General features: G+C 68.1%; 65 protein-coding genes and 2 pseudogenes (1 of these 67 cut by a window edge). 35 read left to right on the top strand and 32 right to left on the bottom strand.

Features of this window, described 5'->3' with window-relative positions; all coding sequences use genetic code 11:
- On the bottom strand, window positions 1-978 hold the 5' portion of the coding sequence (locus ACZ6DT_RS07690) for an ATP-grasp domain-containing protein (RefSeq protein ID WP_465590214.1). 321 nt of this gene lie to the left of the window's left edge; 978 of the gene's 1299 nt are visible here — the first part of the coding sequence; the start codon lies at window positions 976-978; its stop codon lies beyond the left edge, outside the window.
- Between the two features lie 74 nt (window positions 979-1052).
- Here ACZ6DT_RS07690 and ACZ6DT_RS07685 point away from each other — a divergent pair, with 74 nt between their 5' ends.
- The 3 genes from ACZ6DT_RS07685 to ACZ6DT_RS07675 are packed head-to-tail and all read left to right on the top strand — an operon-like array spanning window position 1053 to window position 4693.
- Window positions 1053-2567: an FAD-dependent oxidoreductase gene (locus ACZ6DT_RS07685; protein ID WP_465590211.1), complete on the top strand. Its 1515-nt coding sequence runs from the start codon at window positions 1053-1055 to the stop codon at window positions 2565-2567.
- The gene (locus ACZ6DT_RS07680) at window positions 2567-3664 is read left to right on the top strand and encodes a carboxylate-amine ligase (RefSeq protein WP_465590208.1); all 1098 of its coding nucleotides are present in this window, start codon (window positions 2567-2569) and stop codon (window positions 3662-3664) included. Before ACZ6DT_RS07685 ends, ACZ6DT_RS07680 begins: the two co-directional genes overlap by 1 nt.
- 18 nt (window positions 3665-3682) lie before the next feature.
- Window positions 3683-4693 (top strand): iron-containing redox enzyme family protein, encoded by a 1011-nt coding sequence (locus ACZ6DT_RS07675; protein WP_465590205.1) that lies wholly within the window; start codon window positions 3683-3685, stop codon window positions 4691-4693.
- On the opposite strand, the gene ACZ6DT_RS07670 is transcribed toward ACZ6DT_RS07675, so the two are convergent.
- Both ACZ6DT_RS07670 and ACZ6DT_RS07665 read right to left on the bottom strand, forming a co-directional pair.
- The gene (locus ACZ6DT_RS07670) at window positions 4661-4876 is read right to left on the bottom strand and encodes a CDGSH iron-sulfur domain-containing protein (RefSeq protein ID WP_465590202.1); all 216 of its coding nucleotides are present in this window, start codon (window positions 4874-4876) and stop codon (window positions 4661-4663) included. The two genes, ACZ6DT_RS07675 and ACZ6DT_RS07670, sit on opposite strands and share 33 nt — an antisense overlap.
- The gene (locus ACZ6DT_RS07665; protein WP_465590199.1) at window positions 4860-5549 is read right to left on the bottom strand and encodes a methyltransferase; all 690 of its coding nucleotides are present in this window, start codon (window positions 5547-5549) and stop codon (window positions 4860-4862) included. The genes ACZ6DT_RS07670 and ACZ6DT_RS07665 overlap by 17 nt, the downstream gene beginning before the upstream one ends.
- A 136-nt stretch (window positions 5550-5685) precedes the next feature.
- Here ACZ6DT_RS07665 and ACZ6DT_RS07660 point away from each other — a divergent pair, with 136 nt between their 5' ends.
- From ACZ6DT_RS07660 to ACZ6DT_RS07645, 4 genes are all read left to right on the top strand, one after another.
- A complete protein-coding gene (locus tag ACZ6DT_RS07660; RefSeq protein ID WP_465590196.1) occupies window positions 5686-5820 on the top strand; it encodes a hypothetical protein in 135 nt (44 codons plus the stop codon).
- A 102-nt stretch (window positions 5821-5922) separates the two neighbouring features.
- Window positions 5923-6354: a DUF4383 domain-containing protein gene (locus ACZ6DT_RS07655; RefSeq protein WP_465590193.1), complete on the top strand. Its 432-nt coding sequence runs from the start codon at window positions 5923-5925 to the stop codon at window positions 6352-6354.
- 27 nt (window positions 6355-6381) lie between these two features.
- Entirely contained in the window at window positions 6382-7101 is a 720-nt protein-coding gene (locus tag ACZ6DT_RS07650) for a glycosyltransferase (RefSeq protein ID WP_465590190.1), read from the top strand.
- Window positions 7102-7130: 29 nt separating this feature from the next.
- The gene (locus ACZ6DT_RS07645) at window positions 7131-8348 is read left to right on the top strand and encodes a glycosyltransferase (RefSeq protein ID WP_465590188.1); all 1218 of its coding nucleotides are present in this window, start codon (window positions 7131-7133) and stop codon (window positions 8346-8348) included.
- Window positions 8349-8535: 187 nt separating this feature from the next.
- Here the strand turns inward: ACZ6DT_RS07645 and ACZ6DT_RS07640 are convergent, their stop codons facing one another.
- Window positions 8536-8793 (bottom strand): hypothetical protein, encoded by a 258-nt coding sequence (locus ACZ6DT_RS07640; protein ID WP_465590185.1) that lies wholly within the window; start codon window positions 8791-8793, stop codon window positions 8536-8538.
- Window positions 8794-8803: 10 nt separating this feature from the next.
- Window positions 8804-9691 carry a polysaccharide pyruvyl transferase family protein gene (locus tag ACZ6DT_RS07635; RefSeq protein ID WP_465590182.1) on the bottom strand — a complete coding sequence of 296 codons (888 nt, stop codon included), beginning with the start codon at window positions 9689-9691 and terminating at the stop codon, window positions 8804-8806.
- An 844-nt stretch (window positions 9692-10535) separates the two neighbouring features.
- Between ACZ6DT_RS07635 and ACZ6DT_RS07630 the strand changes: the two are divergent.
- The 3 genes and pseudogenes from ACZ6DT_RS07630 to ACZ6DT_RS07620 all read left to right on the top strand — a co-directional run.
- Window positions 10536-10797, top strand: a pseudogene (locus ACZ6DT_RS07630) (UDP-glucose 6-dehydrogenase); the annotation flags it as partial.
- 103 nt (window positions 10798-10900) lie between these two features.
- On the top strand, window positions 10901-11512 hold the full coding sequence (locus ACZ6DT_RS07625; RefSeq protein WP_465590179.1) for a flavodoxin family protein: 612 nt from the start codon (window positions 10901-10903) through the stop codon (window positions 11510-11512).
- Between the two features lie 127 nt (window positions 11513-11639).
- On the top strand, window positions 11640-12203 hold the full coding sequence (locus tag ACZ6DT_RS07620) for a hemerythrin domain-containing protein (protein ID WP_465590177.1): 564 nt from the start codon (window positions 11640-11642) through the stop codon (window positions 12201-12203).
- A gap of 96 nt (window positions 12204-12299) precedes the next feature.
- Here ACZ6DT_RS07620 and ACZ6DT_RS07615 read toward each other — a convergent pair whose 3' ends face one another.
- Genes ACZ6DT_RS07615 through ACZ6DT_RS07590 form a run of 6 tightly spaced genes read right to left on the bottom strand, consistent with a single transcriptional unit; the run spans window position 12300 to window position 16928 of the window.
- A complete protein-coding gene (locus ACZ6DT_RS07615) occupies window positions 12300-12977 on the bottom strand; it encodes a phosphate signaling complex PhoU family protein (protein WP_465590174.1) in 678 nt (225 codons plus the stop codon).
- Window positions 12974-13711 (bottom strand): metallophosphoesterase family protein, encoded by a 738-nt coding sequence (locus ACZ6DT_RS07610; RefSeq protein WP_465590172.1) that lies wholly within the window; start codon window positions 13709-13711, stop codon window positions 12974-12976. Before ACZ6DT_RS07610 ends, ACZ6DT_RS07615 begins: the two co-directional genes overlap by 4 nt.
- Window positions 13708-14517 carry a nucleotidyltransferase family protein gene (locus ACZ6DT_RS07605; RefSeq protein ID WP_465590169.1) on the bottom strand — a complete coding sequence of 270 codons (810 nt, stop codon included), beginning with the start codon at window positions 14515-14517 and terminating at the stop codon, window positions 13708-13710. The genes ACZ6DT_RS07610 and ACZ6DT_RS07605 overlap by 4 nt, the downstream gene beginning before the upstream one ends.
- Window positions 14514-15569, bottom strand: a complete 1056-nt coding sequence (locus tag ACZ6DT_RS07600; protein ID WP_465590166.1) for an NAD-dependent epimerase/dehydratase family protein — start codon at window positions 15567-15569, stop codon at window positions 14514-14516. Before ACZ6DT_RS07600 ends, ACZ6DT_RS07605 begins: the two co-directional genes overlap by 4 nt.
- A 28-nt stretch (window positions 15570-15597) precedes the next feature.
- Window positions 15598-16653: an FUSC family protein gene (locus tag ACZ6DT_RS07595; RefSeq protein WP_465590163.1), complete on the bottom strand. Its 1056-nt coding sequence runs from the start codon at window positions 16651-16653 to the stop codon at window positions 15598-15600.
- Window positions 16653-16928 carry a hypothetical protein gene (locus ACZ6DT_RS07590; RefSeq protein WP_465590161.1) on the bottom strand — a complete coding sequence of 92 codons (276 nt, stop codon included), beginning with the start codon at window positions 16926-16928 and terminating at the stop codon, window positions 16653-16655. Before ACZ6DT_RS07590 ends, ACZ6DT_RS07595 begins: the two co-directional genes overlap by 1 nt.
- Before the next feature lie 123 nt (window positions 16929-17051).
- Here ACZ6DT_RS07590 and ACZ6DT_RS07585 point away from each other — a divergent pair, with 123 nt between their 5' ends.
- Window positions 17052-19157, top strand: a complete 2106-nt coding sequence (locus ACZ6DT_RS07585; protein WP_465590158.1) for a catalase — start codon at window positions 17052-17054, stop codon at window positions 19155-19157.
- Window positions 19158-19204: 47 nt separating this feature from the next.
- Window positions 19205-19900, top strand: coding sequence for a glycosyltransferase family 2 protein (locus ACZ6DT_RS07580; protein ID WP_465590581.1), 696 nt, complete (start codon window positions 19205-19207; stop codon window positions 19898-19900).
- Here ACZ6DT_RS07580 and ACZ6DT_RS07575 read toward each other — a convergent pair.
- Together ACZ6DT_RS07575 and ACZ6DT_RS07570 are read right to left on the bottom strand one after the other, a co-directional pair.
- Window positions 19866-20432: a hypothetical protein gene (locus ACZ6DT_RS07575; RefSeq protein WP_465590156.1), complete on the bottom strand. Its 567-nt coding sequence runs from the start codon at window positions 20430-20432 to the stop codon at window positions 19866-19868. The genes ACZ6DT_RS07580 and ACZ6DT_RS07575 overlap by 35 nt on opposite strands.
- A gap of 222 nt (window positions 20433-20654) precedes the next feature.
- Window positions 20655-22049, bottom strand: coding sequence for an NB-ARC domain-containing protein (locus ACZ6DT_RS07570; protein WP_465590154.1), 1395 nt, complete (start codon window positions 22047-22049; stop codon window positions 20655-20657).
- Between the two features lie 259 nt (window positions 22050-22308).
- Here ACZ6DT_RS07570 and ACZ6DT_RS07565 point away from each other — a divergent pair, with 259 nt between their 5' ends.
- The 4 genes from ACZ6DT_RS07565 to ACZ6DT_RS07550 all read left to right on the top strand — a co-directional run bounded on the left by ACZ6DT_RS07565 (window position 22309) and on the right by ACZ6DT_RS07550 (window position 24009).
- Window positions 22309-22470 (top strand): hypothetical protein, encoded by a 162-nt coding sequence (locus ACZ6DT_RS07565; RefSeq protein WP_465590151.1) that lies wholly within the window; start codon window positions 22309-22311, stop codon window positions 22468-22470.
- A 10-nt stretch (window positions 22471-22480) separates the two neighbouring features.
- Window positions 22481-22975 (top strand): hypothetical protein, encoded by a 495-nt coding sequence (locus tag ACZ6DT_RS07560; protein WP_465590148.1) that lies wholly within the window; start codon window positions 22481-22483, stop codon window positions 22973-22975.
- A 93-nt stretch (window positions 22976-23068) separates the two neighbouring features.
- Entirely contained in the window at window positions 23069-23260 is a 192-nt protein-coding gene (locus ACZ6DT_RS07555) for a hypothetical protein (protein WP_465590146.1), read from the top strand.
- 299 nt (window positions 23261-23559) lie between these two features.
- Window positions 23560-24009 carry a dihydrofolate reductase family protein gene (locus tag ACZ6DT_RS07550; protein ID WP_465590578.1) on the top strand — a complete coding sequence of 150 codons (450 nt, stop codon included), beginning with the start codon at window positions 23560-23562 and terminating at the stop codon, window positions 24007-24009.
- Window positions 24010-24071: 62 nt separating this feature from the next.
- On the opposite strand, the gene ACZ6DT_RS07545 is transcribed toward ACZ6DT_RS07550, so the two are convergent.
- On the bottom strand, window positions 24072-24479 hold the full coding sequence (locus tag ACZ6DT_RS07545) for a VOC family protein (protein ID WP_465590143.1): 408 nt from the start codon (window positions 24477-24479) through the stop codon (window positions 24072-24074).
- Window positions 24480-24653: 174 nt separating this feature from the next.
- Here ACZ6DT_RS07545 and ACZ6DT_RS07540 point away from each other — a divergent pair, with 174 nt between their 5' ends.
- Genes ACZ6DT_RS07540 through ACZ6DT_RS07530 form a run of 3 tightly spaced genes read left to right on the top strand, consistent with a single transcriptional unit; the run spans window position 24654 to window position 26129 of the window.
- Window positions 24654-25406, top strand: a complete 753-nt coding sequence (locus ACZ6DT_RS07540) for a GNAT family N-acetyltransferase (RefSeq protein WP_465590140.1) — start codon at window positions 24654-24656, stop codon at window positions 25404-25406.
- Between the two features lie 31 nt (window positions 25407-25437).
- Window positions 25438-25917: a DUF2975 domain-containing protein gene (locus ACZ6DT_RS07535; protein WP_465590137.1), complete on the top strand. Its 480-nt coding sequence runs from the start codon at window positions 25438-25440 to the stop codon at window positions 25915-25917.
- A complete protein-coding gene (locus tag ACZ6DT_RS07530) occupies window positions 25917-26129 on the top strand; it encodes a helix-turn-helix domain-containing protein (protein WP_465590134.1) in 213 nt (70 codons plus the stop codon). The genes ACZ6DT_RS07535 and ACZ6DT_RS07530 overlap by 1 nt, the downstream gene beginning before the upstream one ends.
- 107 nt (window positions 26130-26236) lie before the next feature.
- Here the strand turns inward: ACZ6DT_RS07530 and ACZ6DT_RS07525 are convergent, their stop codons facing one another.
- Both ACZ6DT_RS07525 and ACZ6DT_RS07520 read right to left on the bottom strand, forming a co-directional pair.
- A complete protein-coding gene (locus ACZ6DT_RS07525) occupies window positions 26237-26428 on the bottom strand; it encodes a hypothetical protein (protein WP_465590132.1) in 192 nt (63 codons plus the stop codon).
- 104 nt (window positions 26429-26532) lie between these two features.
- Entirely contained in the window at window positions 26533-27495 is a 963-nt protein-coding gene (locus ACZ6DT_RS07520) for a TIGR03557 family F420-dependent LLM class oxidoreductase (protein ID WP_465590129.1), read from the bottom strand.
- Window positions 27496-27607: 112 nt separating this feature from the next.
- Between ACZ6DT_RS07520 and ACZ6DT_RS07515 the strand changes: the two genes are divergently transcribed.
- From ACZ6DT_RS07515 to ACZ6DT_RS07505, 3 genes are all read left to right on the top strand, one after another.
- Complete coding sequence (locus ACZ6DT_RS07515) at window positions 27608-27940, top strand: plasmid stabilization protein (RefSeq protein WP_465590126.1); 333 nt, start codon at window positions 27608-27610, stop codon at window positions 27938-27940.
- 64 nt (window positions 27941-28004) lie between these two features.
- Window positions 28005-28457: an ATP-binding protein gene (locus tag ACZ6DT_RS07510; RefSeq protein WP_465590123.1), complete on the top strand. Its 453-nt coding sequence runs from the start codon at window positions 28005-28007 to the stop codon at window positions 28455-28457.
- Entirely contained in the window at window positions 28454-29242 is a 789-nt protein-coding gene (locus ACZ6DT_RS07505) for a SigB/SigF/SigG family RNA polymerase sigma factor (protein ID WP_465590120.1), read from the top strand. Before ACZ6DT_RS07510 ends, ACZ6DT_RS07505 begins: the two co-directional genes overlap by 4 nt.
- A gap of 345 nt (window positions 29243-29587) precedes the next feature.
- Here the strand turns inward: ACZ6DT_RS07505 and ACZ6DT_RS07500 are convergent, their stop codons facing one another.
- Window positions 29588-30049, bottom strand: a complete 462-nt coding sequence (locus ACZ6DT_RS07500; protein WP_465590117.1) for a hypothetical protein — start codon at window positions 30047-30049, stop codon at window positions 29588-29590.
- 97 nt (window positions 30050-30146) lie between these two features.
- Window positions 30147-30608 carry an SRPBCC family protein gene (locus tag ACZ6DT_RS07495; protein WP_465590115.1) on the bottom strand — a complete coding sequence of 154 codons (462 nt, stop codon included), beginning with the start codon at window positions 30606-30608 and terminating at the stop codon, window positions 30147-30149.
- Window positions 30609-30742: 134 nt separating this feature from the next.
- Between ACZ6DT_RS07495 and ACZ6DT_RS07490 the strand changes: the two genes are divergently transcribed.
- Genes ACZ6DT_RS07490 through ACZ6DT_RS07465 form a run of 6 tightly spaced genes read left to right on the top strand, consistent with a single transcriptional unit; the run spans window position 30743 to window position 35353 of the window.
- Window positions 30743-31156 carry a phage holin family protein gene (locus ACZ6DT_RS07490; protein ID WP_465590112.1) on the top strand — a complete coding sequence of 138 codons (414 nt, stop codon included), beginning with the start codon at window positions 30743-30745 and terminating at the stop codon, window positions 31154-31156.
- Window positions 31153-31455 (top strand): DUF3618 domain-containing protein, encoded by a 303-nt coding sequence (locus tag ACZ6DT_RS07485; RefSeq protein ID WP_465590109.1) that lies wholly within the window; start codon window positions 31153-31155, stop codon window positions 31453-31455. The genes ACZ6DT_RS07490 and ACZ6DT_RS07485 overlap by 4 nt, the downstream gene beginning before the upstream one ends.
- A complete protein-coding gene (locus ACZ6DT_RS07480) occupies window positions 31455-31721 on the top strand; it encodes a DUF4235 domain-containing protein (protein ID WP_465590106.1) in 267 nt (88 codons plus the stop codon). The genes ACZ6DT_RS07485 and ACZ6DT_RS07480 overlap by 1 nt, the downstream gene beginning before the upstream one ends.
- A 2-nt stretch (window positions 31722-31723) precedes the next feature.
- Window positions 31724-33019: an NAD(P)/FAD-dependent oxidoreductase gene (locus tag ACZ6DT_RS07475; RefSeq protein WP_465590104.1), complete on the top strand. Its 1296-nt coding sequence runs from the start codon at window positions 31724-31726 to the stop codon at window positions 33017-33019.
- Window positions 33020-33032: 13 nt separating this feature from the next.
- Window positions 33033-33533, top strand: coding sequence for a hypothetical protein (locus tag ACZ6DT_RS07470; protein ID WP_465590102.1), 501 nt, complete (start codon window positions 33033-33035; stop codon window positions 33531-33533).
- Between the two features lie 29 nt (window positions 33534-33562).
- The gene (locus ACZ6DT_RS07465; RefSeq protein WP_465590099.1) at window positions 33563-35353 is read left to right on the top strand and encodes a thiamine pyrophosphate-requiring protein; all 1791 of its coding nucleotides are present in this window, start codon (window positions 33563-33565) and stop codon (window positions 35351-35353) included.
- A gap of 3 nt (window positions 35354-35356) precedes the next feature.
- On the opposite strand, the gene ACZ6DT_RS07460 is transcribed toward ACZ6DT_RS07465, so the two are convergent.
- Window positions 35357-36118: an SDR family NAD(P)-dependent oxidoreductase gene (locus ACZ6DT_RS07460; protein WP_465590096.1), complete on the bottom strand. Its 762-nt coding sequence runs from the start codon at window positions 36116-36118 to the stop codon at window positions 35357-35359.
- Window positions 36119-36160: 42 nt separating this feature from the next.
- Window positions 36161-36757 (bottom strand): TetR/AcrR family transcriptional regulator, encoded by a 597-nt coding sequence (locus ACZ6DT_RS07455; protein ID WP_465590093.1) that lies wholly within the window; start codon window positions 36755-36757, stop codon window positions 36161-36163.
- Window positions 36758-36916: 159 nt separating this feature from the next.
- Between ACZ6DT_RS07455 and ACZ6DT_RS07450 the strand changes: the two genes are divergently transcribed.
- The 3 genes from ACZ6DT_RS07450 to ACZ6DT_RS07440 all read left to right on the top strand — a co-directional run bounded on the left by ACZ6DT_RS07450 (window position 36917) and on the right by ACZ6DT_RS07440 (window position 39709).
- Window positions 36917-37441 carry a GNAT family N-acetyltransferase gene (locus ACZ6DT_RS07450; RefSeq protein WP_465590091.1) on the top strand — a complete coding sequence of 175 codons (525 nt, stop codon included), beginning with the start codon at window positions 36917-36919 and terminating at the stop codon, window positions 37439-37441.
- A gap of 193 nt (window positions 37442-37634) precedes the next feature.
- Window positions 37635-38825, top strand: a complete 1191-nt coding sequence (locus ACZ6DT_RS07445) for a cytochrome P450 family protein (RefSeq protein WP_465590088.1) — start codon at window positions 37635-37637, stop codon at window positions 38823-38825.
- 26 nt (window positions 38826-38851) lie between these two features.
- The gene (locus ACZ6DT_RS07440; RefSeq protein ID WP_465590086.1) at window positions 38852-39709 is read left to right on the top strand and encodes an LLM class F420-dependent oxidoreductase; all 858 of its coding nucleotides are present in this window, start codon (window positions 38852-38854) and stop codon (window positions 39707-39709) included.
- On the opposite strand, the gene ACZ6DT_RS07435 is transcribed toward ACZ6DT_RS07440, so the two are convergent.
- Window positions 39690-41087 carry a serine/threonine-protein kinase gene (locus ACZ6DT_RS07435; protein ID WP_465590084.1) on the bottom strand — a complete coding sequence of 466 codons (1398 nt, stop codon included), beginning with the start codon at window positions 41085-41087 and terminating at the stop codon, window positions 39690-39692. The genes ACZ6DT_RS07440 and ACZ6DT_RS07435 overlap by 20 nt on opposite strands.
- On the opposite strand from ACZ6DT_RS07435, the pseudogene ACZ6DT_RS07430 reads away from it, so the two are divergent.
- Window positions 40981-41439: pseudogene (locus ACZ6DT_RS07430) on the top strand (hypothetical protein); the annotation flags it as partial. The gene ACZ6DT_RS07435 and the pseudogene ACZ6DT_RS07430 overlap by 107 nt on opposite strands.
- Window positions 41440-41851: 412 nt before the next feature.
- On the opposite strand, the gene ACZ6DT_RS07425 reads toward ACZ6DT_RS07430, so the two are convergent.
- From ACZ6DT_RS07425 to ACZ6DT_RS07410, 4 genes are read right to left on the bottom strand one after another with little or no spacing between them, the layout of a single operon-like run.
- A complete protein-coding gene (locus ACZ6DT_RS07425; protein WP_465590082.1) occupies window positions 41852-42895 on the bottom strand; it encodes an LLM class flavin-dependent oxidoreductase in 1044 nt (347 codons plus the stop codon).
- Window positions 42895-43413 carry an SRPBCC family protein gene (locus ACZ6DT_RS07420; protein WP_465590079.1) on the bottom strand — a complete coding sequence of 173 codons (519 nt, stop codon included), beginning with the start codon at window positions 43411-43413 and terminating at the stop codon, window positions 42895-42897. Before ACZ6DT_RS07420 ends, ACZ6DT_RS07425 begins: the two co-directional genes overlap by 1 nt.
- Window positions 43414-43460: 47 nt before the next feature.
- Window positions 43461-43976, bottom strand: a complete 516-nt coding sequence (locus ACZ6DT_RS07415) for a winged helix-turn-helix transcriptional regulator (protein ID WP_465590076.1) — start codon at window positions 43974-43976, stop codon at window positions 43461-43463.
- 60 nt (window positions 43977-44036) lie between these two features.
- Complete coding sequence (locus ACZ6DT_RS07410; RefSeq protein WP_465590575.1) at window positions 44037-44960, bottom strand: tetratricopeptide repeat protein; 924 nt, start codon at window positions 44958-44960, stop codon at window positions 44037-44039.
- A 436-nt stretch (window positions 44961-45396) separates the two neighbouring features.
- Between ACZ6DT_RS07410 and ACZ6DT_RS07405 the strand changes: the two genes are divergently transcribed.
- The gene (locus ACZ6DT_RS07405) at window positions 45397-45810 is read left to right on the top strand and encodes an SsgA family sporulation/cell division regulator (RefSeq protein ID WP_465590074.1); all 414 of its coding nucleotides are present in this window, start codon (window positions 45397-45399) and stop codon (window positions 45808-45810) included.
- A gap of 193 nt (window positions 45811-46003) precedes the next feature.
- Here ACZ6DT_RS07405 and fgd read toward each other — a convergent pair whose 3' ends face one another.
- The 5 genes from fgd to ACZ6DT_RS07380 form a co-directional block, all read right to left on the bottom strand.
- A complete protein-coding gene (gene fgd, locus ACZ6DT_RS07400) occupies window positions 46004-47008 on the bottom strand; it encodes a glucose-6-phosphate dehydrogenase (coenzyme-F420) (protein WP_465590071.1) in 1005 nt (334 codons plus the stop codon).
- Window positions 47009-47360: 352 nt separating this feature from the next.
- A complete protein-coding gene (locus ACZ6DT_RS07395; protein ID WP_465590069.1) occupies window positions 47361-47837 on the bottom strand; it encodes a DIP1984 family protein in 477 nt (158 codons plus the stop codon).
- 43 nt (window positions 47838-47880) lie between these two features.
- Window positions 47881-48315, bottom strand: coding sequence for a hypothetical protein (locus ACZ6DT_RS07390; RefSeq protein ID WP_465590066.1), 435 nt, complete (start codon window positions 48313-48315; stop codon window positions 47881-47883).
- A gap of 110 nt (window positions 48316-48425) precedes the next feature.
- Complete coding sequence (locus ACZ6DT_RS07385; RefSeq protein ID WP_465590063.1) at window positions 48426-48842, bottom strand: CBS domain-containing protein; 417 nt, start codon at window positions 48840-48842, stop codon at window positions 48426-48428.
- 60 nt (window positions 48843-48902) lie between these two features.
- Window positions 48903-50096 (bottom strand): zinc-dependent alcohol dehydrogenase, encoded by a 1194-nt coding sequence (locus ACZ6DT_RS07380; RefSeq protein WP_465590061.1) that lies wholly within the window; start codon window positions 50094-50096, stop codon window positions 48903-48905.
- 90 nt (window positions 50097-50186) lie between these two features.
- On the opposite strand from ACZ6DT_RS07380, the gene ACZ6DT_RS07375 reads away from it, so the two are divergent.
- Window positions 50187-50546 carry a VOC family protein gene (locus ACZ6DT_RS07375; RefSeq protein ID WP_465590058.1) on the top strand — a complete coding sequence of 120 codons (360 nt, stop codon included), beginning with the start codon at window positions 50187-50189 and terminating at the stop codon, window positions 50544-50546.
- A 61-nt stretch (window positions 50547-50607) separates the two neighbouring features.
- Here the strand turns inward: ACZ6DT_RS07375 and ACZ6DT_RS07370 are convergent, their stop codons facing one another.
- Window positions 50608-50808 (bottom strand): hypothetical protein, encoded by a 201-nt coding sequence (locus ACZ6DT_RS07370; RefSeq protein ID WP_465590055.1) that lies wholly within the window; start codon window positions 50806-50808, stop codon window positions 50608-50610.
- A 134-nt stretch (window positions 50809-50942) separates the two neighbouring features.
- Here ACZ6DT_RS07370 and ACZ6DT_RS07365 point away from each other — a divergent pair, with 134 nt between their 5' ends.
- Window positions 50943-51449 carry a GNAT family N-acetyltransferase gene (locus ACZ6DT_RS07365; protein ID WP_465590572.1) on the top strand — a complete coding sequence of 169 codons (507 nt, stop codon included), beginning with the start codon at window positions 50943-50945 and terminating at the stop codon, window positions 51447-51449.
- Here the strand turns inward: ACZ6DT_RS07365 and ACZ6DT_RS07360 are convergent.
- Window positions 51374-52309, bottom strand: a complete 936-nt coding sequence (locus tag ACZ6DT_RS07360; RefSeq protein WP_465590052.1) for a DMT family transporter — start codon at window positions 52307-52309, stop codon at window positions 51374-51376. The two genes, ACZ6DT_RS07365 and ACZ6DT_RS07360, sit on opposite strands and share 76 nt — an antisense overlap.
- Between the last annotated feature and the right edge of the window lie 210 nt (window positions 52310-52519).

Genomic DNA, 52519 nt, shown 5'->3' with positions numbered 1-52519 from the left:
CAGCTGGACCATGATCTGATGGTTCGCCACCCCGTCGACGTACTCGAACAGTTCCGCGTGGGACTGCGAATGCCGAGGGTTGATCTCCAGCAGGCAGGCCTGCCCGGATTCGGGGTGACAGAAGAACTCGATGCTGAACGTGGCGTTGTCGAAGCCGACCTGCTCCATGACGCGGACGGAGATCTCCTTCATCCGCTCGACGGCGTCCTCCGGCAGCTGCGAGGGGTACTGGTGCCGCAGGAAAGAGGCGGTGTCGGGATAGTTGATCGAGTCCAGGGCACCGTAGACCGTGACCTGTCCTTTGTAGACGTATCCTTCGGTCGCGGCCTGCACTCCGCTGAGTTCGCCCTCGGCGAGGCACGCCGCCCCGCCGACGTCGGCCACCGCGGCGGGGAGGTCGATCGTGCCGAGGATGCGGTCGAAGGGCTTGCCGACCCGGTCGACACCCGCCCGGATCTCGGCGACGGCCTTGTCGAACTCGTCCTCGTCGGTGACGTGGAAGGCCAGCTCCGAAGAGAACGACTTCACCGGTTTGAGCCACATGGGGTAGTCGACGCCTTCAGGCGGCCGAGGGTCGTCCTGATCCAGGTCGACGATGCCGAACGACGGCACCTCGTCGATCACCTTCGCCTGTTCGAGGCGGCTCCAGTACTTGTGCTCGCACTTCAGCACGGCTTCGAGCGAAACACCGGGAAGGCCGTACTTTTCGCACAGCATGGCCACCATCGTCGAAGACGGGAAGTCCCAATAGCTGACGATCGCGTCGATCGTTCCCTCGAAGGCGTCCAACTGCGACTCCGCCTTTTGCACGAGCTTCACGATCGGGATCTCACCGTGCTGAAGCTCTTCCGGCGTCAGCAGGGCGTGGAAGCGGTACCGGTCAGCGCCCGGGATCCGTCTCAACACCTCCTCGTTGCTGTCGTCGAGACCGATGACGAAAATATTCTTTTCCTCGTGGGGACTGGAGGATGTGGTCATAGGCCAGTGCTACCCACTCGGACGTTCCGGAAAACCCTGGTTTGCCCACGTCGCCACACGGGAATCCGGGCGCCATGACGGAGTTGCCCGGAACGCGTTCACTGTGGCTCGACACCGCCCCCGCTCCCGACCGTACCGGGACACCGCTGCCGGCCGAGGTCGACGTCGCCGTGCTCGGCGGCGGGATCGCCGGTCTCACCACGGCCTACCGGCTGGCGAGGGCCGGGCGCTCGGTGCTGGTACTGGAGGCCGGCCGCCTCGCGGCTGGGGTCTCCGGTCACACCACGGCGAAGATCAGCACCCAGCACGGGCTGAAGTACGCCACGCTGGCCAAGACCAAGGGCACGGAAGCCGCCGCGACGTACGCCTACACGCAGGCGGCCGCGCTGGACTGGATCGCCGCGGCCACCACCGAACTCGGCATCGACTGCGGTTTCACCCGCGCCGACAGTTTCGTCTACACGACCCATCCCGGAACGCTCGAAAGCCTGGAGCGAGAGGCGGAAGCCGCGGCCGAAGCCGGGCTTCCCGCGTCCTATGTCACCGAGGTCGACCTCGACGTGCCTGCCCTCGGCGCGGTGAAGTTCGCGTCGCAGGCCCACTTCCACCCGCGCCGCTGGCTGCTCGCCCTTGCCGACGAGATCGAACGCGCGGGAGGGACGATCGTCGAAGGTGTGCGCGCGGAAGGCGTCGACGAACTCGGCGGCGTGAAGGTGCGCACCAGCTCCGGCGAGGTGCGGGCGGGCGAGGTCGTGGTGACGACCCACTACCCCGTGTTCGACCGCGGCCTGTTCTTCGCCCGGCTCGACCCGGTCCGCGACCTCGTGGTCGCCGGGCCGGTCGAGGGCGACCGGCCGCCGGAGGGGATGTATCTGGACGCCGACACCCACCACTCCGTGCGGAGCTATCTCAAAGACGGTGTCCCGTACGCGATCGCGGGCGGCGAGCACTACCGCGTCGGCGACTCCGTCGACGTCGAGAGCCGCTACGAACGGCTGGCGAGCTGGGCGAGCGAGCACGCGGCCGTGCGCCGGGTCACCCACCGGTGGTCGGCCCACGATCTGTCCACTGTGGACTCCGTCCCGTACGTCGGGCGTTACCATCCGGCGAGCCGTCACCTGTGGGTCGCCACCGGCTTCGGCCAGTGGGGGATGACGGGCGGCACCGCGGCCGGGATGCTGCTCGCGGATCTGCTGACCGGACGCGACAACCCGTCGGCGAGCTTGTACGACCCCAACCGCTTCGACCTCCGGTCCGCGATCTCGACGGTGGAGAACAACGCCACGGTGGCGAAGTTCCTGGTGGGCGACCACCTCAGCGCATTGCGCAAACCCGCCTCCCTGGACGAACTCGTGCCCGGCGAGGCCAAGGTGACCCGCGACGGCGGAGAACTCGTCGCGGCCTACCGCGATCCGGACGGTGAACTGCACGCCGTCGGCGCCCACTGCACCCATCTGGGCTGCCTCGTCGCGTTCAACAACGCGGAGAAGACCTGGGACTGCCCGTGCCACGGTTCGCGGTTCGGCCTGGACGGGTCGGTGATCCAAGGACCGGCCGTGCGCGCGCTGCCGAGGAAGCAGGAGCGGTGATGACCGGCATCGGTGTCGAAGAAGAGTTCCTGCTGGTCGATCCCAGAACCGGGGTGAGCTGTCCCCGGGCGGAGGCGGTGATCGAGCGGCATCGCGTCTGCTGCCCGCTGCCGGAGGGCGCGGCGGTCCACCGGGAACTACGGCCGACGCAGATCGAAGCCGCCACCGGCATCTGCGAAACCGCCGACGAGCTGTACGAACACCTGACCGCGGGGCGCCGCACCCTCGCCGAAGCGGCGGCGAGCGAGGACTGCGCCATCATCGCCTCCGGCACTCCCCTGCGTCCCTCTCCCGACCGCGACTACGGCGCGGGCGACCGGTTCGGCAAGGTCGACGCGCTGTACGCCGGTGTGGTCAAGGCGTACGAAGCCTGCGGTTGCCACGTGCACATCGGCGTGCCGGACCGCGAGACCGCGGTCGCGGTCGTGAATCACCTGGGCGAATGGCTCCCCACCCTGCTGGCGTTGTCGGGCAACTCGCCGTTCGAAGGCGGGCGCGACACCGGATACGAAAGCTGGCGGATGGTGGAGCAGAGCCGTTTCCCCGGCTCCGGCATCGCCCCGTACTTCGTGGACGCCGCCGGATACGAGGAGCAGGTCGGGAAGCTGGTGGACTGCGGGATCCTGGTGGACGAGAATCAGACCTTCTGGCTCGCGAGGCCGTCCACACGCTGGCCGACCGTCGAGGTCCGCGTCGCCGACACCGCGTCGACTGTGGACGAAGCCGTCCTGCAGGGGCTGCTGACCCGCGCGCTGGTGCGCACGGCGCTCGCCGAACTGGACCGCGGGATGGAGGCCACCCCGCTGGATCCGCAGATCGCCGCCGCCGCGGTGTGGTCGGCCGCGCGTCACGGCCTCTCCGGGCCCGCCGTCGACCCGGTGGCCGGAAAGCCGGTGCCGGTGGGCGACCGGGTCGCCGCGCTGCTCACACATACCGAGCGGGCGCTGGAGGACACCGGCGACCGGGATCTCGTGCACACCCTCCTCGGCCGTCTGGAGCGGGAAGGCACCGGCGCCGAACGGCAGCGCCGGGCCGCGGCCGACGGAGAGGTCGCGGTGTTGCGGATGCTGACCGAAGAGACGGTTCCGCACGGCTAGATCGGGTACTCCCGGAGCATGACGACGATCGACCGTGAGGTGGCCGCGAGGCTGCCCGAGACCCGCGGCCCGCTCTCGGCCGCCGTAGTGGACATCCTGGCAGGCGGACGCCGTGCCGATTTCGACCTCGACGCCGCGACCGACGCCGACCCGTTCGGCGAGGATCTGCAACTGGCGCTGCATGTCTGCTACGAGCTGCACTACCAGGGCTTCGACGGTGTGGACTCCGATTGGGAATGGGACTCCCGCCTGCTCGGCTTCCGGTCCGTTCTGGAGCGCTCGTTCCTCGACGGCATCCGCGCCGCCGTACCAGGCGGGACCGACGTCCACGGTCTGCTGGACGACTTGCTGATCGAGCCGGTCGACGGTGCGGGGGTTTCGCACTTCCTCCGAGACGAGGGCGAATGGTGGCACGTCGAGGAGTACTTCGCCCATCGGTCGATCTACCACCTCAAGGAGGCCGACCCCCACGCTTGGGTGATCCCGCGGCTGCGGGGCAAGGCCAAGGCGGCATTGGTCGCCGTGGAGTTCGACGAGTTCGGAGGCGGGCGGGCCGAGCAGGCGCATTCCCGGCTGTTCGCGGATCTGCTGACCGCGGCGGGCTTGTCCGGCGGTTATCTCGCCTACCTCGACCACGTCCCGGCCCAGACGCTCGCGACGGTGAACATGATGTCGCTGTTCGGCCTGCACCGAAGCCTGCGTGGCGCACTCGTCGGGCACTTCGCCGCCGCCGAGATCACCACCGCGCCCGCCGCCCGGCGCATGGACCAGGCGCTGGAACGTCTCGGCGCGGCCGAGGAATGCCGGTACTTCTACACCGAGCACATCGAGGCCGACGCGGTGCACGAGCAGGTGCTGCGGTACGACGTCGTCGGTGATCTGCTCGACCGGGAGCCGGAACTGGCGGCGGACATCGCGCTGGGCATCCAGGCCACCGACCTGCTGGAGAACCGGCTGACCGAGCACCTGCTGGGCACTTGGTCAGCCGGGGAGACCTCACTCCTCAGGCCGCTGCGCCCCTTGCCGTGAGCGGCGACGATGGCTGGTGTCGCAGAACGGGTAGCGCTTGCTGCGGCGGCAGGCACACAGGGCGACCAGGAAGCGGTCCGAGGTCACCGTCTCGCCGTCGTCCATGACGATCTCGACCGGCCCCTCCACCAGGAGGGGCCCGCCGGGGTCGAGCCGGACCTTGGTCCTACGGCCGGTCGGCACGGATCACCACCAGTTCCTCGTGCCGCTGATCAGCCACGATCAGGCCTGCCGCTTCGAGGAAGGCCGCCCGCGCCCGCATCACCGGTCCGAAGGGGATCGACCGGGTGGCGACCACCGCCGGCGTCAATCCCGCCGCCCGCAACTGGTCCAGCGACTTGTCCGGCCCGGAGACCGCGGAATGGACCATCATCAGATACCCGCCGGGCGCCACCAGGGACGGCGCCTGTGCGCAGACCTGGTCGAGCACGATCCGGCCGTCCGGTCCGGCGTCCCACGCCCGCGCGGCCCCGACGGCCGGCACCGGAGAGGGCACATAGGGCGGATTCGTCACCACGACGTCGAAGGGGCCACCGCGGGCCGCTTCGGCCAGGCCACCACGAAGGGGCCGGACCGGAAGGCGGCGCAGCCGCGAGTTGACCCAGACCGTGGCCAGCGCCCGCCGGGAGATGTCGACGGCGGTCACGGACCCCGCGCCGTGCGCCGCCGCCGTCAGCGCGAGCGCCCCTGTCCCGGTGCAGAGGTCGAGAACTCTCGCTCCGGAAGGCATTCCCGACGCGCTCAACGCGTTCGCCAGTAGCCAGGTGTCGTCTTGCGGGCGATAGACGCCCGGTGGCCGCAGCAGCCTCGGCCGCGCAGGGGCGAGTGGAATCGCTGCACTGGAGATCGCGGTCATGTCCCCTCCGGTTCACCGTTGTTGCCCGGGATTACCCCGGTCGTGTGGCGCCAAACGTCCACAAAGGCCTGGCGTGCCAGGGTTGAAACGGGGCCGAAGGGGTAGCCGCAGGGAAAGCGACTGAAGGAGAAGCGCCATGGATGCCGATTCCCACCAGCACAAGTCCCGGAGCGGGGACGAGCAAGACGAGCAAGATCGCGAAGAGGTGCGAGGAGAACAGGGCACGTCGTCCGGTGACCCCCACGACGACACCGACCCGCAATCGGGTTGACCATCGCGTCCGAATCGCCTCCGGCTTCCACTGGCCGGGGGCGTTTCACGACGTCATCTTGGGGTATTCGACGAACTTGGTGGCGAAACGGAGGCGTTCCCGATGAACCGACGTACGGCAGGCTCCCCGCTGCGGGCGGTGGTACTGGTCATCGCACTGGTTCACCTCATAGTGGGTGTGCTCGGCTTCTTCTTCCTTCCCGAGGCGAATCAGGCCGGCGAGAACACATTATGGATCTTCAGCGCGACCGGAATGCTCAATGTAATCCGTACCCTGCTGGGCTTCCTCGGCTTGGTCGCGGTGTTCAGAGCATCCGCGATCCCGGCCTACAGCTGGCTGGCTTTCGTGGCATTCACGGGTCTGACCGCATTCGGCATTCTCTCGGCGAGTACCGATTTAGCCGGTGACGCGGTCAATTTCGGCTGGGCCGACAACATCCTCCACGCGCTGACCGCGCTCGCGGCACTCGCGGTGGGAATCGTGGCCACGCGGGTTTCCGGCCGGAACCAAAGTAAGACCGCGGAGAACGTTTAGGCCGTCCACCACGGGCAACTTGCGGATATGACGAAAGCGGCCCCGCTCCGGATCCTTCTGTGGCACGGCCCGTGGGGACGGGGACTCAGCGTCCATGAGTGGTCCTGCGCCGAAGAGGTACCGGTCGACGAACTGAAGGATCTCGACATAGAGGTCCACTTGGCCGCGCGATGGCTGCGCCGCCGCCCCGGTAAGGAGGTGCCCGCCGTCTATGTGGAGCACGACCCGCCCCGGGAGCACGCGGCCACCACCCGGCATCCGCTGGCCGACCGTGACGACATCCGGCTGGTCCACGTGACCCACTTCAACGACCTGATGTGGGACTCCCGTCTCGCCCCCACGGTGGTCGTCCCGCACGGGATCCCCGATCCGGGTGAACGCTACACCGGGGAGCTGCCGCACGGCGTGGCCCTGATCAACGAACCTGCGCGGCGAGGGCGGATCACCGGCAGCGACCTCCTGCCCGTCTTCGCGGACGTCGCGCCGGTCGGCCTGTACGGGATCGGCAGCGAGGATCTCGACGGCCGTCATCCCGCGCTGCGTCCCGGTGGCGACCTGCGCGGCCTGTCGTTACTCGAGGTCTCCACGGACATCGACGGGCTCGCGAAGGCCTACCGCGAGCTGATCCATGAACCCGATTTCGCCGTGCGGGCGGGAAAATCCGCACGTGAGTTCGCCTTGAGCCACTACGGGCTCGAGGCGTTCCTCGAGCGCTGGGACACCCTGCTGGCAGAGGTGGCCGCTTGACTTCGCCGACCGCGGCGGGAAGGAGTCCGATGAGGATCGCGATGGTTTCCGAGCACGCCAGCCCTCTCGCCGTTCTCGGCGGAGCCGACGCCGACGGGCGGAACGTCCACGTGGCCGAGCTTTCCACCGCGTTGAGCAGGCAGGGACACGACGTCACCGTCTACACGCGCCGGGAGAACCGGCGCGTCCCGGCAACGGTCGAGACGCCCGACGGCTACCGCGTCGTCCACGTCGCGGCGGGGCCGGCCCGGAAACTGCCGAAGGACGAGCTGCTGCCGCATATGGGAGAGTTCGGCCGGGTGCTGCGTTCCCGCTGGGCCAAGGACCGGCCGGACGTCGTCCACGCGCATTTCTGGATGTCCGGCCTGGCTTCGGTTCTCGCGGCGAAGGATCTCGGAATCCCGGTGATCCAGACCTTTCACGCGCTGGGTGTGGTGAAACAGCGCTATCAGGGCAAACAGGACACCAGTCCGCCTGAGCGGATCCGGCTCGAACGGATGATCGCCAAACAGGCCGACCGGGTGATCGCGACGTGCTCGGACGAGGTCTCCGAACTCGTGCGGATGGGCGTGCCGCGTTCACGTGTCTCCGTCGTCCCTTGTGGAGTCGACCCGGCCAAGTTCACCCCGGACGGCGAGCGTGCTCCCCGCACGGCCGCCCACCGGATCGTCAGCGTCGGAAAACTGGTGCCGCGCAAGGGTTTCGACCTCGCCATCGCCGCGCTGGTCTCGCTACCGGACACGGAACTGGTCATCGCGGGCGGTCCGGATTCGGGTCCGCTCACCGAGGCTCCGGAGGTGCGGCGGCTGCTCGCGATCGCCGACGGGGCAGGTGTCACCGACCGCGTGCGCCTGCCGGGGCTGGTGTCGCGCGAACAGCTGCCAGCGCTCCTGCGCTCGGCCGACGCGGTGGTCTGCACGCCTTGGTACGAACCTTTCGGCATCGTGGCGTTGGAAGCGATGGCCTGCGGAGTCCCGGTCGTGGCGACCGCGGTCGGCGGACTGACCGACACCGTCGTCGACGGCGTCACGGGACTGCTGGTCCCGCCGCGCAGTCCGAAGGAACTGGCGGGAGCGCTGCGGCGGCTTCTCAGTGACGCATCGGCGTGCGAGACGTTCGGGATCGCCGGGGCCGACAGGGTGCGGGCGCGGTACTCGTGGGACCGGGTGGCGGAGGACACCCTGCGCGCCTACGGACGCGTTCTGAGCGGAGACAAGGAAGTGGCGACGGCCGCCTCGCCTTCCTGACTGTCCTCTGCGCTGGGTCGCGCTTGCTCCGTGATCAGTCCGTGAAGGCCTCCTTGAGGGACCCAGAGTCCCTCGAGGAGGCCTTCACGGACATCGGCCTGCGCTGGGTCGCGCGTGCCCAGAAGCCGAACTCGTGAGATCCGGCTTCAGACACGCGTGTGCCGTCCATTTGCCGGCAGGACCCGGCTCACCCGGCGTAACGCCGCGCGACCGAGTTCCGCTGGGGCTCCTCCAGCTCGGCCACCGCCGCGAACGTCGCCCGATCGAAAGGCGCCGAACGCGGCGCCGCGATCATCCGGCGCAGGACGATGCCGAGCTGACGGCGCCGCGGGTGCCGGACGGCCGACAGGCCTGCCCTGATGCCCAGCAGGGCCGGACCGGGGAGCCGATCCGGCGGATACCGCGTCTCCGGGGTGATGGGGTCCTCGGTCAGCGCCGGCTCCACTTGGCCGTGTTCATCGCACCGGGCGGGATTTGAGCGCCTTCACCATGTCCCGCACGAGACCGTTGTCCGCGGGCAGCGCGCGGAGTGCGGCCACCGCCCGGCCCTGCACCGAAGAACACCAGCGCCACCAGGAGTCGAGCACCTGCCGATCACCCGCTTCTTCGGCCCGGACGAGGGCGGGCCAGCCGAGTGCGTCCGCCTGAGCGGTGACCTTGCCACCGCCCTCGACGGGGTCGATCGCCAGCGCGGGCACCCCCGCCTGAAGACTCAGCGCCAGCCCGTGCAGCCGCGTCGTGACCACGACATCCAGATGCGACAGGATCGACATGAACTGATCCGGTGTCTCACAACGCTCCCAGTCCGACGACGCCAGCCGGGTGTCGAGCGGCACCCTGGCGCAGTCGACCCCGGCGATCCACTTCTGCACCGAGGTGTGCACCTCCGAATGGTGGCCGGATTCGCCGTACTCCGGTTGCGGTGGTGCCAGGATCACCCCCGTCACCAGCACTTCGCCGGTCGGCACGCCCAGGGAGAGATCCGGCGTGCCGAGCCCGTCGTGATCCCGCGCGAACACCTCGTCGAAGCCCGTGACCGTGTCGTCCTCCGGATCGATCACCGAGACCCCGACCGCGATCCGATGGCAATGCGCGAACCTGCGGTGCACCTCCCGTATCTGCCATCCGTGCGCGGGCCCGCAGACGAACACCACGTGGCTGTACCGCGCCGGATCCACCTCTTCGTAATTCACGTCGTCCGGCCGGTAGACCGGACCCCAGGCCACATCATGCGGCAACCCCATGGTGGATAGCGCCTCGTCGACCCTTCGCATACTGAGGACGTCCCCTGCGGTCGCCTCGCCGTGGCGGAAACTCGCCCAGCCGATCACCAATGCACGCATGATAAAGGCTTACCCGGCATCTCCAGGTTCACACGGTTTTTTCGGCGCCCGCTCTGGGTAGCCCGTCGCCATGAACAGAGCGCTGGGGACCCGGGGGCAGGTTTCGTGGGCTCGCAACTGAACGAACGATTACCGAATGCGGGCACGGAGGTCGTCGCAGCCGACGATTTCGCCACGGTCGTCACGGCGAATGTGGCGCGACTCCTCGACCGGCCAGGTTCCGGCTCCTCTCCCGTGACCACGCCGGGCCCGTTCGAGGTCGTCTTCCACTAGGCGCCCGCTGCCTCGCCTCGCGACTACTTCCGCCTCCCCGCTCGAGACGCCGCGCACGGGCTCGTACGGCACCGAACCGGCGCTGGACATCGCCGAACGCGACGGCACCCGGTTCGTTCTCGCTTCGACGATCCGGCCCGCCGCTGCCCGGACATCTCCCGCGCCCGCCGTGAACTCGGCAGGGCTCCGTAGGTCCCGATGACGGAAGGATTCCCGCGCACGACCCCGTGGTTCTCGCGGTAGCGTTCCGGGCCGTACCCGGCCGCCTGTTTCTGAACCCGCGTCACGTGCCCTCCGGCGTGTTCGCCCTCCAATCACGCGTGTCCCGGGTCTGGACACGCGAATGTCGCCAAGACCGCCGGATCCCACGAGAGATTCTTCGCTCCGTAGCGATGTCCTGGGCTTTCCGCCGCGTCGTTTACCCCGACTGCACCGGGGAGCGCTACGGGACGTTGGCGACCCGCGCGTCGGTACCGGCTACGTCGCGCTCACGAGCGCCGCGTACTTCACTCAGCTCGGGCATCAAGTGGGCTGCGTCGGCAAAGTGCCTTTATGTGAACGTCCTCGCCGTCCCGGCCCGGGCTGGGGCGGCTCGCGCCTGCCCAAGGACACCGCCGCGCTACTGCGGACCGCCGAACACGCGGGGCGTCGACTTCGGCATCCTCCATGGCGCCAGAAGATCGACGCCCGCCAGCACGCGGCCGTGGTGCGGCAGATCCGCCGCGCGATCACCGCGTGTTTCGGACGGCTCGCTCTCGGGCACCCGTATCGGGCTGCTCGGGCTGGCCTTCAAGGCGCGGACCTGGGATCTGCGCGATTCGCCTGCCCTCGCCGCCACCGAAAGCGCCGTTGTCGTCGACGCCAGGAATCTCCTGGACCCGGCGTCCGTCGCTTCACCCATATGGGGCTCGGTACCCATCCGAACAGGAGGACATGATGACCCAGCCGTTGAAGGCCCTCGCACTGGTGTGTTCGCTCAAACCGTCGCCCGCGCCTTCGAGCAGCGCGCTGATCGCCCAGCAACTCCTCGACAAGCTGGCCGAACGCGGCGCCACCGGTGAACTCGTGCGCGTGGTCGACCACGACGTCAAACCGGGAGTGGAGGCCGACATGGGCGACGGCGACGCCTGGCCGGAGATCCGCCGCAAGATCGAGGCCGCCGACATCCTGCTAATTTCGACGCCGACCTGGGTCGGCCACATGTCCAGTGTGGCGCAGCGCGTGCTAGAACGGCTCGACGCCGAACTGTCCGAAACGGACGACGAGGGCAGGCCCGCCATGTTCGGCAAGGTCGGGGTCACCGCCGTCGTCGGCAACGAAGACGGCGCGCACAAGATCACGGCCGACCTGTTCCAGGCCCTCAACGACGTCGGCTTCACCGTGCCCGCCCAGGGCGGGACCTACTGGAACGGTGAGGCGATGCGAGGCGGCGACTACAACGACCTCGACGAAACGCCGGAAGCGGTCGAATCGACCAACTCGACCCTGGCGCGCAACGCCGTCCATCTGGCGAATCTGCTGCGGGAGACCCAGTACCCCGCGTCATGACTCCGGGTGCGCCGGAATCCAAACCCGTCGGCGCACCGCGTCACGCCACCGACGAATCCGGGTGAGTGGACCGGGGACGGCGGGTATCCGTGAGATGTCGGACTGACGACCACGGACAGGAGTGTCCATGACCACCACCCCGAAACACGACCTCGTCTCGGTGATCACCGAGGATCACCGGGCCTTCGAACGGATCTTCAAAGAACTCGAGTCGGGCAAGGGCGGTGATCAGCACCGCAAGGACCTCGCGGACCATCTGATCGCCGAACTCGTCCGGCATTCGGTCGCGGAAGAGCAGCACATGTACCCCGCCGCGCGGAAGCGCCTCCCCGACGGCGACGAGGTCGCTGACCACGAGCTCGAGGAGCACGCCGAAGCCGAGCGGGTGATGAACGACCTCATCGGCCTGGAACCGACGGACAAACGGTTCGACGAGTTGGTCGGCAAGTTGATCGAGGACGTCCGGCACCACATCGAAGAGGAAGAAAGCGACCTGCTGCCGAAACTGCAGGCCGCCTGCTCACCGGAAGACCTGCGGGAGCTTGGCGAGAAAGTGTTGCGGGCCAAGAAGATCGCGCCGACCCGGCCGCATCCCGCCGCACCCGACCGCCCGCCGGCGAACCGGATCCTGGCGCCGGGAACGGCGTTCGTCGACAAGATCCGGGACGCGCTGGAGGACCGCCGAACCTGACGTTCGCTTGGCTTCCCGCGTCGGCAAGTCCGTGAAAGCCTCCTTGAGGGACTCTGGGTCCCTCAAGGAGGCCTTCACGGAACGCCGCCGGTGGTGTCAGCGCGTCAGTGAGGCTGGAACATCCCGCACGGACGATTCGGGCAGTTCCCCGGTGAGCGCGAAGTCCACCCGCCGTGCCACGGAGACGACCTGGTCCGCGAACCGCTCGTAGAACCGCGCCAGCAGCGTCACCGAGATCGCGGGCGCGACACCGTCGGTCCAGTCCGGCGCGGTGACCAGTGTCATCAGCTCCTCGTACAGCGCGTCGACTCGCTGATCGGACCGGGCCAGCGAAGGGAACACCGCCGCCGCTTGTCCCTCGATCGCCACACCGAGGTCTTCCGCCATCGAGCAGACCAGCCCGGCCATCTCACCGAATCGTCCGGCGAGTACGTCGGGGACGGCGAATTCCGGCGCTCGCTCGGCCTGCTCGGCGATGTGCTGGGCGAGGTCGCCCATCCGCTCCAGCCGGTCGGCGCAGTACACCGCCGCGAGCACGGTCCGCAGATCCCGCGCGACCGGTGCCTGCAGTGCGAGCAGTTTCTGCGCCTCCTCCTCGCATGCGGTCCGTGCCGCGTTCAGCTTCGCCTCGACCGTCGCCAACTCGGCGACGGCCTCGGCGTCCCGATCGAGAAAGACCCGGTTGGCCAGCCGCAGTTCCTCGCACGCCATGCCGCACATACTCGACAGGCGGTCGCCGAGGACGCTCAGTTGACCGTGGAATCGCTCTCTCATGCCGGCACTTTCGCGGGTTCGAGAACGTACGTCGCATACGCCGCGCGGATCACCGGCTGGGCGACGTTGCGCACCGGAACCCCGCCCGGGCTGACCCCCTGCTCGCAGCCGTAGTGCGCGTGCCCGTGCACCGCGAGCGCCACCTGGGCGTCGTCGATCGGCTCGCACAGCAGATAAGACCCCAGGAACGGGTGGATCTCCGGCGGTTCGCCGTGCAGGGTGCCGGGGATCGGCGAGTAGTGCGTCAGCGCGACGATCACGTCGGGTCGCTCGGGTTCGAGCCCTTCCAGAGCGGTGCGGAGCCGTTTCGCGGACGCCATGGTGTGCTCGACGAAATCCTTCATCTCGCGTTCGCCGAACCGGCTCGCGCATTTGCCCGCGAACCCGCCGCCGAAACCCTTCACCCCGGCGACACCGAGTTTCCCGCCTTCCACTTCCACCGTGGTGGAAGTGCCTTCGAGGACGGTGATCCCGCTTTCCTCCAGCAGTCCGCTGACCGTCTCGGCCGCGTCCGAGTGGTAGTCGTGATTGCCGAGCACCGACACCACGGGGACGTCGAGCCCGGCGAACTCGTCGGCCACCACCCTGGCTTCCTCGATGCTGCCGTGCCGGGTGAGGTCACCCGCGAGCAGCAGCACGTCGGCGTGTTCGGCGATGTTGTCCAGTGCCGGCCGCAGCAGGCCTCGGTTGTCTTCCCCGAGGTGGACGTCCCCGACCGCGGCGACCCGGATCACCGGATCTCCTCGGCGCGCGCCGGTTCGCGGACGTCGGCCAGCCGGACGTCGTTGTGCACCAGTTCGGCCGCGATGTGTTCACAGACGACCGCCTCGATGTCGGCCTTGCGGTTGGCGCACGCGACCTCGCCGCCGAGCCGGACCTGGTCGCCGCGCACGGTGACGTGCACGCCGAGTTCGGCGGTCCTCGGATCTTCGGCCAGCGTCTTGGTCAGCCTGGCGACCAGATACTGGGGTGCTTCCGCGGACATCGGGAGCTCCTTTCCGTCGATGATGGACAGTGCCGCGAGCAGGGTCAAAAACGACCACGCGTACGGGGATTCGGCGGTCTCTTCCGCCACCCGGTGCCAGTCGACCTGTTCACGGAGGTCGCGGGCGATCCGCAGCAGCGGGCCGAAATCGCACCGGTGCGGGCTGAGGACGAGGACTTTGTCGACGAGCAGATCGGTCCCGTTGAGCACGAGCGCGGCGGTCGCCCCGACCCGCATGAGCGAAGCGCGGTCGAGCATCTCGTCGGTGACCGGACGATGGTTGGGCCGGAAGATCAGGTCGACGAGGCAGTCCCCGTCGTAGACCTTGGTGAGCCAGTCCTCGGGCGGGTGCACCCGTCTCAGCCCCGCGGCTTCCAGGGCTTTCGTCGCTTCGGGGATGTCTTCGTGCTTGAGGAAGAGGTCGACGTCGTGGTCGGACGGCGGCCCGCCCCTCGCGTACACCGCGAGGCCGCCCGCGACGGCGAACCGCACCGATGTCTTGTCCAAAGTGGACACGACCTTGGTCAGCGTGTGCAGCAGTTCCTTCTCGTTCACGGCCGCTCCCCTACTCCGGTGGCCAGTTCGTGGCCCCTGCCGACGTCGGCTCTCAGTGGTTCGGTCGGAAATCCCTCGCCTTCCCGCAGCCCCTCGATGAACGCTTCGATCGCGTCCTCCGAGGAGTATCGCGGCGTCCAGCCCAGTTCTTCCCTGGCGCGCGTGCAGTCCATCACCGGAAGGTGCAGGACAGCGTCGAAAAGCCCCGGCGTGGCCGGGATCAGGTGCAGCGACCAGGCCGCGGCGAGCGCGCGCCGGACGAAGACCGCCGGGACCTTCACCGGCTTGGCGCCGAAGATCCGCGCGAGCGCACGGGTGTCCAGCACCGGATCGGCGGCGATGTTGAAGGCGCCTTTGACATCCTGGAGCGCGCAGCGACGGTACGCGTCGGCCACATCGTCGGTGTGCGCGGTCTGGATCCTCAGCTGCGGGATGTCCGGGAGCACCGGGATCAGCGACGGCCGCAAGAGCTTACCCGGTACGAACGGGCCGCCGAAGAGACGGCGTTGTTCGGGTGCGGCGGCCTTCTGGAAGAGGAATCCCGGGCGCAGCCGCACCACCCGCAGCCGCGGATGACTGCGGTCGAACGCTTCGAGAACCCTTTCCACATAAGCTTTTTCACGGGTGTACGCCGCATTCGGCGAGCCGTGGGTCGGCCAGTCCTCGGTCACCGGGTGGTCGTCGTCCCTCGGCGAGTACGCCCCGATCGACGACGCGTACACCAGCGCCGGCACTCGCATCGCCTGAGCGGTTTCGAAAACCCGGATCGAACCCAGCACGTTGGAACGCCAGGTGATCTCGGGCCGGTGCGTGGGCTGGAAGAGCCAGGCCAAGTGGATCACCACGTCGGCCCCGTCGAATACGGCGCGGAGGTCGTCACGCGCGACGTCGGCGGTGACGAACTCGGTTTTCGGGCTCTCCCAGCGACTGGGGCGCCGCGCCACGCCGACGATCGATTCGACCTCGGGGTCGGAACCCAGCGCGCGTACCACCGCCGTCCCGACGTTACCGGTGGCGCCGGTGACCACGATCCGCTTACCACTGCTGGTCATGGGTACGGTTACCCGCCGCCGCCCCGGCTTAATCGGCGCGGAGGCGCTGGACGAGACGGCGGGCGGGCAACGCCATCGCGCCCAGTCCGATCGAGGTGGTGACCTCGTCCGTCGGCGTGAGGAGCAGCTGGTCGATCTCGTCGAGCAGCTCACGGCATCGATCGAGCTTGTCCGTGTCACCCGACCGAGCCACTTCGGCGAGTGTTTCGAGCAGGTCGCCGACCACCCCGCGCGCGTATTCGCCGGGATGCCGGAACGGCTGCTCGCTCCGGGCGGCTTCGCTCACCGCGTCGATCAGCTGGGCGAGCGGCTGCCACAGGGAGATGAGGTTCGACAGAGACTCCTCCCCCGTCTCACGCCGCCTGCGCAGGTTCAGGTACCGGCCTTCCCTGGTCCAGCCGATCGCGTCCTCCGCCTCCGCGACCAGGCTGCCGACATCGCCCACGCGGTCGTGCAGGACTTCGGTCGCCTCGGGTGGCTCACCGTCGCGGACCAGTGCCGCGGTTTCGTCGAGGAGGTCGGCGATGGCCGAAGCCAGCCGGGAGGACGCCGTACGGAGGCTTTCGCCGTGCAGCGGGGGCAGGATCACCGCGTTCAGCACCGCGCCGATCGCCGCGCCCAGCGCGGTTTCCAGCAGTCTGTCGGCCAGCAGGATGGGTTCGGTCGCGTTGCCGTAGGAGATCAGCAGCATGCCGGTGATCCCGACCCAGACCCCCGAATCGCCGAAACCCCGCCAGGTGCCGATCAGCAAGCCGATGAAGACGACCAGTCCGAGCGCCACCGTCATCGAGGGAATGAGCTGACCGGCGCCCGCCGCGAGCAGCACCCCCACACCGACCGCGCCGACCTGCTGCGCCCAGCCGCGCAACGAGCGGTAGACGGTGGCCTGCACCAGGAACACCGCCGCATACGGCGCCAGAAAGGGCTGGGGCAGCCGTAGAACCGACGTCGCGATGATCCACGCGATCACCGCGGCCGCGGCGGCTTTCGTGGTCTGGATGAGACTCCGGCGTTCTTCCCCCGGAACCCGGAACGCCCGGGCGACCCAGGCGAACGGCGCCGTCCATTTACTCCGGAGGTCCATCACGGCCCCGGAGGTGCCAGGTGGACGACCTTGGTCTGGGTCATCTCGTCGAGCAGTTCCGGCCCGTAGCCGGTGAGCACCGTGGCCGCGAGACCGTCCTTCACCGCGACCCCGCGTTCGGCGGCCGGTGTGGCGGCCCGACCCGGGGACAAGCGTTTCGCCACGTCGATCGCCGTCGTCACCCCATCGGGTGTCACCGGCTTCACGCTGCCGACGAGACTGTCGTCGGCGGGGTCGCGGATTTCCAGCACGAAAGGCCGGTCCACCGTCGTCATTCGCACCTCCTCGAAGTTCCGCACGCCGGTTACCCGGTGTCGCCGCCTCGCACACGTGGCGGTTTCGCGGAAACGGTGCCGGGGTAGCCGCGAGGGAATCCACCACCACGAAGGGCGAGATCTGTGGCAAAGCATCGAGAAGACGCGAAGGACGAACAACTGGACGGCAGCCGCGTCGATCCGGAAGGATCCGCGCTGACGACACAGCAGGGTGTCCGGGTCGATCACACGAACGATTCACTGACGGTGGGCTCCCGGGGCCCGACGCTGCTCGAGGACTTCCACGCCCGCGAGAAGATCACGCATTTCGACCACGAGCGCATCCCCGAACGTGTCGTGCACGCGCGCGGCGCGGGCGCCTACGGCTTCTTCGAGGCCTACGACGACGCCCTGTCCGACTACACGGTCGCCGAATTCCTCACCAGCGGCGAGAAGATCCCCGTGTTCGTGCGGTTCTCCACCGTCGCGGGCTCACGCGGTTCGGCCGACACCGTGCGCGACGTCCGCGGCTTCGCGACCAAGTTCTACACCCGGCAGGGCAATTACGACCTCGTTGGCAACAACATGCCGGTGTTCTTCATCCAGGACGGCATCAAGTTCCCCGACTTCGTGCACGCGGTGAAACCGGAACCGCACAACGAGATCCCGCAGGCACAGTCGGCGCACGACACGTTCTGGGACTTCGTTTCGCTGCAACCGGAGAGCCTGCACATGGTGCTCTGGCTCATGTCCGACCGCGCGTTGCCGCGCAGCTACCGGATGATGCAGGGCTTTGGTGTCCACACCTTTCGGTTCGTCAACGCCGACGGCAAGGGCACCTTCGTGAAGTTCCACTGGAAGCCCGTGCTCGGCACGCATTCCCTGGTGTGGGACGAATGCCAGAAGATCGCGGGCAAGGACCCCGACTTCAACCGCCGTGATCTGTGGGACGCGATCGAGTCCGGGCAGTACCCGGAATGGGAACTGGGCGTCCAGCTCGTGGACGAGGACGCCGAGCACGACTTCGACTTCGACCTGCTGGACGCCACGAAGATCATCCCCGAGGAACAGGTGCCCGTGCGGCCGGTCGGACGGATGGTCCTCGACCGCAATCCCGATGACTTCTTCGCCGAGACCGAACAGATCGCCTTCCACACCGCGAACATCGTCCCCGGCATCGACTTCACCAACGACCCGCTGTTGCAGGCACGGAACTTCTCGTACCTCGACACGCAGCTGATCCGGCTCGGCGGCCCGAACTTTTCCCAGATCCCCGTGAACCGGCCGATCGCGAACGTGCACACCAACCAGCGCGACGGGTACAGCCAGCAGAACGTCCACAAGGGACGGACGAGCTACTTCCCGAACTCGCTCGGCGGCGGCTGCCCGGCGATCGCCGATTCCGGCGTCTTCCGCCACTACACCGAAGCCGTGTCGGGCCACAAGATCCGCGAGCGCAGCGAAAGCTTCAAGGACTTCTACAGCCAGGCGACGTTGTTCTGGAACAGCATGTCTCCCGTCGAACGAGAGCACATCGTCGCCGCGTTCCGGTTCGAACTCGGCAAGGTCGAGGACCGGGAGATCCGGGCACGGACGATCACCGAGCTCAACAACGTCGACCACGACCTGGCGGTCCAGGTCGCCGAAGGGATCGGGGTGAGCGTGCCCGCCGCCCCGGCCACACCCCACCACGACCGTTCCTCTCCCGCGCTTTCCCAGCTCAACCAGCCCCCCGTCCCCCCGATCAGCCGGAAGATCGCCGTCCTCGCCGCCGACGGCGTGGACACGATCGGCGTCGGCCGCGTGGTCGAAGCGCTGACGGAACAGGGTGCGATCGCCGAGGTCCTCGCACCGACCGAGGCCGAACTCCGGCCGGGTGGCGAAGGGGATCCCCTGCGGCCCGACCGGCAGCTCAACACCATGGCTTCGGTGCTCTACGACGCCGTCATCGTTCCGTGTGGCCCGGGTGCGATCGACATCCTCGAACGCGACGGGTACGCGGTGCATTTCGTCGCCGAGGCGTACAAGCACGGCAAACCGGTGGCCGCGTTCGGCTCCGGTTTGAACCTGCTGCGCCGGGCCGGGGTGACGTCGAAGCTGGCCGACGACGCCGAAACTCTCGTCGACCAAGGCGTGGTGACCACCACGGCGGCCGAGGCGACCTTGCCCGACGGCTTCCTCGCCTCGTTCTTCGCGCAACTGGGCGAACATCGCTCGTGGCAGCGGAAGACCGACGCGATCCCGGCGTGACCGGCGTTTGCGGCTGAGGCACCCGCTGGGAGAACCTCCATAGCCTCCTGGCCGTGATCGAAGCCGCCGGCGAACCCCGGCTCGCGCGAATCGTCGTCGCCGACGACCGGCCCGGCGGCGACGATTTGCGGCTTCTCCCGTCCAGTACGGAGGTCGAGGTGGTCCGTTCCGGCGGACGCGGTCCGGCCGCGGCCCGTAACGCCGGCTGGCGGCGCGCCGAGACCGAGTGGATCGCCTTCCTCGACGACGATGTGGTGATCGGTTCGGACTGGCTGCCACCGGACCGCTGTCCGACCGACGACGAACGGGGAACGGGGAACGGGGAACGGAGACGGCCCCGAGCACTTCCCGCCGACATGGCCTGTCGCCGGGAAGTGCTCGAGGCTGACGGAGGTGTCGCGCTGGATGGTCGGGGGTGCGCGAGGGGCGAGGTTTCATCGCCGCGGCGCTCCCACGCGACCACGGCACCACGAGCCGGTGCGCCCCGGGGCAAGCGTCGCGAAAGCCACTTTCGCAACACCTCCTGTCACCTGCGCCTCATCTACGCCTGCATCCGCGGAGACCTCAGTGCACTCGCCGGTCTTCGGCCGTGCCCCGATACCGGATCGTCCACAGGCTCCGGCGGATGTAGGTCCGCTGCAACCACCGGTCCCGCCCGTTGTGCCGCGCGAAGAACTGCGACCGCGCGCAGGCCTTTCCGGTTGTCGATCAGCAGCGCCGTGTCCGGCTCCAATTCGACCTGATGCGCGACCTCGCGGCAGACCCGCTGCCGTTCCTCGAGCGCCCGTTCCGCCTCGACGGATCCCCCACCACGCCGTTGGCCGACATCGCCACTTCCGGCGAGACGGCCGGCCCGGAGATGATCGGCACGAGGTCGGAGAACACGTCCGCGCGGCGGAGATGTCCCGGCCCTCGGCGTAGTAGGTGACGGCGTCCTTGTTGCCGTCCTGGCGCACGCAGTTCAGCCCCAGGACGGCCGGATTGGACCTGCGAATGCTTCACCGCCGCGTTGCGGTATTCCTGCGACCGGACACCCGCGTTGTACAGATGGGACCAGGACATCCTCTTTGGACGGACCGACGATGATGCCGTCGCGGTCGAGGATGAATCGATGGTCTTCTGCTCGTCCGGGGTGAGCGGGCCGGGCTCGGCGAACCCGGCCCGCGTCAGCTGCTTGCCGGCGTCGTTGAACCGGAACTTCCCTTTACCCAGCGGGAAAACCTGGTCCGCCGGCGCGAACAGGTATGCGTACTTCGCGCCGGGGTCGGTCAGCACGTGCCGCAGGTGCGTGGCCGCACCGCGTTCGTCGCTCCGGTAGAAGTCACCGACGTTCCCTTCTCACACCAGGGAGTAGTTCTCCTGGCCGACGGCCGCGGGCGCCATCCCGAGGGAGGTGCAGATGGGAGTCGAGCATGCCCGCCGCCCGCGTCATCAGCGTTGTGTCAGCGAATTTTCGCTCGCCTTCATTCGTCGACTCATTCAAGCCGCGCGGCCCGTTCACCCTTCGGACGAGCCACCCGGCAGGGTGCGCACGGCCTCGCGGCGCAGCGATTCGAACGCGTTCTTCCTGGCCCTGCGGCGCACCATCGGGACGGCGGCGGCGAACGGGCGCGGTTCCCGTTGCCGTTCGGCGGCGAAGGCGCTGACCAACCGGGAGACCGCGTAACGGCCGGCGACGTTGGCACGCTGGAGAAGTCCGGCGTCCACCACGGATTCGAGGAGTTCGTCGGCCGTCTCGATCATGATGCCCATCGCCGCGGCGACGCCGATCGACGTCGTCCAGCCCGCCCCGCTCCGCCCGAAGTGCTGAATGGCCTCCCGTTCGGTGGCCGACAACCGTTCATACGCCGCGGTGAACCGGTCCCGGACGTTGACGTCGCCTACGCAGAGACTGTCCATGAGCCGTTCGCGATCGGCGAGCCGGCCCGCCGTGTACGCGATCGCCCATTCCGGACGTGCGGCGATCTTGCGGCCGACGATGTTGATCGCCAACGGCAGATCCCCGCACAACTCGGCGATCGTGTCGGTGGCGTCTTGTTCCGACCGCACCCGGCCCTGTCCGGCGATCCTGCCGATCAAAGCCAGTGATTCCTTGCGGGAGAACGTGTCCAGCTCGATCCGGTTCGTATCCTCCAGCCCGAGCAGCCGGGCGCGGCTGGTCACCACGACCTGGCTGTGCGGGGCCTGGCCCAGCAGCGGCCGCACCTGCCCCTCGTCGCTGACGCCCGCGAGGAGCACGAACAATCTGCGTTCCGCGAGCAGGGACCGGTAGAGCCCGATCCGCTGCATCGGGTCGTCGGGAACGAGATGTGCCGGCACGCCGAGCGCGCGCAGGAAACCGCGCACGATCCCGTCGGCCGACCGGCCACCGGTTCCGCCGCCCCCCAGATCGGCGTAGAGCTGCCCGTCGGGGAAGTCCGCCGCCACCTCTTCGGCCAGCCGCAAGGCGAACGCCGTCTTCCCCACGCCGATCGGTCCGCTGACGAGCAACGGCACCTTGACCGGACCGGTCGCGCCGATCATCCCGGCGGCCCCGGCCAGATCCCGTTCCCTGCCGACGAAAGTTCTCGACCCCATGGGCAGCTGAGCCGGACGGACGAGGCGGATGACGCCGGATGACAACGTGTGCGCGCCATCCGGCGGAACTTCGGCCTGGGGTGGGGTGGGCGCACGTTCCTCCCGGACCTCGACACCGTTCCCGGTCTGCCCGGCGACACTTCGCCAACGCCGTTCCCACGCCGCGCGATCTCCACCGCACGCGGAGACGAACGCCAAGGTCACGGCGAGCGTGGGCAGCCGATGGCCGCTGGCCGCGCTGGACAGCACGGAAGGTGCGAACAGTGCCGTCCTCGCGAGTCCCCGATAGCTGGGATTTCCCGCTCGGTTCCTCAAGACGCGCAGATCGTGAGCGAATGCGGCGATCGGACCGGTTGTACCGTCCAACGGTCGCTCGGGTCTGCCCATGCCATCTCCTCCCCTGGATGGGGTAACGCAATCGCGCTGCGTGACCGCCACCCCTGTGACCTTCCTGGTCGCAACCCTAAAGGACCAATGAACCATGCAGCAGATACAAATAGGTGACTCAATGTACAAAGTCCAATAGCTGGACGCGGAAATTCACCCCCTTGGTGGCACCGGATAGGGTTCGCCCATGCCTGACGCCCTGCCGCCACTCGCCGAACTCCGGCGGGCCGCCGAAGTGTTCAACGGCTTCACGAATGCCGACACCTCATGGCTTCGGTTCAGGGAAGAAACGCGGTCCGCGATCAACCTGTCACAGTCCGCACATCGCACAATCTTCTTCGCTGGTTGAACTCGTGGGGATGCCGGATCCGATACCCTCGGGACGGCGAGCGCGCCCCCTTCGACGGGGGATCCGGACCTGGTGGGAGACCTGGGGCGCCACTCTCCCCTCTGTCGACCTCGCCGTCCTGACGGACGCGGGGATCGACACCGCCGCGATGGCGTATGCGGACCTCTCGGGTGTCGTCGTCTCAGCTGGACGGACGAGGCGCACGCTGGGTCCGACCGCCGCGGCCAAGGCACTGTATGCGTTGCGGCCCAACACGATAATGCCGTGGGATGCCGCCATCGCGGCCGCTCTCCACGGCGCCCGTGACGGCACCGCGTTCGGCAGGCACCGCCGCCTCGGCCGCGACTGGGCGGCCGCGGTGATCGCGGAGGCGGGACACGGCGGGGAGGACATCCCCGCCCTGGTGGGCAGCCCCGTGTCCCTGGCGAAGGTCCTCGACGAGTACCTCTACGTCGCCTTCACCATGGGCGCCAAGGGTGACTGGGGAACGGACAGCGGAGAATAATGGAAAAATGATGACTGGGGACGACGCCAGAAAGATGCTTCGGAGCTTTCCCGCGCCCATGAGTCACTGGTCCGGGACAGAGCGAAGTTCCGCGTGGGGCGAATCGCGTTCCTTTCACTCTCACTCGACGAAACCGCGCTGGGATTCGGCTATCTGAAAGAAGAGCAGGAAGCTCTGGTGGCGGGCGAGCCGGACATGTTCATGAGGCCGATTCCCTCCGATATTCACTATCAGCGAGGTCGCGTCCGGCTGTTCGCGATCGATTACGAAGAGTTACGGAGCTGATCGTCGACTTGGGGCGAATGTGCGGCCGAAGAAGGTGTGGACGGAATAACTGGAAAAGAACCCGCCGTGAAATCCTCCTTTCGGCGTGCGCCGTTCAGCTCCCTCGGCTGCCCTTTTCGGTCGCGTGATGGCCATTCGGGCGATAGAAAAAGGGCGAGAGGTGCCGTATGGGGCCTGGTGGCCATGTCGCGTTCGTGGCCGGGGCGGGCGGTGGGCTGGAGGCTCCCTTCGCCGCGTCTGATGCGGCGAAGGACGTTTCGGTCCCTCCCTGAGGTCGTGATCGGACCGGCCAGGCGGGACTGTGGGTTTCGGGTCATCCAACGCACCAAAATCCACACTGTCTCCTCGACAGAGTTGCCGCGCTGGACCGGACATTCCGCGCCCACAGGTCCGCACCCAGACTTCGTTCAGCCGGATCCGCCCGTTCGGCACTGTTCGTTCTCACCCACCATCCAGAGGACGCGACGCCCACGGACGGGGTCACCTTCCGGAACTGCGGACCGGCCGAAGCGGTCGGGATCGGGCTGGAAGCGGCCGGAGGGAAGAACCTAGAGGTGTTCTCGCCGGACATCGGCCGTCAGTTGCTCGAACTGGGGTTGATCGACGAGATCGACCTGCACATCGCGCCGGTCCTGCTCGGCGACGGCATCCGGCTCTACGACAATCCTGGAGGTCCGCCGATCCGGCTGCGCGGCCTCGGCCAGGGAGATCCACAGGGCGCCATCGACGTCCGGTTCCGCCCGTTCTGATCACGCCGTCCGGTGAAACCGCCGAATCCTCACCACGGTTTCACCGGCGGCGAACGGGTGCTCTAGGACTGGATGACGTTCACCATCCACGAGATGCCGAACTTGTCGGTGCAGGCACCGAATTCGTCACCCCACATCTGTTTTTCGAACGGGACCGAAACCGTGCCGTCGGCGGACAGTTTCTCCCAGTATCCGCGCAATTCCCCGCCGTCATCACCGCTGAGGCTGACCGACAGGTTGGTGCCCGGTTCGTGCTCCATTCCCGGCGGCGTGTCCGACGCCATGATCGTGTAGCCGCTCGGCGTATCGAGCTGGCTGTGCATGATCTGGTCCTCCACCGGCGAACCGGCCATCCCGGACTCGCCGAACGTATTCAGCGTCAGTTCTCCGCCGAACACCGACTTGTAGAACTCCATGGCCTGCCGGGCGTCGCCGGCGAAGCTGATGTAAGGATTGAGACGAGAAGCCACTGGACCACTCCTTCTGGTCGGGTCACGAGCATCCTGGCAGACGCCTCCCGGCGCGACAACGGCTGAGCTACCGGCGGATGAATTCCTTCGCGCAACGAAAATTCAACTCCCGTCACCGAATTCGGTGAGCGATTTCCCATGGACCCGTCACGGATGCCGCTTCAATGTCCACGTATGCCCGCGCTCCGTATCCACCCCGCGACGGCCGACCGGTTCGACGACGTCGCGACGATCCTCAACCCGAACGGGAACGGCCGCGCCTGCCGGCGTCTCGCCTATCGCGCGAAACCCGCGGACTACAGCCGGTTGCGCGGCGTGGAGCGCGCCGAGCACGTCCGCGGTCTGTGCGCGACGGACCCGGCGCCCGGCGTGCTCGCCTACGACGGCACCACCCCCGTCGGCTGGTGCGGCCTCGGCCCGCGTGCGGATCTGCACCGCATGACGCGTTCCCGCACGATTCCGCCGATCGACGGCGCCCCGGCGTGGACGGTCATCTGCTTCGTGGTCCGCTCCGGCCACCGCCGGAAGGGCGTCGCGCACGCGCTGCTGGACGGCGCGATCTCCTACGCCCGGTCGCACGGCGCGCCCGTCATCGAGGGCCACCCCGTCGACCCCGGCGGAGAGCGGATCAACTCCACCGCTGCGCACGTCGGGACCGTCGGGTTGTTCGCCGCCGCGGGATTCGAACTCATCGGTGAGACCAAGGCGCGTTCGGACCGGAAACCGCGCTGGCTGGCTGATGCGCCTCGACCTGGGCACTTCGTCGTGAGTGGCGTGTCCGGAACCGGCGCGGCCTCGCGACGATGGCGGAATCGGGACGTTGAGCGTCCCGATTCCTCCATCGTCGACCCCGACACCCGTCGAGATCGCTCCCACCGTCGAAGCAAGCCACTCACGAGCCACCGAACCTCGATAACTACCGATTGACTTTCGATAGATAACGCGCGAAACTCGATGCATGATCACAGGGCAACGCGCCGTCGCGCCTCTTCGCATGTTCCTCGTGCTGCTGTTCGGGATCCTGGTCCTCTTCCAGACCATGTCCCTGCCGGGGCAGTTCGCGCATATGGCGCGGCAGGATCCGGAGATGGCGTATCTGCGCTGGCCGGCGACGGCGGTCTCCGTCTTCTGGGTGCTGTGCGTGCAGGTCGTGGTCGTCGCCACCTGGCAGCTGCTCACCTTGGTGAAGAAGGACCGGATCTTCACCGAGGCGTCCCTGCGGTGGGTGGACGCCATCGTGTGGGCGATCCTCGCCGGCTGGGTGGTGCTGGCGGGCGTGTTCCTCTATGTCGGCTTCAACGCCCAAGACCCGGGCTTGCCTCTGCTGTTGTTCCTGGCGTTGATCGGCGTCGCCGTGCTGGGCCTCTTGATGGTCGTGATGCGCACGCTGCTGCGCCAGGCCACCACCCTGCGGTCCGACCTGGAACAGGTGATCTGATGCCGATCGTCGTCCGCATCGACGTCGAACTGGCCAAGCGCAAGATGAGCGTCGGCGAGTTCGCCGAACTCGTCGGGCTCACTCCGGCGAACGTGGCGGTGCTGAAGAACGGCCGCGCCAAGGCCGTTCGGTTCAGCACTCTCGAGGCGATGTGCCGGGTGCTCGAATGCCAGCCCGGTGATCTTCTCGAGTGGGTCGAAGAAGAGCCCTAGTCCGAGACTGTCGAGACTTCAGGTGGAAGTTGTCGCCACCGCGCACCCGTGCGAGCGCCGGACCGCGACGAGGCCTACCAGGCCTTCGTCGCGGCGCGGTCGCTGAATCAAGCCACTTCGAAGCTGCGGCCGCCGTTGTGCAGGCCGAGCATGTCCAGCAGGGCCGCGCAATCCTCGGCGCTCCTCGACCGTGAAGCGACGACGAGGGCCGCCCTGCGTCGTATCTGTCTCCGCTCCGGCGTGTCCTGGCCTTCCGGCAACAGATCAGGTACCGAATGAAGCCCGAGTTCGTTGCTCATCAGTTCCCCTCGTGTGAAGGACGACGTGTCGCTCTAGTACCCGCGCACACAGGTGTCCCCGTCCGGTGCGTGGAGACACGGGCGTCTTGCTCCGTCCGTGTGAATCACCCCCGCAACGCCGGGAGCAGCGTTTCTTCGGCGAACCGCAGAAAGCCTTCCTGCTGGTCGCCACCGATCTGGATCAGGGCGAGGTCGGTGAACCCGGCCGCCTCGAACTCGCCCGCCTGCTTCACGATCCGGTCGACGTCGGATCCGCACGGGATGGCCGCGGCGACGTCCTCCGGTTTGACGAACTGGGTGGCCCCGGCGAACCCCGCGGGCCCCGGCAGTTCGGCGTTGACCTTCCAGCCGCCGGCGAACCAGCGGAACTGTTCGTGTGCCCGCTGGATCGCGGCGTCGCGGTCTTCGCCCCACGACACCGGCATCTGGGCGATCTTCCTGGCGGGCGGGCCGGGTTTGACGGCGTCCCACTCCCGGCCCAGGGATCCGTCCGGTTCCACCGCGATCATCGCGTCGGCGGTCGGCGCGAACCGCGTCACCGACTGCGACCCGGATACCGCGACGGCGATCGGGACGCGCTGCTCCGGGAGATCCCAGAGCTTCGCCGAGTCCACCCGGAAGTGGTCACCCGCGTAGTTGAAGTACCCACCGTCGAACAACCCGCCGATGATCTGGATCGCCTCGGCGAGCATCTCGTGGCGGACGTTCGCCGGCGGCCAGCCGCGGCCGACGACGTGCTCGTTGAGGTTCTCCCCCGCGCCGAGCCCGAGGGTGAACCGGCCGTCGGACAGTGCTTGGATGGTCGCCGCCTTCTGCGCCACCACCGCCGGGTGATAACGCATGGTCGGGCACGTCACGAAGGTCATCAGTTCGACCCGTTCGGTGCTTTGGGTGACCGCTCCCAGCACACTCCACGCGTACGGCGAATGTCCCTGCTCGTCCAGCCAAGGCGAATAGTGGTCGCTCATCACCTCGAAGTCGAAACCCGCCTTCTCGGCTCCGGCGGCGTAGCCCACCAGGTCCTTTGGGCCCGCTTGTTCGGTCATGAGTGTGTAGCCGATGCGCATCGAAGCCTCCTTCAGGTCCGATCCCCGCGTACCCGCCCGTTCCCGGCGTCAACCGGACGTTTATCCGGTGAATCGAACGGGGTACCTGACCCGGGGAAGAAGAGGAGGCGCGATGCCGCAGCGGGCTTGGAGCGACAAGCGAGAACGTCAGTACGAGCACATCAAGGATTCGGCGAAGGACCGGGGCGCGAGCACCGACCGGGCCGAGGAGATCGCCGCGCGGACGGTCAACAAGAATCGCGCGCAGACTGGGGAGTCGCGCGAAGCGAGCCGAACATCCCTCCAGGACATGTCACCCCAGCGGCGGGGCGGCAAACGATCCGGGAACCGCTCGGGCCCGAACGGCCCGACGAAGGACCAGCTCTACAGCGAAGCGAAGCAACGCAATGTGGAGGGCAGGTCGAAGATGTCCAAAAAGGAGCTTCAGCGCGCCCTGGGCCGTTGATCGCGCGTCACGCGGCGGGTCCCCGCCGCGATCACCCCACGGCCACGGACGGATGGGTTTCGTAATGGATGCACACGGACGGGGCGGCCTGACTCCCCAAACCCGGCCTCAGTCGGACGGACTGTCCGACCGGGTCGAACTCCGCCTTCCTGCCGAGGCGGAGCAGATACCTCTCGTCCGCACGCTCACCCACGGTGTGGTGGCCCGTGCGGACTTCGGCTTGGACGCCATTTCGGACGCGAAGATGGCCGTCGACGAAGCCTGTTCCCAGCTTGTCCAGCCCGCTGAACTGGGAGCCGCTCTTTGTTGTGTGTTTCACGAGGTACCGGAAGGAATCGCGGTCTCGATCTCGACGCGGACGACCAAACCCTTCCTGCCGAGCGAGACGACGTTCGGCTGGCACGTCCTGACGACCTTGGCCGGCTCGGTGGCCGCGCGATGCGAGCCGATTCCCGGCGAGATGGGGGGTACGACGACGATCGACCTCGTCCTGACCCCGGGAACGAGCGACGGGTGAGCGGCGAGCGTAAGACCCTTACGCGGCAGGCGGACGACTACGCTCATTGCGAAGCCCTCTTCGAAGAGATGTCCACCCTGCCGGAGGACTCCCAGCGCCGCCAGGATCTGCGTGCCCGCCTCGTCACCGAACTGCTGCCGCTCGCCGAGCACATCGCCACCAGGTTCTCCGGCCGGGGCGAGCCCCGTGAGGATCTGGTGCAGGTGGCGCGGATCGGCCTGATCAACGCGGTCGATCGTTTCGATCCGGGCCGAGGGCATGATTTCCTCTCCTTCGCCGTCCCGACCATCATGGGCGAGGTCCGGCGGCACTTCCGGGACACCGGCTGGTCGGTCCGGGTACCGAGGCGGCTCAAGGAACTCCACGTCACCCTCAGCCAGGGCACGGCCGCGTTGTCCCAGCGGCTCGGCCGCGCGCCGACCCCGACCGAACTCGCCGAATATCTCGGGCTCGAGGTCAACGAAGTGCGCGAAGGGCTGCTCGCCGGCCAGGCGTACCAGACGTTGTCGGTCGACAAACCGGTCCATGACAACGCCACCGAGGCCCTCTCGCTCGCCGACACGATCGGCGAAGAGGACCATGAGATGGCTCTGGTGGAAAACCACGAGGCGCTGCAACCGCTGCTGCGGGAACTCCCGAAACGGGAGCGCGCGATCCTCGTGATGCGGTTCTTCGGCGGCTACACGCAGACTCAGATCGCCGAACGGATCGGCATCTCGCAGATGCACGTTTCGCGGCTCCTCGCGCAGACGCTGGACCAGTTGCGGGGCAAGCTTTCGGAGTGACCGCTCTCCCGGTCTAATCCCTCATGTCGTGAAGGACCCCTGTGAGACCTAGATGTCTCACAGGGGTCCTTCACGACACATGCGTGCTCGAAGACCGAACACGCGTGTCTGGGAACCGAACTCTCCCACCGGACGTCATCCGGCCAGAGACACGCGTGATCCGGCTGCCCACACGCATGATCCGCCTTCAGTCACAGTACGGAGGACTTCCCCGGCCCAGAAGTACGCGAAGGCCCCTTTCCTACGTTCTAGCGTAGGAAAGGGGGCCTTCAGCGGGTCATTACCCACCGGCATCAGCTTGTGCCGCCAGTGCGCATCACCCGTTCGTCCTAGGCACTCGACTTCTTACGGCGTCGTGTACGGCGCGCGCTGATCGATGGACGGGCTCGCCGTCGGGTAACGACCGTCCTGGCCGGGCACCGGCGTCACCGTCGTGCCCTGCTGCTCGGGCTCGACGCGCCTCGGCCGGTTGATGACCGCTTCGGCCTCCTGCTCACCACGGATCCGCGAAAGCACGCTGAGTGTGATGGCGTGCGCGACGGCCAAGACCAGCAGCAGAACACCCAGCCTGCCCACCACACCCGGAAGGTCGCTGCCCCCGATGTCGACGGTCGACAGCAGCGCCAAGACGCCCAGCGTCGCGAGATGGAACAACACCGTGACGAGCCACGTCATGGAAGCGCCCGCGGCCGGGTCGCCGTGGGAACCTCGCAGGTAGCGCTTACCGCTCTGGTAGATGATCAGACCGTCGAGCATGACCAGCGCCACCCCGATGACGAGGAAGGCCACGTATGCGTTGGTAGTCATGCCGGAACGCTCCCTTCGTAGTGGACCTCACCCCATGAGATACCCGGAACCTCCCCCGGGAAAACGCCGTCTTCCAGGGGGAGGTTCCGAATAGTGGTCAGCTGCCGGGGCGGTCCACGTCACCGCGCCAAGCGCCGGACTCGCGGCCGCGGCTCTCGATGAACTCCTTGAACCGCTTCATGTCGCCCTTGACCCGGCGGTCGAGCACGCCGAGTTTGTCGGCGACGTTCTCGGCCAAGCCCTCCGGGTCGATGTCCATCTGCGCCGTGACACGGGTCTTGTTGTCGTCAAGGCGGTGGAAGGTGATGACGCCCGCGTGATCGGGACCGGAGTCCGAGGTCCACGCGACGCGCTCGTCGGGATGCTGTTCGGTGATGGTCGCGTCGAATTCCCGGCTCACCCCACCGAACTTGGTCACCCAGTGGGTATGCGTCGCGTCGACCTGACGGACCTCCTCGACACCTTCCATGAACTGCGGGAAGCTCTCGAACTGGGTCCACTGGTTGTACGCGGTCTTCACCGGGACTTCGACGTCCACCATTTCGGTGATCGTGCTCATACATCCTCCTGTCGGTTCGTCTTTTCGAGCCGGCATCCCGTGGCTACCCGACGCTCAGCGGGGCGAAACACGCGGTGATTGACCGGCGGGGCCGCCGGGTACCCGGCTGGCAGAACGCTCCGAGGAGGTGCTCCATGATCGAAGAAACCCACCGGAAGCCGTCCGAGGACAAGTCGGTCGGCGAACTGGTTTCCGACCTCGGTGACGAGGTCAAACACCTGGTCCGCGACGAAATGCGGCTGGCCGTGTTCGAGTTGCAGAAAAAAGGGAAGAAGATAGGCCTCGGCGCAGGATTGTTCGGTGTCGCGGGCATCTTCGCGCTCTTCGGCCTCGCGACCCTGATCGCCGCGGTGGTGCTGGCACTCGCCATGGTCATGCCCGCTTGGCTGGCGGCCGTGGTGACCGGCGCGGCGCTGCTCCTGATCGGCGGTCTCTCCGCCCTCGTCGGCAAGAAGGAGGTCACGAGCGGGTCCCCGCCGGTGCCGGAAGAGGCCATCGCGGGTGTCCGCAAGGATGTCGACACGGTCAAGCAAGGAGTACGCTCATGAACGATTTCCCCAAGAACGCGGAACAAGCCCGCGCGGATCGGGACGTGACCCGCGAGGAGCTCACCGAGACGCTCGACGCGCTCGGGCGGAAACTGGACGTCAAGACGAGGGTGAACGACAACCTCGACGCCAAGGTCGACGAGGCGAGCGCCAAGATCTCCGAGAAGGTCTCCGAGCCCGCGGCGGAGAAGTTCCGCCAGGGCACCGAAGTCGTCCGCGCGAATCCCCTGCCGATCCTCGCCGGTGTTCTCGCACTGCTCGTGGCGATCCGGCTGATCATGCGAAAGAGGTCTTCCTAGTGAACAAGGTTTTCTACAAGCCGTTGAACATGGCCGTCAGCGCCGCGGGCGGGGTGCTCGCCGGTATCGCGTTCAAGCAGATCTGGAAACGCGTGAGCGGCGACGAAGACGCGCCGGACGCCATGGACCGCGACTTCACCTGGACACAGGTCATCGTCGCGGCCGCCGCGCAGGGCGCGATCTTCGGCGCGGTCAAGGCGGCCACCGAACGGGCGGGCGCGATCGGCTATCGCAAGGCGACCGGCGACTGGCCCACGGAGGACTGACCGTGCGCGTGGTGGTCATCGGAGGCGGGTTCGCCGGCTACAACGCGGCCAAAACCCTCCTCAAATCGGTCGGCGATGACACGGAGATCGTCGTGGTGAACCCGACCGACTATTTCCTCTATCTCCCCCTCCTGCCCGAAGTCGCCGCCGGGATCCTCGAGCCGCGGCGGATTTCGGTGTCCATCCCCGGCACCTTGCGCGGTGTGCGGCTGGTGCTCGGCACCGTGAATGCCGTCGACTTCGACGCCCGCAGTGTGAGTTATGTCGATCCCGAGAACCGCGAACACTCCCTCGGGTACGACCGACTCGTACTCGCCGCGGGCAGCGTCAACAAACTGCTGCCGATCCCGGGAGTGCCCGAGTACGCCCACGGCTTCCGCGGTCTGCCGGAGGCGCTCTACCTGCGGGATCACGTCACCCGCCAGGTAGAACTCGCCGCGTCCGCGACGGATCCGGCAGAACGCGACGCGCGCTGCACGTTCGTCGTGGTCGGCGCCGGCTACACCGGCACGGAGGTAGCCGCGCAGGGCCCGGCGTTCACCGCCGCGCTCGCCGCCCGGCACCCTGAGCTGAAGGATCAGAGGATCCGCTGGCTGCTGCTGGATCTGGCCGAACGTGTCCTGCCGGAACTCGACCGGCGGCTCGGCGACACCGCCGACGAGGTGCTGCGGGGGCGCGGCGTCGAGGTGCTGATGAAGACCTCGATCGACAACGCCGGCGAAAAGGGGGTCACGCTGACCTCCGGTGAATCGGTGCCCACGCACACCCTCGTATGGTGCGTCGGCGTCCGGCCCGATCCGCTGATCGAGGACCTGGGGCTGAAGACGGCCAAGGGCAGGCTCGTCGTGACAGCGCAGCTGAACGTCCCCGGACGACGTGACGTCTACGCGTGCGGAGACGCGGCCGCCGTCCCCGACCTGACCAGGCCCGGCGAATACACGCCGATGACGGCCCAGCACGCCGAACGGCAGGGCAAGCTCGCCGGGCGGAACGTGGCCGCGTCGCTCGGACACGGTTCGCACGGCACCTACCGGCACCATGATCTCGGTTTCGTCGTCGATCTCGGTGCCCGCCAGGCCGCGGCGAATCCGTTGCACATCCCGCTTTCCGGCTTCGCCGCCAAGGCGGTCACCCGCGGCTATCATCTGCTGGCCATGCCGGGCAACCGGCTGCGCACCGCCACCGACTGGGCGTTCGAAGCGGTGACGAAGCGGCAGACAGTCCAATTAGGACTTGTCCGATCGGGATCGGTGCCGCTGGACACCGATTCCCCCGAACTCCCCCGCACGAACTGCTAGAGGAGAGACGACCATGACCGCCGAAACCGATCCCGTCCGCGCCGAAGGCCCCTCGGTCGTCACCGACGGCGACGACGAGGCGAAGCTCCTCGTCCTCGACCCCGCGGGCGAGGGCAAGCACGGTGAACTCCCGGCGACCTGGCGGCCGCTCACGGCCCGGCGTCAGGTGATCTGGTGCCGGCTGCCGGTCGACGGTGCCCTCAGCCAGGCCGAAGACGTGCTCGATGACGCGGAACCCGGCGGCCCTCCGATCGATGTCGTGGCCGCCGGCGAAGCGGCGGGAGACGCGCTCCGGCTGGCCGAACGACATCCGGGAGTCGCATCCCACGTCCTGCTGGTCGATCCGGTGCCGGACGGGTCCTCCGAACTGGCCGATCGAGTGCGATCCGCCGGGACCGCGGTGGACGTCCTCCCGCACAGCACCGGCGAGCCGTACAACCGGGTACCGCCGCCGCTGCCCCTCGGGCATCCGGACGTGGTCGCGGGGGTCACCAAGATCCTCGAGGACGTTTAACCGCCAAAGGACGGCGGTATCCGGCGATCATGAGCGAAACCGTTGCGGACCATATCCTGGCCAGGCTGCGCGAATGGGACGTGGAGCAGGTCTTCGCCTATCCCGGGGACGGGATCAACGGGCTGGTGAGCGCGTTCGGCGCGGCGGGGAACAAACCTCGCTTCGTCCAGACGCGTCACGAGGAGATGGCGGCGTTCGCGGCCGTCGGGTACGCGAAATTCAGCGGACGGCCCGGTGTCTGCATGGCGACGTCCGGCCCGGGGGCGATCCACCTGCTCAACGGTCTTTACGACGCCAAACTCGACCACGTGCCGGTGGTGGCGATCGTCGGGCAGACGGCGCGCAGCGCGATGGGCGGCAGTTATCAGCAGGAAGTGGATCTCCAGGCACTGTTCAAGGATGTCGCGAGTGAGTACCTCGTCGAGGTGAACGTCCCCGAACAGCTGCCGAACGCGCTCGACCGCGCCTTCCGCACGGCCATCGCGCAGCGCGCGCCCACGGCGCTGATCATCCCGGCGGACCTGCAGGAGGAGACCTACCACCCGCCGCGGCACGAGTTCAAGCAGGTACCGTCCTCCCCGCCCGATCACCCGCGGGCCAGCGTCATCCCGCCTTCGGAAGAGGTCGCCCGCGCCGCGGAGGTGCTGAACGCGGGCGAGAAGGTCGCGATCCTGATCGGGCAGGGCGCGCGCAACGCCGTCACCGAGTTGCGCGAGGTCGCCGAACTCACCGGCGCCGGAGTGGCGAAAGCGTTACTGGGCAAGGATGTCCTTCCCGACGATCTGCCGTACGTCACCGGCTCGATCGGTCTGCTCGGCACGCGGCCGACGTATGAGATGATGCGGGACTGCGACACGTTGCTGATCGTCGGCTCGAATATGCCGTACGCGCAGTTCCTGCCGGAATTCGGCCAGGCCCGCGCCGTCCAGATCGACATCGACGCCCGGTTCCTCGGCATGCGCTATCCGACCGAGGTCAACCTGCTTGGCGACGCGAAGGGCACACTACAGCAGCTGATTCCGTTGCTGCAGCGCAAAACCGATCGTGACTGGCGGGAAAAGATCGAGAAGAACGTCGATGGCTGGCACGAGACGGTGACGCGCCAGGCGATGCTGGACGCGGAACCGGTCAACCCGATGCGGATCGTGCACGAACTGTCCGAGCGGATCCCCGAAGACGCCATCGTCACCGCCGACTCCGGTTCCGCCACCAACTGGTACGCCAGGAATCTCCGGATGCGCGGCCGGATGCGGGGCACGCTTTCCGGGACCCTCGCGACGATGGGGTCCGGAGTCCCCTACGCGATCGGCGCGAAGTTCGCCCATCCCGACCGGCCGGTGATCGCGTTGGTCGGCGACGGCGCGATGCAGATGAACGGGATGGCGGAACTGCTGACCATCGCCCGCTACCGCGAACTGTGGGTCGATCAGCGATGCGTCATCTGCGTGTTCCACAACGGTGACCTGAACCAGGTCACGTGGGAACTGCGCGCCATGGGAGGCTCGCCGAAGTTCGAGCCGTCGCAGAGCCTGCCGGAAGTGTCCTATTCGGACTTCGCCCTCGAGATCGGCCTCGGCGGGATCGCCGTCGACGATCCCGCCCGGCTCGGCGAAGCTTGGGACGTCGCGCTGTCGGCCGACGTACCGACCGTGCTCGACGTCCGCTGTGATCCCGAAGTGCCGCCGATCCCGCCGCACGCCACCCTCGAGCAGATGAAGTCGATGACCGAGGCGGTCCTCAAGGGCGAGCCCGACGCCTGGCACATGGTGACGCAGGGGATCAAGACGAAGCTGCAGGAACTGCTGCCTTCGCGCCGCTGACCCTCAGGCGCTGGCGCCGCCGTCCAGGACGATGTCGTGTCCCACGACGTACGCGGACTCGTCGGAGGCCAGCCAGAGGACCGCAGCGGCGATCTCTTCGACCGCGCCGATCCGGCCGAGCGGGATGACCGCGCCGAGCCGTTCGGCGCGGTCGGCCTCGGTCTCCCCGGGCCGGAACGACATGCCGGTGTCGGTGGCGCCGGGGCTGACCGCGTTGATCCGGATGCCCTCGGCGATGTGATCGCGGGCGGCGGTGCGGGTCAGCACGTCCACGGCGGCCTTCGACGCGGCGTAGGCCGCCATTCCCGGCAAGCGGTGGTGCGAGCCGATGTTGGACGACATGTTGACGATGACTCCCCCGCCGCTCGCCCGCATCTGGGCGATCTCGTGCTTCATGGACAGCCAAGTGCCCGTGAGGTTCGTCCGCACGACGGCGTCGAAGCCGTCCTCGTCGAGATCCGCCGTCGGCGCGGGACGGCCGAGGACACCGGCGTTGTTGAAGGCGATGTCGAGTTTGCCGTGTCGCCGCACGGTTTCGGTGACGAGCCGTTCGACGTCTGCGCCGACACTCACGTCCGCGGTCACGGCATCGGCCGTTCCGCCGTCAGCCTCGATCTCCTTCACCGTCTGACGTAGTTTCTCGCCGTCCCGGCCCGACACGACGACTTGAGCTCCTTCACGCGCGAAGGCAGTCGCCGTGGCGCGGCCGATCCCGGAACCTCCTCCGGTGACCAGGACGACCTTGCCGCTGAACCGCTTTTCCATAGTGGACACCGTAGCCAACTTTCTGGTCTGATCGTTCTAGTATCAAGGTTTGCGAGCGGCTTCGAGAACCGCGATGGCCTGCCTCGCCGTGACACGGGCACGTGCCGCGGGATCCGGTCCCTTGCTCAGCACCCGCATCCCTTGCAGGACCGTGAGCAGGAAGCCGGCCAGCGCTTCAGGGTCGGCGGCGGCGTCGAGCTCGCCTTGCGCTTTCGCCCGGCTCAACGCCATCCGCAAGGCCAGCTCAAGCGCGTCCCAGCTGCGCTCGACCACCCGCGCGACCTCGGGATCCCTCGGCATCATCTCCATGGCTGCGTTCACCACGAAACAGCCTTTGCGTCCCGATTCGCCGAGTATTTCGGCGAGATAGCGGTCAATGAGCCGCCGCACCCCGGCGAGCGCCGGCCCCGGCCCGGCGAAGTCCTCGACGAACCGCTCGTTGCCCCTGGCGATGTAGCGATTCAAAGCGGTCAGGTACAGATCGTGCTTGGTGCCGAACGTCGCGTACAGACTCGCCTTGCCGATACCGAGTTCGGCGACGAGGTCGTTGACCGAGGTGGCCTCATACCCCTGCCGCCAGAACAGTTCCAGCGCGGCGTCGCAGGCCGCGTCGACGTCGAATTCCTTCACCCGGGACACGAGGGAAGCTTAACCACATCTGGACCGATCGGTCAAGAAAGCGACTCGGGATCTCGCCGTGTCGTCCGACCAGTGCGCACCTGAGGCCAGGTACGCGGGTTGCCGACTTGTCATGATCCGGAGACCCCAAGAACCCATTCGTGCGCGTAACGTCCCGTTATGGACTTGACCACCGAAAGGCTCGTCGTCCGCGAGTGGTCCGAGGACGACGCCGAAGCCGCGCTGGCGATCTACGGCACCACCGACGTGACCCGGTGGCTCACCCCGGCGATGGACCGCGTGACCGACGCCGCGGCCATGCGTTCGGTTCTGCAGGCCTGGCAACAGGCGCAGCCCAATCTCGTGCCCCCGCGGGGAAGATGGGCGGTGCGGCGCAAGGAGGACGGTGTGGTCGTCGGCGGGCTGGGCATCCACTTGCTGCCGCCGTACGAAGAGGACCTGGAGATCAGCTGGCAGCTGCATCCGGACGCCTGGGGCGAGGGGTACGCCTCCGAGGCGGCCCGTGCCCTGATCGGCTGGGCGTTCACCCAGGACACGGACGAACTCTTCGCCGTCGCGCGGCCGAACAACACCCGTGCCATCGCGACCGCGAAACGGCTCGGGATGGTCTGGGTCGGGGAAACCGAAAAGTACTACGGGCTTCGCCTGCAGGTGTACCGGATCCGGCACACGGACATCGTCTAGCCACTACTTCGTCCCGCGTCCGTCCACCGTGGCGACGATGTGGCCCGGCCAGGACGGCGAAGTACAGCGCCGCGATCACCGCCCCGCTCATCCGGGGCATCGGCCTCCTGTCACCAGCCAGATTGCCTGCGGCCTCGAATCGAGATACCGTTACCATTCCGATGGTGTCAACATTCGAACTGGGAGACCCGCCTTGTCCGACGTACCCGAGATCCTCCTGACCGACCCTGCGGTCCTGCGCGACCCGTTCACCGCTTACGGACCGATCCGCGAGCGCTCCCCGGTCGCCAAACTGGTCGCCCCGGGGTTCGCGATGTGGGCGGTCCTGCGCCACGAAGAGGCGCGGAAGATGCTGAGCGACCCCCGTTTCGCCCTGAGTCCGAACAGCTACCAGCGAATGGACATACCCGACCACTGCCGCCCCTACATGCGGACGATGCAGGAGGTCGAAGGCCCCGAGCACCTCCGGCTCCGGCGGCTGGTGGCCCCGGCATTCACCCCACGCAAGGCCACCGCGCTCCGCCCGGGAATCGAGCGGCTCGTGAACGACCTCCTCGACGACCTCGACGGCCGAACCGAGATCGACCTGGTCACCGCCTTCGCGCGCCCGCTGCCGGTCGACGTGATCTGCGCGCTGGTCGGCATCCCAGCCGCCGACCGTCCGCGGTGGCGCGAGTACAGCGCACTGATCTCGGCGGGCGACGGTGCCGGGCTCGCGAAGGCGGTCCCAGGGATCGTCGAAGGCGCCCTCGCCGCCATCGAGGACCGGAAGCGCGAACCCGCCGAGGACGTCGTCTCGCAACTGCTTCAGATCCAGGCCGAAGATGGCGACAGGCTCAGCGAAACGGAACTGGTCGCCCTGGTCTGGCAGCTCGTCCTCGGTGGTCAGGTGCCCGGCAACCTCATCGCCAACGCCGTCGAGATCCTGCTCTCCCATCCCGATCAGCTGGCCGAGCTCCGCGAGGACCCGGCACTCATGCCCGGCGCCGTCGAGGAAGTGATGCGCTGGCAGAGCCCGCAGTTGCTGACGATCCCCCGGTTCACCACCACGGACGTCCGGATCGGCGACGCCCTGATCCCCGAGGGAGAACCTGTTACCGTCGCCCTCGCCGCGGCGAACCGGGACCCGCGGGCGTTCCCCGAGCCGGACGTCTTCGACATCCGCCGCGCGGCGGGGCCGGCATGGCATCTGGCGTTCGCCCACGGGCCACACTTCTGCCTCGGCGCTTCGCTGGCCAGGACACAAACGGAGGTCGCGCTCACCGCACTGCTGCGCCGGTTCCCCGATCTCGCGCTCGCCGACGGGCTGCTGCGGATCCCGGACCCGGGCACCTGGCGGCTGAACGCCCTGCCGGTCACGCTGCACGCGACGGTTGCGAACTGAAACACGTTCTAATAGCGTGATCGGCTGTGAGACACGGGATAGTGCTGTTCACCAGTGACCGGGGCACCACCCCGGCGGCCGCCGCACGGGCGGCGGAAGCCGCGGGCTTCGACGCCTTCCACGTACCCGAACACACGCACATCCCGGTCAAACGGGAAGCGCCGCATCCGCGCACCGGCGACTCGTCGCTACCCGACGACCGCTACCTGCGCACACTGGACCCGTGGGTCGCGCTGGCCACGGCGGCCTCGGTGACCACCCGGATCCGGCTCGCCACGGCGGTGGCCCTCCCGGTCGAAAGCGATCCGATCACGCTGGCGAAGACGATCGCCAGTCTCGATCACCTCTCGGGCGGGCGGGTCACCCTCGGCGTCGGCTTCGGCTGGAACGTCGACGAACTGGCCGATCACGGCGTCCCGGGCGGCAAGCGGCGGACGGTCCTGCGTGAGTACGTGGAAGCGATGCGCGCGCTCTGGGCACAGGACGAAGCCTCGTACACGGGCGAGTTCGTTTCGTTCGGCGCGAGCTGGGCGTGGCCGAAACCGGCTCAAGCTCATATCCCGGTGATCGTGGGCGCGGGCGGGACGGAGAAGACGTTCCGCTGGATCGCGAAGTCGGCCGACGGCTGGCTCACCACCCCCGGCGACACGGACATCGAGGACAAGGCACGACGGCTGCGCGAGATCTGGCACGAAGCGGGCCGCGCCGGCGAACCGGAGATCTCGGCACTCGGCGTCCGTCCCGATCCGGAGAACCTGGCCGCGCTGGAAGCGGCCGGGGTCACCGAGACGATCTTCGGCCTCCCGGACCGCTCCCCCGACGAGGTCGAAGCGTGGTTGCGGCGCCTCGCCGGAAAACTCGGCCTCAGCGCTGGGAATCGATGAGGTAGCGGCCGTCCTGCTGCACCATGACGAAGGTGGCCCGCTCCGTCGTGGTCCCTCCCGATGCCTTGACGTAGGTGAGCGTCGCCGTCACCGTGTTCCCGGATTCGGTCACGTTCGAAACGGTCACCGCGCGGTAGTCCTTCCAGAAGTTCGAATACCGCTCGAAGCTCTGGCTCTTGGCGCGCTTGAAGTTGTCGGTCAGCGTCGCGAACCCGGCCTGGAGGTTTCCCGGGATGAGCGTGTAGTAGGCCGCGAGTGCCTGTCCCGGCGTCTGCGCCGGAGGCGGCGCCACCGAGGACGACGAGGACGGGGGCGGCGTCGAGGACGGCACCGAGGACGGCGAAGGTGGCGGCGCGGCCGGCTCCGACGCCGTCGGGGTGACGGCCTGCGACTGAGAACCCTGCGGCGGCGCCGTGCCCGACGGGGTGTCCTCACCGCGGGTGAGCACCACGACCACGGCCGCGGCGGCCGCCGCCGCGAGCACGAGGAACACGGCGAGCACGCCGATCAGCATTCCCTTGCGTGCCTTCGGCGGCGGCTCCTCGGCGACGAGCGTCGTCGGCTCCCCGGCCGCCAGCGCCCGCAGTTCCCGTTCGGTCTCGGCCATCGTCGGCCTGCTGTCCGGCCGGACGTCGAGGAGCCGGTTCAGCAGCGGCGTCAGGATCCCCGACCTGACCGGCGGGGTGATCTCGCCGCTCGACGCGCGGTACAGCAACGCGATCGGGTTTTCCGCCGTGCCATAGGGCGTCCCGCCTTCGAGCGCGGTGTACAGCGTCGCGCCGAGCGAGAACACGTCGGAAGCCGACGTGGCGTCCTCGCCCCGGGCCACCTCGGGCGCCAGGAACGCAGGCGTACCGGAGATCTCGCCGGTCGCGGTGAGCTGGACGTCACCCATCGCCCGCGAGATCCCGAAGTCGGTGATCTTGACGGTGTCGTCCTCGGCGAGCAGGACGTTGCCGGGCTTGATGTCGCGGTGGACGATGCCCGCGCGGTGCGCGGCCGCCAGCGCCGAGCAGAGCTGGATGCCGAGGCGGATGACGTCGTCGACCTCCAGCGGCCCGTCGCGCAGTTTGTCCGCGAGACTGGTCGAGGGCAGGTACTCCATGATGATCCACGGGCGGTCCTGCTCGTCGATCACACCGAAGACGGTGATGGCGTGCGGATGCACCAGCCGCGCGGCGATCCTGGCCTCGCGCAGCGCGCGGTTCTTGGCCTCGTCGGCCTTCTGCTCACCGGCGCCGTGCGGTAGAAGCAGTTCCTTGATCGCGACAATGCGTTCCAGGTTGTCGTCGCGCGCCCGCCACACGGTGCCCATGGAGCCACCGCCGACGGGCTCGATGAGATCGAACCGGTCGGCGAGGCGGCGGATCTCCTCCATTATCGACGTCCCCCTGGAGCTGTGGTGTTCGCGCGAACCTTGCCAGCATGCCAGGAACGCGCCGGGAGGCAGGACCCGGCAGGGTGGTTTCCGGGGGCGGTGTCGGTCACGTCGCCTGCCGGGCCGCTCAGCGGAACCCCGCCCCATCGGCTGCCCGGAAGCCCGTATCCCGCCCCGCCGTGGGAACACTTTACTTCTCCGGTGTGGCCTGTTTTCGGGAAAGGGCGGCGATGCGGGAAACCATCGGCGGACGCGCCGTGCTCGAAGCACTCGACGAGCACGGCGGGCGGGCCGGGCTGACCCAGCTCGCGCGGCCACCGGGCTTCCGAAGACCACCGTGCACCGGCTCCTCGACCAGTTTGCCGACCTCGGCGCTGTCGAGCGGTCGGGCCGCGGCTACCGGATCGGTTCACGGGTGTTCCGGCTCGGGCGGTTCTGGCAGCCCGAAATCCGGGAGCCGGCCAAAGAGTGGCTGCCGGTGCTTTCGGCGCGGATGCGCGCGAGCCTGGTGCTCGTCGTCCCACGAGAGGGCCGCGCGCGTGGCGGCGGGGGCCGTCCTCCCCGCCGACGAGGTGCCCGTGTGGCCGGGCAGCCCGGGACCGCCGCCGGACGGCTCCTCGCCGCCCACCACTCCGCGCTCGCCGAGCCGGATATCGACACACTGGAGATCCGCACGGCCGAGTTCGCCGCCGAGTCGGAGACCATCACGGCGGGATTCGGCTGCGTCCCCTCGGGCAAGCAGCCCATCACCCCTCACAAGAGCTTCAGCGGGCCAGGAGCACGCGGACCAGGTCCAGCGCGCGGCCGAGGGTGGCGAGCCGATCGGCGACCGTCTCCCCCGCCGGGTACAGCCGGACCGTGTCGACCCCGGCGTCACGCCAGACGCGCAGCCGCCGTGCCACCATCGGTTCGGTACCGATGAGCGTCGTGCTGAGCACCATCTCGTCGGTCACCAGCGCGGCGGCGCCTTCCCGGTCGCCCGACTGCCAGCGCTCCCGCACCGCGGCGGCGACCTCGGCCCAGCCTTGCCTGCTGTAGGCGTTGTTGTAGAAATTCGTCTTCGCCGAACCCATCCCGCCGAGACTGAACGCGAGTTCGGCCTTGCGGCCCGCGACCATTCCGCGCAACTCGTCCTCGTCCGCGGCGAAGGCGACCTCGGCACCTTGACAGACTTCGAGGTCCGACCGCGTCCGGCCCCCTTTCGTGAGTCCGGCGTCGAGATGCGAGAAGTAGGCCCGCGCCCCCTCCGGGACGAAACTGGTCCCCAGCCAGCCGTCCGCGATCTCCCCGGTCAGTTCCAGCAGCTTGGGCGAAAGCGTGGCCAAGTAAATCGGGATGTCCGGATTCGGTGCCGTCGACAGCCGCATCGGCCTGCTCTCCCCCGGCAGCGGGATTTCGAACTCCTTGCCGGAGAACGAGATCTTCTCCCCCGCGAAGGCTTGGCGGATGATCGCGACCGTTTCCCGCATCCGCGTCAGCGGCCGGGCGAACGAAACACCGTGGAGACCCTCGATCACCTGCGGCCCCGAAGCGCCGAGCCCGAGGGCGAACCGGCCATCGGACAGGTCCGAGAGCGTCAGCGCGGCTTGCGCGATCGCCACCGGGGTCCGGGTGCCGAGCTGGATGATCCCCGAGCCCAGCCGGATCCGCTCGGTCCGCGCGGCGAGATAGCCGAGCACGGACGGCGCGTCCGAACCCCACGCCTCGGCGACCCAGCAGTCGTCGAGGCCGAGCTTTTCCGCCTCCAGCACGAACTCCAGCGTTTCCCGCCCGCCGCGCGAGGCCTCGACCGTGGTCGCCGTGCGCATCAGGCGCCACCGGCCTCTGCCCGCTCCTTGATCGCGGCGAGGGTCCCGGTCATCGCGTTCTCGAACTCGCGCAGCCGGACGAAGACGATCTTCTGCTCTTTGTCCGGCATCTGGTCGATGGCCAGCGAGAGACCCGACCGCCCCGGCCCCATCTGCATCCACTGCCGGAGTTTGGTGCCGCCGTTCTCGGGCTCCAGCGTGAAGCGCCACACCGCGGTCGGCGTTTCGGGATCCTGCACCGCCCAGGTGAAGACACGCGGTACCTCGCATTCGACGACGTACGAGGTCGTCTCCCATTCGCCGAACGAGTCGTGCCTGCTGTGGCCGACGAACCGCCTGCCGACCGCGGCTCCGCCGACCGCGCCGTCGCACCATTCGACCGATCGGACTTCGTGGCTCATCTCCGGCATCAGCCGCACGTCGGAGACGATCGACCAGACCCGCTCCGGATCGGCGTCGACCCAGGCCTCGACCTCGACCGTCGGTTTGTCGGTGTACTTGGCGCCCGTCCACTCCATCGTGGTCACCTCTCGTGCTCGTGACCTCGATAGTTGCGTAGATGGACTTACGTTGTCAAACCTTCCTGCGCGGCGAAGCGGCGCACCACGTCGGGCCGGTTCGCGAGCTTCGGCGGATACCCCGGCCCGAGCCGCGCCCGCGTGTTCTCGGCGGTGAGCGGCCCGGCGCAGTGCGCGCAGACGACCTCGGCGTGCGTATCGCGCCCGCAGGTCTCGTGATGGAGGACGATCGGCGGCCCGGCCTCCTCCGCGAGCCAGCGGTCGCCCCAGCGCGACATCGCCGCGAGCACACCGTAGAAATCCGCGCCCTTCTCGGTCAGCACGTAGTCGTAACGGACCGGGTCGGCCTGGTAGGCGCGCTTTTCCAGCAGCCCCTCCCCGACCAGGCGGCGCAGCCGGTCGGCAAGGGTGTTCCTCGCGATACCGAGCTCCTGCTGGAACTCGTCGAACCGGCGGATCCCGTAGAACGCTTCCCGCAGGACCAGCGGCGTCCACCAGTCGCCGAGCAGGTCCATGGTGCGCGCGATCGAACACGGCCACTGCGCGAACGAAGTCCTTTTCATGCCCGCGAGCCTACGCCCGGCGGAATTGATCCCGTCATTCCTCCACCTATTCTCCGGCGATCAGGCGCTGGCCCGAAATGTTGCGATCCGGTCAAGAAGATCTCGCGCATTGATATCACCCACCCGCCTGCGCACGCTTTCCGACAGCGGCCGCAAACGGTCTCGCGTCCGGGCGGAACGGATTCCGTCCGCGATCTCCATCGCGGCGAGGCCGACCTCCGCCGCACGGTCGAGGTCGCCTTCCAGCGCGTGGTCGACCGCGAGCCAGATCATCGTCAGCGACCGGCTGCGCACCATGTCCGGACCGTAGCCCTCGATGGCCTCGGTGAGCGCGGGGATGGCCTCCCGGCTGTGCCGGACATCGACGAGCCTGGCGAGTTCGGTGCGCACCGTGCCGATCATCGCGGCGAGGTCATTGGCCGTGAAGAAGGCGGACCACGACGGGGCGGCGTCCTCCACGGAATCCGCGAACTGTTCCGGGGCAAGGGAAATCTTGTCCAGCGCCGCGCGGACGTCACCGAGCAGCGCGTAAGCCCACGCCTCGTTCGCCGACAGGATCGCCTGCGACAGCGGCCTTCCCGCCCGCCGCGCCGCGACCTGCCCCTGCTCGAACTGCTCGAGCGCCTCCGCCGGAGTGCGGTGATGCAGATACATCCGGCCGAGCCGGTAACGGATGTTGGCGGCGAGGTCGTCGTTGCCGGCCTCCGCCGCGAGCTCGAGCGCGCGGCGGAAGTGCCGCTCCGCCCGGACAGGGCGGCCGGAGTCGAATTCGGTCCAGCCCCTCAAATTATGCAGATCCGCGACCACGCCCGCCAGCCGCCTGGCCAGCTGATCGGAGATCATTCCCCGCCGCAGCGCCGCGCCGTAGGGTTCGAGCACGCGCAGCAGCTCCCGGCAGGACCCGCCGCCTTCCCGGTAGTCGCGCGCACGGAGCGCGGCGATGACGCCCTCCAGCCGGTCGATGTCGGACCGCCCGACGCGCAGTGGCAGCCGCTCGATCACGGCGACGCTCCTGGCCCGCACACCGGAATGGCGACGGTGATTCGTACGCCCATTATCGCTCACCTCCTGATCCACAACGATCGAGCTCGTCAAGGTCCAGGACGGAGCCACGCCGATCTCCTGGAATACGCGAGCGACGCATAATGATGTTAACCACAGGGAATACCGACGCACTCCGCCGAATGGTTGGCTATTTTCATTCACCGGAATATGCACGTGCGGAATCTCTTTCTTTTGCACGAATGATCGCATTTCCGACCTGCTCACCCCACGTGCCCGGCGGAGACCGTCCGTGAGCACCTGAGACGCAGCTCTCAGCCGAACGTGTGAACCTTGTCGACTAGGGTCACGAAAAGGCTTCACATTGCGTTATCAATAGTTGAAGATCAACAGCAACCGAACGTAAGGGGCTGAAGCGTTGGACAAGGAAATTGACCTCATCCGGGCGACGGTCGTCTTCGGCCTGCGCACTTTCGGTGCGGACCCGCTTCCCGTCAAGGCCGATCTCGAGTACGACCCCGAAGACCCCTACGCCGTCGTGGTGGCCTACCACTCGGGCGGCGGGACGGTCCGCTGGATGTTCGGCCGTGACCTGCTCGCGGACGGACTCCTCACCCCATCGGGCGAGGGCGACGTGATCATCAGCCCGGCCGACGACACCTCGATCGTGATATTCGCCCTCAGCGCGCCCGACGGCTGCGCCGTCCTCGAAGCGCCGGCACAGGAACTGGCCGAGTTCCTCGACCGCACCTACGACGTCGTGCCCGCCGGCTCCGAGCCGGAATGGTTCGACTTCGAGCAGGAAATCGGCAAACTCGTCACCGAGTCCTGAACGTCGGCATGCCGTCCGCGATCACGGCGTCGTCCTTTCAGGAGGATTCCCACGCACGACGTTCCAGGCCGAACCGGCATTCGCGTCGATTGGGTCCGGTGTTCGATCCCCGGGATGGGGACGGCCAACGAGGTCTCGTCACCCGGGAGCCGGGTGACGGCACCGTCCGCGCGGTGCCGCCTCCCGCGCCGGGTCAGCCGAGTTCGCGGAGACCCGGGACGACCTGCTCGGAGAACGAGCGCAGGAACCGCTCCTGATCGTGGCCGGGGCCGTGAAAGACGAGGTGGTTGAAGCCGGCCTCGACGTACGGCTTGATCTGCTCGACGGCGTCGGCCGGGTCGGAGGTGACGATCCAGCGGCGGGCGACCTGCTCGATCGGCAACGCGTCCGCGGCCTTCTCCATTTCGGCCGGGTCCTCGATGCCCGCCTTCTGCTCCGGCGTCAGTGACAGCGGCGCCCAGAACCGGGTGTTCTCCAGCGCCTGTGCCGGATCCGGGTCGTAGGACAGCTTGATCTCGATCATCTTGTCGATGTCGCCAGTGCTGCGGCCGACCTGTTCCGCGCCTTCCGCCACCGCGGGCAGCAGCTTCTCGGTGTAGAGATCCATTCCCTTGCCGCTGGTGCAGATGAACCCGTCACCCTGCTTGCCGACGTACTTCGCCATCACCGGGCCACCGGCCGCGATATAGATCGGCACGCCACCCTCGGGACGGTCATAGACGGTGGCGTCGGTGGTCTGGAAATACTCGCCCTCGAATGTGACGCGCTCTTCCGTCCACAGTTTGCGCATCAGCTCGATCGCCTCGCGCAGCCGCGCGAACCGCTCCTTGAACGCAGGCCACTCGATGCGGGCGACCGCGACCTCGTTGAGGGCCTCACCGCTGCCGACACCGAGCAGTACCCGGCCCGGGTACAGGCTGCCGAGGGTGCCGAACGCCTGTGCCACCACGGCGGGGTTGTAGCGAAAGGTCGCCGTCAGCACACTGGTGCCGAGAACGACCCGCTCGGTGCGCTCGCCGACCGCCGCCATCCACGCGAACGAGAACGGCGCGTGCCCGCCCTGGTGCCGCCAGGGCTGGAAATGGTCGCTGACCATCACGCTGTCCAGCCCGACCTGCTCGGCGAGCACGGAGTACTCGACGAGGTCGCGCGGGCCGAATTGCTCGGCCGACGCCTTGTAACCGATCTTCAGTGCCATCCGGGGTCACCACCTGGGCTCTTGGGTTGTTCCGCTCTTCACCTTGGCACAGAGTCGATCAGCTCCGCCCATGCTTCGACGGGGTCAAGGTGTCGGGAACGCCACTGCGTTGCCGGGAATGCAGGCCCGCGCCGCCGAACCGTGGAAAGGCCCCGTACCCGCCCTCGCCTTCCGGGACCGGCACGTGGTGATGAACTGTGCCGTTTGCGCCGTCACCTGTGCGTCGTGCTGGGCGGAGTTGTGATCGGGGAGTCGAACCCCACGCTGCCCGCCACGTGCCAGGAGGTGGGCCGGATACCGCCGGCCCTCGGCTTGTGCCCGCTTCCCGGAGGGCTACCTGCTTTCCACGTCTTCAGTCCAGGAGATCGGTCTCCCAGTTGGTGCGCTGGATCTCGACGTCGACCACCCGGATCTCCCCCGCGACGCGGTCCGCGCGGGCCCGCAGTTCAGCGACCGGAAGCGTCGAGAGATACCGGAGCTCCGAACGGAGCTGGCGCCCGTAGCCGCCCTGGTTGCGACCGGCCGCGGCGTCGGCGGCCGCGGTGAGGACACCGTGCCGGAGCCGGAGTACGTCGCGGTGCGCGATCGCGTCGGTGATCGTGCCTTCCCCGAGCGGGGTCGCGGCGTTGGTCCGGTTGATCCGCTGGATCAGCGATTCGAGTTCGTCCAGTGCGGTTTCGGCCTCGACGAGCAGGGCGGACGCGTCTTCCGACGGTTCCTCGCCCTCTTGGTGCCGCGCGTTGTCGACGATCCGGGAGCGCAGTGCCTCCACCTTCTTTGTCGCGTCGGCGCGCGAGGCGAGCGCTTCGGCCAGCTTGATCCGGGACATGCCGGGAAGTATCGCCAAGATCGAAGACCGCCGCATCCCGTTTTCAGCCCGTCAGGGAATGCCTCCGGTAGGAGGAATCCGGCTCGACGAACTCGAGGCCGTTCTCGTCGAGCGCGTTGAAGACGGTGAACCGGCCGCGCGGGAAGACGAAGCCGAGCGCCACCATGCCGTTCGCCATATCCCGCGTCGCGCATTCCAGAAGTTCCACGTCCTGGAGCACCTGCCCCTCCAAAGCGGACAGTTCCGGGTAAACGTCCTGACGCCACCGGAGCGGGCTGGGCTCCGCCGGATCGCCCCAGTCCCATTCGGATCTGCCGTAGGGGTCGATCGTGTTCCAGGTCAGGGAAAGCTCGTCGAACTTCCAGTGCGTGATCTCCAGCCGTTCGGCGCCGAAGTCCACCACGAGGGGCGCGTCCGAAAGCCACTCGGAGTACTCGACGAACCAAGTGAGGTGGACGCGCCGAAGTCGTTCGCCCACCAACGCACGCAAACGATCCCCGTGGGCTCTCCGGATCGTCTCGAGTCCGGAGAGCCACACGGGTGCATAACCTTCGATGTCGAAAAATGCCACCGGAGGAGTATGGCGCGTCAGTCGTAGGACAGCGCTTCCACCAATTCGCCGCTGTCCGGGTTGGGCAGCGCCCTCGCCACGTCGGCCTGTGCCACGATGCCGACTAGCTTGTGGCCGTCGATCACCGGCAGGCGCCGGACCCTATGGTTCGCCATGGTGCGCATGATCTCCTCGGCGTCGTCGTCCGCGCCGATCGTCACCGCCTCGCCCTGAGCGAGTTCCGAGGCGTGCAGTGCCCTCGGGTCCTTGCCTTCGGCCAGGACCTTCACCACGATGTCGCGGTCGGTCAGCATGCCCTTGAGCTTGCCGTCCTCGCCGCAGATCGGCAGCGCACCGACCGACTCGGCGGCCATCTTCTTCGCCGCGTCGAGCACGGTGTCGGACGCGGCCACACAGGTCGGGCCCGCGGTCATGATGTCTCGTGCCGTGGTCATCCCTTCGCTCCTTTCGTCGGACTCCGCAGACCGGATACCCGCCATCCGCGAGCCGACACCTCAAACGACCGACGGTTCGAGGAGGATCTTGACCGCGCCCTCCTGCTTCTTCTGAAAGATCTCGTAAGCGTGCGGCGCCTGGGCCAGCGGCAGCTTGTGCGTCGCGAAGCCCTCGACACCGAGCGGGTCGGCGGAGTCGGTGATCAGCGGCATGATGTCGTCGATCCAGCGCCGGACGTTGGCCTGTCCCATCCGCAAGGTGATCTGCTTGTCGAAGAGATCCATCATGGGCAGCGGATCGACCATGCCGCCGTAGACGCCGCTCAACGAGATCGTGCCGCCGCGCCGGACACAGTCGATGGCCGCGTACACCACGCTGAGCCGGTCGATCGCGGCCTTCTCGGTGATCTTCGCGCCGATCGGATCGGGCAGGAGACCGACGAGATTCTGCGCCAGCCGCCCGACCGGGGCACCGTGCGCCTCCATCCCGACGGCGTCGATCACCGAGTCCGCTCCCCGCCCGCCGGTGGCCTCGCGGATGAGGTCGCCGAGGTGTTTATGCTCGCGCGTGTCGTAGGTGACGACGCCGGCCGCGGCGGCCTTCGCGAGCCGTTCGGGCACCAGATCGATGCCGATCACCTTGCCCGCGCCGCGGTGTTTCGCGATCCGGCAGCAGAACTGGCCGATCGGACCCAGCCCGAAGACCACGACCGTGCCGCCTTCGGGGATATTCGCGTAGTCGACGGCCTGCCAAGCCGTGGGCACCACGTCGGAGAGGTATACGAAACGCTCGTCCGGCGGGCCGTCCGGCACCTTGATCGGGCCGTAATGGGCCTGCGGCACCCGCAGGTACTCGGCCTGGCCGCCGGGGACCTGGCCGTAGAGTTTGGTGTAGCCGAGCAGCGCCGCGCCCTTGCCCCGGTCGGTGACCTGCGTGGTCTCGCACTGCGATTGCAGGCCGCGGTCGCACATGAAGCAGTGGCCGCAGGAGATGTTGAAGGGCACCACGACCCGGTCGCCGGGCTTCAGGTTCGTCACCCCGGAGCCGACCTCTTCGACGACGCCCATCGGCTCGTGCCCCAGAATGTCGCCCTCGTCGATGAAAGCACCGAGAACCTCGTAAAGGTGCAGGTCAGAGCCGCAGATACCGGTCGAGGTGATGCGCACGATCGCGTCGGTCGGTTCGATCAGCTTCGGATCCGGGACGGTGTCCACCCGGACATCGCGTTTCCCGTGCCAGGTGACGGCCTTCATGGTGCTCCCTTTCGGCGAGTGGATCTGTCGTCCGCCGGATGCCCGTCCGCGCATCCGGCAAACCTCGCCGTTCCGTGCCACCGTGGGTGCATGCGAACCCGGATACTCGCCGTCGCCGTCGACTGCCGTGAGGCCGAAGCACTGGCCGCGTTCTGGAAGGAAGCACTCGGCTATCCCGAAACCGAACGGTGGACGGACGGTCACGGCGTGACCTATGTCGAGTTGAAAAGCCCGGATGTGCCGAGCCTGCTCTTCCAGCCGGTCCCCGAGGGGAAGTCGGGCAAAAACCGGCTGCACCTCGACCTCACCCCCACCGAACTCGAGCAACGCGAAGAGGTCGCGAGGCTTGTGTCACTCGGTGCCAGGATCGTCGAGGACCCCGAAGCGGACCCCTGGGTGGTCATGGCCGACCCGGAGGACAACGAATTCTGCGTGCTGCCGCGCCGTTGAGCAGTGTGGTCCCGCTTGGGTGCCTGGCCTCGGCCGTCCCACCACTCACGAGCCCGCAGACTCAAGCAGCTTGATCGCCGGCTCGGGCCGGCGGCTCGGAATGCAGCCCCAGCATCTCCAGCAGCATCCGGCAATCCGTCGCGTCGCGGGCGTTCCTGACGACCGCTTCGGACGCCTTGCGCAGCACGGCGGCCCGCACCGCCGTCGGCCCGCCGTCGGCCAGTTCTTCCACCGGACGAAGTCCCTCGATCGGGTTCCCCATGACCCACCTCCACCTTCCCTTTCGTTGATACCTGATCCCGGCCGGGAAGACACCCTCACTCCGTGCTGTCCGGCGGCGCCACCGCCGTTTTCTCCCTAGACTGGCGCCATTCGTACGAGCGGACGGAGCGGGAACTGACCACCGAGTTGCGCGGGGAGATCGTGACGCTGACCCCGGTCACCGAGGCCCACGTCGCCGATTTGCGGCGAATCCGCGGCACGGCCGAGGTCGGGGCCCGCTGGGGTTCGGTCGACGACTCCCCCACCTGGCCGTTCGACGACCCCACGACGGCCCGCTTCACCGTCCTGGAGGAAGGCGTCGTCCGCGGTTTCGTCCAGTACGGCGAGGAGGAGGACCCGATGTACCGGCACGCGTCGGTCGACCTCTTCCTCGATCCGGCCGCGCACGGCCGCGGGCTGGGCACGGACACCGTCCGCACGATGGCTCGCCACCTCCTGCACGATCGAGGGCACCACCGGCTGGTGATCGATCCCGCCGTGGACAACGACGCCGCCATCCGCTGCTACAAGGCCGTCGGCTTCCGCGAGGTGGGGGTGATGCGCGGCTACGAACGCGACACCGACGGCGACGGCTGGCATGACGGGCTGCTGATGGATTTGCTCGCCGAAGACCTCACGTAACGCGTCAGGGCGACTCCGAGCAGCACCACCGCCATCCCGGCGAGCACACGCGGGCCGAGGTCCTCGCCGAGCACGATCGCGCCCAGCGCCACCGAGACGACCGGCAGCAGGTAGCCGACGGTCGCCGCGGACGTCGCGCCTTCGTCGGCGATGAGCCGGTAGTTGAGGTAGAAGGTGACACCGGTGCCGAAGATCCCGAGGACGACGACGGCGATCAACGCGGTCAGGTTCAGCGGCCCGGCCGGTGCGGCGTCGAACGGCAGCGCGAGCGCGCTCAACCCGGTGGCGGTCAGCAGTTGCGCGGCGGAGATCGCGATCGGGTCGCCTTCGCCGACAAGTTTCCGTCCCATGTAAGCGAAAGCGATGGCGTAGCTGAGGCCGGCGCCGAGCAGGGCCAGTGTCCCCCAGCCGAGCAGGCCGCTTTTCTGCCAGGGCGCGAAGATCAGCAGGATGCCGGTGAAACCGAGGACCAGCCCGCCCACCCGGGGCACGGTGATCCGGCGTTCGGTGCCGATCCCGATCCCGATCAGCAACGACCACAACGGGGTCGTCGCGTTCATCACCCCCGCGACACCGGAGTCGACGGTCAGTTCACCGATGCTGAACAACGCGAACGGCAAGGCGTTGCAGAAGAAGGCGGCGACGAGGAGCCTGCTCCAGATCCGGCGGCCACGCGGGAGGCGTTGACCGGCCCAGCGGCTCAGCACGAGAAGGACGGCCGCGCCGAGGGCGCAGCGGATGACGGTGACCTGAACGGGCGGAAGCCCGGTCAGCGCGAGTTTGATCCACAGGAACCCCGATCCCCACAACAGGGCGAGGACGCCCATCCGGACCAGGGTTCCCGGCGCGCCGATGCTCACTTGGTTCCTTTCGCCGGGCCGCTCGATACCTCTCCAAGCTGCCTCGGGCGACTCGTCAGGACAAGTGAAAAGATCTACACCGACGTTAAGCGGTCCTTCATGTTTCGAAAGGTCCCGGCCGTGGGGGGGGGGGGGGGGGGGGAGGGGGGGGGGGTGGGGGGGGGGGGGTGGGGGGAGGGGGGGGGGGGAGGGGGGGGGAGGGGGCTATCG

The organism is Amycolatopsis sp. NPDC041971 (assembly GCF_055588925.1).
Note: the sequence above shows the minus strand (reverse complement) of the source record. Positions and strands in the feature narration are given on the sequence as shown.

Excerpts from the sequence above, each read along its gene's own strand:
- ACZ6DT_RS07375 (WP_465590058.1), top strand. The coding sequence starts at position 50,187 with ATGCGAACCCGGATACTCGCCGTCGCCGTCGACTGCCGTGAGGCCGAA.
- ACZ6DT_RS07385 (WP_465590063.1), bottom strand. The coding sequence starts at position 48,842 with ATGACCACGGCACGAGACATCATGACCGCGGGCCCGACCTGTGTGGCC.
- ACZ6DT_RS07395 (WP_465590069.1), bottom strand. The coding sequence starts at position 47,837 with ATGTCCCGGATCAAGCTGGCCGAAGCGCTCGCCTCGCGCGCCGACGCG.
- ACZ6DT_RS07535 (WP_465590137.1), top strand. The coding sequence starts at position 25,438 with ATGATCACAGGGCAACGCGCCGTCGCGCCTCTTCGCATGTTCCTCGTG.
- ACZ6DT_RS07520 (WP_465590129.1), bottom strand. The coding sequence starts at position 27,495 with ATGCGCATCGGCTACACACTCATGACCGAACAAGCGGGCCCAAAGGAC.
- ACZ6DT_RS07685 (WP_465590211.1), top strand. The coding sequence starts at position 1,053 with ATGACGGAGTTGCCCGGAACGCGTTCACTGTGGCTCGACACCGCCCCC.
- ACZ6DT_RS07485 (WP_465590109.1), top strand. The coding sequence starts at position 31,153 with ATGAACGATTTCCCCAAGAACGCGGAACAAGCCCGCGCGGATCGGGAC.
- ACZ6DT_RS07540 (WP_465590140.1), top strand. The coding sequence starts at position 24,654 with ATGCCCGCGCTCCGTATCCACCCCGCGACGGCCGACCGGTTCGACGAC.
- ACZ6DT_RS07370 (WP_465590055.1), bottom strand. The coding sequence starts at position 50,808 with ATGGGGAACCCGATCGAGGGACTTCGTCCGGTGGAAGAACTGGCCGAC.
- ACZ6DT_RS07460 (WP_465590096.1), bottom strand. The coding sequence starts at position 36,118 with ATGGAAAAGCGGTTCAGCGGCAAGGTCGTCCTGGTCACCGGAGGAGGT.
- ACZ6DT_RS07500 (WP_465590117.1), bottom strand. The coding sequence starts at position 30,049 with ATGACTACCAACGCATACGTGGCCTTCCTCGTCATCGGGGTGGCGCTG.
- ACZ6DT_RS07425 (WP_465590082.1), bottom strand. The coding sequence starts at position 42,895 with ATGCGCACGGCGACCACGGTCGAGGCCTCGCGCGGCGGGCGGGAAACG.
- ACZ6DT_RS07590 (WP_465590161.1), bottom strand. The coding sequence starts at position 16,928 with ATGACGACGGTGGACCGGCCTTTCGTGCTGGAAATCCGCGACCCCGCC.
- ACZ6DT_RS07565 (WP_465590151.1), top strand. The coding sequence starts at position 22,309 with ATGCCTGACGCCCTGCCGCCACTCGCCGAACTCCGGCGGGCCGCCGAA.
- ACZ6DT_RS07510 (WP_465590123.1), top strand. The coding sequence starts at position 28,005 with ATGGATGCACACGGACGGGGCGGCCTGACTCCCCAAACCCGGCCTCAG.
- ACZ6DT_RS07625 (WP_465590179.1), top strand. The coding sequence starts at position 10,901 with ATGACCCAGCCGTTGAAGGCCCTCGCACTGGTGTGTTCGCTCAAACCG.
- fgd (WP_465590071.1), bottom strand. The coding sequence starts at position 47,008 with ATGGCACTGAAGATCGGTTACAAGGCGTCGGCCGAGCAATTCGGCCCG.
- ACZ6DT_RS07645 (WP_465590188.1), top strand. The coding sequence starts at position 7,131 with ATGAGGATCGCGATGGTTTCCGAGCACGCCAGCCCTCTCGCCGTTCTC.
- ACZ6DT_RS07495 (WP_465590115.1), bottom strand. The coding sequence starts at position 30,608 with ATGAGCACGATCACCGAAATGGTGGACGTCGAAGTCCCGGTGAAGACC.
- ACZ6DT_RS07680 (WP_465590208.1), top strand. The coding sequence starts at position 2,567 with ATGACCGGCATCGGTGTCGAAGAAGAGTTCCTGCTGGTCGATCCCAGA.
- ACZ6DT_RS07655 (WP_465590193.1), top strand. The coding sequence starts at position 5,923 with ATGAACCGACGTACGGCAGGCTCCCCGCTGCGGGCGGTGGTACTGGTC.
- ACZ6DT_RS07525 (WP_465590132.1), bottom strand. The coding sequence starts at position 26,428 with ATGAGCAACGAACTCGGGCTTCATTCGGTACCTGATCTGTTGCCGGAA.
- ACZ6DT_RS07615 (WP_465590174.1), bottom strand. The coding sequence starts at position 12,977 with ATGAGAGAGCGATTCCACGGTCAACTGAGCGTCCTCGGCGACCGCCTG.
- ACZ6DT_RS07635 (WP_465590182.1), bottom strand. The coding sequence starts at position 9,691 with ATGCGTGCATTGGTGATCGGCTGGGCGAGTTTCCGCCACGGCGAGGCG.
- ACZ6DT_RS07415 (WP_465590076.1), bottom strand. The coding sequence starts at position 43,976 with ATGAAAAGGACTTCGTTCGCGCAGTGGCCGTGTTCGATCGCGCGCACC.
- ACZ6DT_RS07675 (WP_465590205.1), top strand. The coding sequence starts at position 3,683 with ATGACGACGATCGACCGTGAGGTGGCCGCGAGGCTGCCCGAGACCCGC.
- ACZ6DT_RS07420 (WP_465590079.1), bottom strand. The coding sequence starts at position 43,413 with ATGGAGTGGACGGGCGCCAAGTACACCGACAAACCGACGGTCGAGGTC.
- ACZ6DT_RS07465 (WP_465590099.1), top strand. The coding sequence starts at position 33,563 with ATGAGCGAAACCGTTGCGGACCATATCCTGGCCAGGCTGCGCGAATGG.
- ACZ6DT_RS07620 (WP_465590177.1), top strand. The coding sequence starts at position 11,640 with ATGACCACCACCCCGAAACACGACCTCGTCTCGGTGATCACCGAGGAT.
- ACZ6DT_RS07560 (WP_465590148.1), top strand. The coding sequence starts at position 22,481 with ATGCCGGATCCGATACCCTCGGGACGGCGAGCGCGCCCCCTTCGACGG.
- ACZ6DT_RS07530 (WP_465590134.1), top strand. The coding sequence starts at position 25,917 with ATGCCGATCGTCGTCCGCATCGACGTCGAACTGGCCAAGCGCAAGATG.
- ACZ6DT_RS07380 (WP_465590061.1), bottom strand. The coding sequence starts at position 50,096 with ATGAAGGCCGTCACCTGGCACGGGAAACGCGATGTCCGGGTGGACACC.
- ACZ6DT_RS07515 (WP_465590126.1), top strand. The coding sequence starts at position 27,608 with ATGCCGCAGCGGGCTTGGAGCGACAAGCGAGAACGTCAGTACGAGCAC.
- ACZ6DT_RS07490 (WP_465590112.1), top strand. The coding sequence starts at position 30,743 with ATGATCGAAGAAACCCACCGGAAGCCGTCCGAGGACAAGTCGGTCGGC.
- ACZ6DT_RS07660 (WP_465590196.1), top strand. The coding sequence starts at position 5,686 with ATGGATGCCGATTCCCACCAGCACAAGTCCCGGAGCGGGGACGAGCAA.
- ACZ6DT_RS07470 (WP_465590102.1), top strand. The coding sequence starts at position 33,033 with ATGACCGCCGAAACCGATCCCGTCCGCGCCGAAGGCCCCTCGGTCGTC.
- ACZ6DT_RS07650 (WP_465590190.1), top strand. The coding sequence starts at position 6,382 with ATGACGAAAGCGGCCCCGCTCCGGATCCTTCTGTGGCACGGCCCGTGG.
- ACZ6DT_RS07450 (WP_465590091.1), top strand. The coding sequence starts at position 36,917 with ATGGACTTGACCACCGAAAGGCTCGTCGTCCGCGAGTGGTCCGAGGAC.
- ACZ6DT_RS07600 (WP_465590166.1), bottom strand. The coding sequence starts at position 15,569 with ATGACCAGCAGTGGTAAGCGGATCGTGGTCACCGGCGCCACCGGTAAC.
- ACZ6DT_RS07435 (WP_465590084.1), bottom strand. The coding sequence starts at position 41,087 with ATGGAGGAGATCCGCCGCCTCGCCGACCGGTTCGATCTCATCGAGCCC.
- ACZ6DT_RS07665 (WP_465590199.1), bottom strand. The coding sequence starts at position 5,549 with ATGACCGCGATCTCCAGTGCAGCGATTCCACTCGCCCCTGCGCGGCCG.
- ACZ6DT_RS07595 (WP_465590163.1), bottom strand. The coding sequence starts at position 16,653 with ATGGACCTCCGGAGTAAATGGACGGCGCCGTTCGCCTGGGTCGCCCGG.